The sequence below is a fragment of the Kosakonia sp. YIM B13571 genome (assembly GCF_042788095.1).
GTDB lineage: Bacteria > Pseudomonadota > Gammaproteobacteria > Enterobacterales > Enterobacteriaceae > Kosakonia > Kosakonia quasisacchari.
The window spans coordinates 1-57,407 of sequence record NZ_JBHZPL010000005.1 but is presented as its reverse complement, the minus strand read 5'-3'; the positions used below and the strand labels follow the sequence as shown (position 1 = coordinate 57,407).

Sequence of the window (57,407 nt, the reverse complement as noted above, 5' to 3'; positions counted from 1 at the left end):
CACCACCCAGTAGCCGTAACCTTCGTTGTACGCCCCGCGCCAGCAAAGGGTGGAGATCAGCGCATGTTTGCTATCCAGCGGCGTCAGGGTAATGTCGTTATCACCGTCGATAACCGGTTCCTGCGGGGAGACAAGACGATCGCACTCATTACCGCTGGTGAGCGCCGCCAGCAAACGCGGTTTCAGCGCTGCGGTTTCGGCCTTCGTGAGCGTGCGATCTTCACCGCCTTTCACTTCCACCGCCTGAATCACCGGCGCGGCAACCGCAGGGGTCACCGAACTTTCCGCTTTATCGCCCTTTTTACTCAGCGCACCAGGTGTGCCAACGCGCCCTTGCACATCATCAAATTTCAGTAACACGGCATATGCGCCGTCGCCGGAAAGAACAAACGGTTTCGCACCGCCTTTGAATTCGACCTTACCGCTACCTTTCACAGCATCGATCATGCTGCGGGCCTGCGCATCGGATAAGCGCCAGCTGTCGTTATCTTCGGTGGAGATCTCCCCCTGTGATTTGCCATCGATCCACAGGCTTAGTTTTGCCTGTTGCGTGGTTTCATCGGCGTCCATTTCCGCCAGCACCACATCAACAGTCACAGGCGTCTCTGGCCCGGCTTTTCGCGTGATCAACACCGAACCAGCGGCTTCTTCCTCCGCGCTGTAACCTGCGGCGCGACAGGTCAGGGTATTGTCGCAAACCACTTCCCAGTCTTTATGGTCAAACGAGACGCCGCTTTGCTCCGCCAGCACGGGCGCACTTAGCGTTGCTGTCATCACCAGCGCCGCTTTGATACTGCTTTTCATGCCATCACTCCGTAATGAGAAATGCGCACAGTGTGCAGAAATTATGTGTCAGGGAGAAGTGTATTTTGGCGGGCGTGAAGAGAAAAAAGGCGAGAAAAAATTCTCGCCTCAAGATAGCTAGCAAACTTAATCCAGGTTCAGCTCACCGTAGGATTTCACTACGCGGGAAACGATGCCGTAATCAATGGCTTCTTTGGTATTCATCCAGTAGTTGCGGTCGGTATCCTGTTTCACTTTTTCCACCGGCTGGCCAGTCGCTTCAGCGATCATGCGGTTAACGCGCTCCAGTGTGCGGATGATCTCTTTCGCTTCGATTTCAATGTCGCTTGCCTGGCCGCGAACGCCGCCCAGCGGTTGATGGATCATAAAGCGGGTGTTCGGCAGCGAATAACGGTGCTCTTTTTTAGCCGCCAGCAAGATGGTGATCCCGGCGCTTGCCACCCAACCGGTGCCAATGATGTGCACTTCCGGGGTGATGAACTTAATCATGTCATGAATGGTATCCGCCGCTTCAACATGACCGCCCTGGCTGTTGAGATAGATCTTAATAGGCGCATCGCTGATACCCTGCAACAGCAGCAACTGAGTGACGACTTTCTCTGTCAGCGCCTGGTTTATCTCACCGGAAATAATGATCGAGCGGGCATCCAACAGTTTTTGCTGCATCAGCTGCGAGACGTTACCGGTCTCTTTCTCTTTTTTCTCGTCGTCTTCGTTCATAAAATGCATGGGCTTTCTCCCCTTCAGGTTGTGGAGCTAAGCATAGCCCAACGCAGGTTAGGCGGAAATAACAAGATGTTATCTCCGCGCGTTATCGCACTTATCACAGTTCACTGCGGCGTAATCCCAGGTCTTTTAGCTGCTCGTCGCTTAACGCACGCAGCAACCGCCGCGTTTTCACACGTTCATGTAACCGTTGCAGTTTGCGCCAGAGTAAAACAAACCCAGAAAATGGGCGTTGGGGTCGATTTTCAAAAAATTCCATGCTGCTCTCCTCGCCTGAAAAGAGCTCTATCTTCGCCGTTCTCACCCATGACAATACAGATTCAGAAATCACTTTTCTTTAACATACAGATCGCTTAAAACTACGTCTGAATCGCGAATTTCACGCTAATCTGTACTGGTTTTTAAATCTGTATGGTGAATTTTAAGGATACAGTATGACACGCTACCAACATCTGGCCACGTTGCTGGCAGAACGTATTGAACAGGGACTGTATCGCCACGGCGAGAAACTGCCATCGGTGCGCAGCCTGAGCCAGGAGCACGGAGTAAGTATCAGCACCGTGCAACAGGCTTACCAGGTGTTGGAAAACCTGCAACTGATAACGCCCCAGCCGCGTTCCGGTTACTTTGTCGCGCCACGCAAGGCAAAGCCGCCCGTGCCGGCGATGTCGCGCCCGGTACAGCGGCCGGTGGAGGTCACGCAGTGGGATGAAGTGCTAACGCTGCTGGATGCCCGTACCGATAAAGCAATTGCTGCGTTTGGTGGCGGTGCGCCAGATATCACCCAGCCCACGCTTAAACCGCTGTGGCGCGAGATGAGCCGCATCGCCCAACACCAGGTGATGGATGCGTTAAGCTACGACACGCTGCCGGGTCGCCGTGAATTGCGCGAGCAAATTGCCCGGCTGATGCTGGATGGCGGCGCATCGGTCAGCGCCGATGATATTGTCATCGCCAGCGGTTGCCATCCGGCGCTGGCGCTCGCCTTGCTGGCGGTATGCCAGCCGGGGGATATTGTCGCTGTAGAATCCCCTTCGTATTACGGCACGATGCAGTTGCTGCGTGGTTTAGATATTAAAGCCATTGAGATCCCGACCGATCCCGAAACCGGCATCAGCGTGGAAGCCCTGGAGCTGGCGCTGGAACAGTGGCCGATCAAAGGGGTAATTCTGGTGCCGAACTGCAATAACCCGCTCGGGTTTATCATGCCGGATGCGCGGAAAAAGGCCGTGCTGGCACTGGCGCAGCGCCACGACATCGTGATTTTTGAAGACGATATTTACGGCGAGCTGGCCGCAGAATACCCGCGACCGAGTACCATAAAATCTTATGATATTGATGGCCGCGTGCTGCTGTGCAGCTCTATCACCAAAACCGTGGCACCGGGTCTGCGCGTCGGCTGGATTGCGCCGGGACGTTATCTGGATCGGGTATTACATAAAAAATACGCTGCCATCGGCACCAATGTGCCGGGTACACAACTGGCAGTCGCGGCGTTTATTCGCGACGGGCACTATCATCGGCATGTGCGACGCATGCGCCAGGTTTATCAGCAGCAACTGGAAACTTACACCTGCTGGGTGCGCCAGTATTTTCCCTGCGGCATTTGCGTAACGCGCCCGCAAGGCGGTTATTTACTGTGGGTCGAGTTGCCGGAAACTGTCGATATGGTCTGTGTTTCCCGCGCACTGTGCCGCCTGAAAATCCAGATTGCGCCCGGATCGTTATTTTCAGCGTCTGGCAAGTACCGTAACTGCCTGCGGCTGAATTGCGCCCTGCCGCTGACCGACGCTAATCGCGAAGTTATTAAGCAGTTGGGCGAGGCAATTCATAACGCGCTGGAAGCATGAATTCAGAGCACGCGTTTGCCTGTCAGAATACGACGCGCGCCGAGGTAGTGATCCTGCCAGTAGTCATCAAGAAAATGACTAATACGGATATTCAACCCGGTGCGCGGCGCTTCGATAAAGCGGTTATTCCCCAGGTAGACGCCGACATGATCGACCTGACCGCGTAATTTGCTGCGAAAGAACAACAAATCCCCCTGGCGTAAGTTCGCGGTTCTTACCCGCATCAAACGTTTGTCATGAAACATGCCTTTGGTGGTGCGGGGTAATTTATTATTCAGCACTTTGTTGTAGGCATAAAACACCAGCCCACTACAGTCGAAACCGCGCGTCGGCGAGACACCACCAAAGACATAAGGTTTACCCAACTGTTTTTTAAGGTGATGCACAACTTTGTCAACTTTTGACTTAGGCGTTGCCGCGAGTGTCTCTTCACGGGTGATCTTGCGCTGTTCGGCAAGCATCGTTGGCGCCTGTGTACGGCTAACCGGTTTAGACTGCACACAACCGGTCAGGAACACAGAAAGCAAAATAAGAAAAAAAAGCCCCAAAAACCCGCGGAGCACACTCTGCTTGGGGGCAACGATGGATGATACAGTTAAATATTTCACAACATTAATATTAATAAAAATAAAGGGTTAGAAATTTAAATACTTTTTTCATTCCTTAGCGGAAGAAGAAATGTACTCATTCGTCAAAAACGCCCGTAACTTTTGCACCATCACTTTATTAAGCTGACAAACACGGGCTTCTGTCAGTCCGAGAATTGAGGCAATCTCTTTCAGGCTTAATTCATGGTGGTAATACAGCTCCAGAATCCTCTGTTCACGCGGCGTCAGGTTGGCTATTGCACTTTTTAATGCGCGGCTGTTCAGCACGTCATCCTCAAGCGGGCGGCTTTCCAGCGCGTGGGCGTGGACATCGTTATCCAGGCTCTCCAGCTCACTGGCGGAGTCGAGCAATAAATAGTGCTGGTACTCCTCGGGTGTAATAGAAAGTCGTGCGCTTAATTCATTAAAATTCGGCATATAACCGAGTTCGCGCACCAGCTCACGAATAGCATCGTTGAGTTTGTGCATTTTTTGGCGGCACCGGCGTGGACGCCAGTCCTGCTGGCGTAGCTCGTCAAGTATTGCCCCACGAATGCGCTGAGCAGCGTAACCAGCAAATTTCGCATCCGGCTGTCCATAACGGCGCAATGAAAAGAGCAATCCGGTCAGCGCGACCTGACACATATCGTCTTTATCCATTACACTGCTGGTCTGCCAGGTGAATTGTTTCATCACTTTATGCACCAGCGGCAAGTAATCGCGGATATAGCGCGCTTCATCAATAAACGTTATCGTTTCAGTGGAAATTACACTCATCATTATTAAACAGCGCACACCAGATTTATTAAATAAAAACAGCCGTATGCTGCCTTTGCATTTTCTGCGTTGCCATTTCTCATTAGTTCAATGGATAAAAGGATTAATTAAATAGACAACAATAAATTAACATCAAACAACTACAACAGTTGGTACGGCACGGTTGCCCGCCTTATCTGGTGCAAAAAGATACACCACATCCCCTATTCTTAATCCCCCGAAAAGCGGCAATTAATGAATTTGCATATAATTCACCTATCGCACAGTAGTATTATTAATATCTCATATGGAATGATTACAGAGGCTAGAAGATTTGCTCACGCGCCTTCATGTTAATTAATTCTCAATTACTTTTAACAACCTTAATAATCGCTTGTTCCAGGATGGAGCTACTCGAAATTCGTCATGAAAAAAAATTGTTGTGCTATTAACAATTGGTTAATTGATTTGCCTTCCGGCTCAATTATTCATTTAGTCACCGAAGAACATAAGCGGCTGGGCGCGTATCAGCTCAAATTGCTGGATCTGCTGCAACAGAACCCGGGTAAGGTTTTTACGCGCGAAGAGTTGACCAACCAGGTCTGGGAGGGGCGGGTCATCGGCAATAATAGCCTGCCAAATGCAATTCACGCGCTGCGCGCAGCACTGGAAGATGACGGCAAACAGCAACGCATTATTCGTACCGTGCCTAAGCGGGGCTACGTGCTGGATGCAGAATATTGCCAGCAGGTTGAAAGCCCACAGGAAGATATTTCGTTAGACAATGAGAAATCCCTCACAGAGGCGAACACAACCCATACGCTGCCCTCTTCTGATGTGACTCATAAAACACCTGAACAATCAACGCGCTATCGCCGTGGAATCATCGTCTCGCTATTACTGGTTGTCGCGCTTTTTATCGCCTTTATCGTTTATTTCACAGCCGGTCGCAGTCAGCTCATAAAACCTGAAGAACTGGCGAAAAATGAGTACAGCAATATTCGTCTGTATACGCTCGTTGAGACGGGTGAGCGTCTGCAAGATCAAGCCACCGTCTACAATCGGCTCAAGGACACCTATTACCTTTTAAATGAGCAGATAAAAAAGGAATCTATCAACCTGAGCATCTATTCGCGCAGTGATAACCAAACGCTGAACCTCACCCTGCGCTTACACAGCACCTGTGGGCAGAATATTCTGGCGATGCAGATCTATCACTGGCGGGCAAATTTGGCTTCACTTAATGAATTGATACTTAATGAAACACGGAGAAAACTCGATGAAATGGCACCTTGCAAAACCGCGTAAGTCCGAGGTGCTACTGATGCTCGCAGTACTGATTGTCGCTGCCTGCAGCTATTTTTGGCATCGTTCGCAACCCGCATTAAAACCGGGTAGTAACATGACGCAGCAATTTGGTTTTTACGATTTGCCCCAGCAGCAAAAAGAGCTTTATGACGTCCAGTTCTCCACGGTTGGAGAGACGATTATTAGCCATGTCAGCAGTCCGAATAACCCTCAGTTCAGGTTAAAAGGGAGTTTCGTGCAGAAAAACCAGGCGGGCGAGAAACGCATTTTTACCTACACACCTGTTCATTTCGTACCCTCGCCGGACACCCCATTGCTTGCCAGCAACATCGATTTATTGATGCATTCACAAGTGCGTATGCAACAACTTTGGCCAGATGGCGTGCCGATGGTCACTATGCAAAACGGTATGATCTTTCTCTACCCGCTGGACGATAAGTAGGGAACGGCGTTGGGTTGTTATCACACCAACTGACCATGCCCGGATTCACCGCCAACCAGCAATGTTTCCCCATTAATAATGGCCAAATATCATTGAGGCTGGCGGCATGTTCTATCGCACGATGGTAAGCATTTAATAACACTGGGTAATAGCTGCCGTTAACGGCATATGCCGCAGCGCTATCCGCGTGATGCACACGCGCAACACCGGGTATCGCCAGCAGCGGCGAGAAATGCTGGTAATGCCCGCCCAGCAGCAAGGCATGCCAGTCCAGCCGATTAAGGCTGGCAAAGATATGATTCACCTGCGCAAACAGCCTTTCATCCTGCACCAGCTGAAACCCGGCATTAAACAGCAGGATATTGCGCCACCCTTGCCGTTGCGCTTCGCTCAATACCATGCACTGTGTCTGTAATTCAGCCAGTCTGCCATCACCCCCCGTCGCTCTGGCAACAGGCCAGAGTTGTTCAGCACTTACACCTGCCTGGCTTAGCACAGCACATTGCGCACCGAGCAATGCTTTCTCCTGCACATCAAAGAGCACTGCTACCTTTGCAAAGCTGCGCCACTGTAAAGTGCAACGCAACGACAGCTGCGGGCTCTGCCAGAGAGGGAAAGTAGCGACGGAATTCAACTTATGCATTGCATCATCCTTGCAGATAACAAGCGTCATAATGGTATGGGTGACTGACCACAGAGTGATAAAGCCGGTGGGTCTTTTAACGCAGACAAGATGAAAAGTCCCATCAATCAATGACATTAAATAATTAAGTCTTAGAAAACATGCCCGTAAGTAAAATCTGTCTGGAATATTTCCGCATGAACGGCGTCACATTTCTGGCGTAATAAGCAGATAAGAATAAATTATTCTTATTAAACATTTCATGAGTAATATATTATTCCTTACTGGGTGCCTGAGCCATTGTGCAGCAGGCAAAGAACAGTGAAACCGAGTTGAGCGAAACGTTGATGAACATTGATCTCTCCAGACTGACTACCGAAGGCCGCAATACCGCCAGCGCTGACATTGACATGCTTGATACCGAAGCGATGTTGAGAGTTATCAACCGTGAAGATCAAAAAGTGGCATTGGCGGTGGAAAAAACGATCCCGGCTATCACGCTGGCGGTGGACGCCATTGTCGCGGCTTTCCAGAAAGGTGGGCGCTTGATTTACTGCGGCGCAGGCACATCCGGGCGGCTTGGGATCCTTGATGCCAGCGAGTGCCCGCCAACCTATGGTACGCCGCGCGAGCAGGTGGTTGGCTTGATAGCTGGCGGCCATCGTGCCATTTTGCAGGCGGTAGAAAATGCCGAAGACAGCCTGACGCTCGGTGTCGACGATCTTAAGGCACTCAATTTTAACGCGAACGACATCCTGGTCGGTATCGCAGCCAGCGGCCGCACCCCGTATGTCATTGCGGCAATGCAATATGCCCAAAAACTCGGTGCGACCACCGTCGCACTGACCTGTAACGCGGGCAGCGAAATGGCGCAAATCGCCGATATCGCCATCGTGCCGGTGGTAGGCGCGGAAGTTGTCACCGGCTCGTCGCGGATGAAAGCCGGAACGGCGCAGAAACTGGTGCTGAACATGCTGACCACCGGCGCGATGATCCGCAGCGGCAAAGTGTACGGCAACTTAATGGTCGATGTGGAAGCCACCAACCAGAAGCTGGTGCAGCGGCAAATTAACATTGTGATGGAAGCGACCGATTGCGACAGCGCCACCGCAACCCAGGCACTACAGGCTTGTGATGGGCATTGTAAAACCGCCATCGTCATGGTGTTAGGTGGGCTGAGCGCTGAACAGGCAGCACGCCTGTTAGCCGATAACGGTGGGTTTATTCGCCAGGCACTGGCTAACGCGGGAGTCAAATAATGGCCAAAATCAGCGAGCAGTTTATTGCCTCGATCCTGCAACTGGTGGGCGGCAAAGAGAATATTAACACCTGCGGCAACTGCATGACCCGGCTGCGCCTGACGTTAAACAACGATGCGCTGGTGGATAACGCCGGACTCAAAGCGCTGCCCGGCGTTCTCGGCGTGGTAAACAGCGACGATCAGTTGCAAATCATCGTTGGCCCCGGCAAAGCGCAAACGGCGGCAGAAATGATGAGCGCGATGACAGGCGGCGTCAGCGCGTCTGTGGAAACGGCGTCGCTGAAAAGTATCGCCAGCGATACCAAACAGCAGATGAAAGCGAAACAGACCAGCGGGGTGCACCAGTTTCTGGCGAAATTCTCTACTATTTTTACGCCACTGATCCCCGGTTTTATCGCCGCCGGGATGCTGCTCGGCTTCGCCACCCTGATTGAGCAAAGTCTGCTCGTCAATGCCGCCGAAAAAAATGCCACGCTGGTGCATGTTGTTGGGTATATGAAAGTTTTCGGCAAAGGGCTGTTCACTTTCCTGCCGATTTTGATTGGCTACAACGCGCAGAAAGCCTTCGGCGGTAGCGGCGTCAATGGCGCAATCATCGCCGCGCTCTTTGTGCTCGGTTACGATCCGAAAGCGACAGTGGGCTATTTTTCCGGCATCGATAACTTTTTCGGTATGGGCATCGATCCGCGCGGCAACATTATTGGCGTGCTGATCGCAGCGATCGTGGGCGCGTGGATCGAGCGGCAGATCCGTAAAATCATGCCGGATAATCTCGACATGATCCTCACCTCGTTGCTGACACTACTGATTACCGGCGCGCTCACCTTCACGGTGATTATGCCGATCGGCGTTGAGCTGTTTAAGGGAATGTCATGGTTGTTCCTGCATCTTAACGGCAACCCGTTCGGCTGTGCCGTGCTGGCCGGGCTGTTCCTGATTGCTGTGGTGTTTGGCGTGCATCAGGGTTTTATTCCGGTCTATTTCGCGTTGATGGACGCGCAGGGTTTTAATTCGCTGTTCCCGATTCTGGCGATGGCGGGCGGCGGCCAGGTGGGCGCGGCACTGGCGCTTTATTTCCGCTCGGCGCAAGAGTCGGTTCTGCGTAATCAGATTCGTGGCGCGATCATTCCTGGCCTGCTCGGTGTCGGTGAACCGTTGATATACGCTGTCACCCTGCCGCGTGTAAAACCGTTTGTCACGGCCTGTATCGGCGGCGCCTGCGGCGGTTTCTTTATTGGCACTTTCGCCTGGTTCGGTTTGCCGGTTGGGTTAAATACCGTGTTCGGCCCTTCTGGCCTGGTGGCGCTGCCGTTGATGACCTCCGGGCAGGGGATCTACACGGGAATGGCGGTCTACGCAGCAGGCGTGGTTGTCGCCTATGTGTGCGGTTTTCTCGCCACCTGGTTCTTTGGTCACAAAAACGTGGATTTGAGTTAATACCCGCGTTCACCCGGCGCAAAGCCGGGTGAACATTGTGCATCAGAAGCGGTACGAGAGGCTGCCGACGATGCTACGTTCCGCACCGAAGTAGCAATAAGAGAGTGAATTACACGCCGCGACATAGCGTTTGTCAGTCAGATTATTGACGTTAACCTGCGCACTCACCCCTTTCAGACCCACATTACTCAGGTCATAACCCACCGCCAGATCGACCAGTGTGTAAGATGGCAGCGTGTGCGTGTTCTGGCGATCGGAGGTGATGCCATTGACATAGCGCACACCGGAACCGACGGTCAGCCCGTTCAGCATCCCCTCTTTTACGTCATAGCTGAGCCACGCGCTGGCCTGGTTACGCGGCGCGTACACCGCACGGTTGCCCTGCTCCTGCGCACTGCTCTTCTTGTAGCGAATATCGTTGTAGGTATAGGCCGCCTGCAAACGCAGGTTGTCCGTCAGTTGCCCCACCGCTTCCAGTTCCACACCTTCGGATTCGATCTCGCCAATGGAACGGTAGGGATCGGTCGGCTCCACTTTGGTGGCGATGTTCTCCTGGTTGATGCGATACACCGACGCGCTATACATCGTTTGCGAGCCTTCCGGCTGGAATTTCAGCCCCGCTTCCCACTGTTTGCCTTTCATCGGTTGCAGGATCTTGCCGTACTCGTCGGTAAAGCTGGTCGGTGTAAACGCGGTCGAGTAGCTGACATACGGCGCAAAACCGCTATCAAACAGATACATCAGCGCCGCGCGGCTGCTGAAGTGGTTCTTATCCAGCGTATCGCTGGTGTCGTTGATCTTGTTGACGTTAGTGATCTTCACCTGATCGTGACGGCCGCCCAGCGTCAGACGCCATCTGTCCAGTGACATCTGATCCTGCGCGTAGATCCCGGTCTGCTCAAGTTTATGTTTTTCACGGCTGTAAACAGCAATAGACAGCGGATCGGCACCATAAACCGGGTGGAAAGCGTCGATTGCCGGGAAGCTGCCGTAAGAGGCGGTGACGTTATTGCTGCGACGCTGATAGTCCACACCGAACAACAAGCGATGGTTAATAACGCCGGTATCAATGCTGCCATCAATCTGGTTATCCAGCGTCACCGCTGAGAGCGATTCATCCGAGCCGGAATAACCCCGATTTAGATCGGTATCGTTCAGCCAACCCGCGGCATACACCTGGTTAAGATCGACTTTGGTGCGCAGGTAGCGCAGTTTCTGACGCACCGACCAACCGCTATCAAACGCGTGCTCAAAATTGTAGCCGACCATATTTTCCCGGCGATCGTATTTGTCGTAATCGTCTTCGCCTTCAAAAAATGTGTTTGAGATTTTCTTGCCCGCGTGCGGCACCACGGTGCCTTCATACGGCAGACCGGAGTGGCTGCCGCCTTCCGGATCGCGATGCAGATAGGCCATCAGCTCCAGGCGCGTTTGATCGGTAATACGCCAGGTCAGGCTCGGCGCGATGGCATAACGCTGCTCTTTCAGATGGTCAAACTGCGAATCCGCATAGCGCGTCATACCGGTTAAACGCACCGCCACGCGGTCGTTATCATCCACCGGGCCGGTGACATCAAACGCCGCGCCGCGCTGGTTGTTGTTTCCGGCGAACAGCTTCACTTCACCGCCGGGATCAAACGACGGTTTGCGCGAATTCAGCGCCACAATGCCGCCTGGCGATGAACGTCCATACAGCACCGATGCCGGGCCGCGCACCACTTCCACGCTATCCAGGAACCACGGATCGATGACCAACGAACTGTGAGAGTTGGTGTCGCCCATCATTTTCAGGCCGTCGAGATAGACGTTATCCAGGCTGCCGTCAGAGAAACCGCGCAGCACGATGTAGTCAAAACGGTTGGATGCGCCGATCTGGTTGCTGTAAACGCCCGGCGTGTAACTCACCGCCTGGCGTACGCTGATTGCGCCCTGCTCTTCATACTGCTGGCGGGTGACAATCGATACCGCCTGCGGTGTTTCGATATCCGGCGTCTCCAGCTTGGTCGCGCCGCTTTGCATTTGTGAAGTCACTACCACGGTATCGTTGCGGGCATTTGTTTCTTGTGCCAGCGCCGTTACGCTCATCCCGCCGGTTATGCAGCCAATCATCAGTGCCAGTCGCGTTTTTGCGAACATGAAAATCTCCAGAAGCCATTATTATTGTAAATAAGAATTATTACCCTTTTGAATTCATCAATAGCTATGCGCAGTGATGATTCACGTATGCAAGATGATAAAAGCGCGCACACATCGGCAACGCGGGTCTACAGAGGGGAAAATCAGGAAGCGCGGATTTCGCTGGGTGCCATGCCGTAGCGGCGGCGAAATGCGGTGGAAAAGTTGGTGGCATGCTGATAACCGGACATCCACGCGGCCTGCTGCACGCTGTAGCCTTCCGCCAGATAGCGACGCGCCAGCTCAAGACGGCAGTCGCGCAGGTAATCAAACACAGATTGGCCATACGCCTGGCGGAATTTCACGCGCAGGCTGCTGGCGCTCATCGCTGCCAACTGCGCCAGTGCTGCCAGGGTGTACTCTTTTTCGGGGTGCTGTTCCAGCAAACGGCGCACGTTTTCCAGCCGCTGCTGCGCGCCACATGGGATTGTGTGGCGTCTCTCCTGCCCTTGCATACGCTGCGACAGCGCGTTACCCAGCAGTTGCAGCATCACCCCTTCCAGCATCAGTTGGCGGGAGAGCGCGGGCAGCGAGGTTTGCTGCGTTTGCTGTAAACCAGACAGTAAAAAGCCCGGCACCTGCCATAAAAAGGTCGGTGCGCCGTGCGCTTCCCACTGTTGCAAAAGTGCGGTGAGGAGCGGCGATTGCCAGCAGCTTGCCGGATCAACGCCAAGTGATAAGGTGCGCAGATGGCAATCCGCCAGATGGCTGGCGTTCATCACCTGGTGTTCGCTCAGGCGCGAGGTAAACGCCATGCCGGAGCGCACAACAAACTCCTCGCCGTTCAGGCGCAGCATCACGCTGCCTTCCAATACCACCAGCATATAGAGCGGGCAACTGTGCAGCGAGGTGGTTTCATAAGGTTGCAAAACGCGAATATCAGAACGGGTAAGATTAATCCCGGAGGAGAGCGTCATCTCTTCGACGTCGCCCTGAATCACAATGCGTTGCGCTTGACTGAAAAGACCGGTTGCCAGCGAGGGGAAGCGGTAATCAATCCCATAACGCTCGCCAAACCCGATAAAGTCTTCAATTGAAAAGTGTCTTTTTTGCATAGACGGCAGCCATCGCTATCTGTCGAACCCTCACCCATGAGCGGGCGAAACGGCCTACACCTTATCATTCGCCCTGATGCGCTTCAATAATGTTGAGAATTATTCTCACATACGCATTAACGAGGGTTAATACTGTCGGCGTTTCCCAACACAGCGAGAACCTGCTGGCGCAGCCATTTATGTCCGGGATCGCGGTGCAACCGCTCATGCCAGAGCATCAGCATATCGAAGCCCGGCAGATCAAGAGGCGGATCAACGACCTGCAACGCGCCAGTGGTAGCAACAAGCCGTTCCGGCAGTACGGCGACCAAATCCGTGCGCGCCAATACATCCAGCATAAACAGGAAGTGCGGCACCGAAAGCACCACATTGCGCGTTAACCCGTGAGCCGCCAGCGCTTCATCCGTTGCCGCCTGAAAACCACCGCCCTCCGGCGAGACAATCACATGCTCCAGTTGGCAGAACTGTTTGAGTGATGGCCGGCGTTTAAGCGCCGGATGGTCTAAACGACCGGCAAGTACGTAGCGTTCAGTAAACAACAACCGCTGATGCAGTGACGCCGGTGCGCCGTCACGTAAATGGAAGAACAGATCGATATCGCCCTGCTCGGCCTGGCGCTTAATTTGACCGGGATTAAGTTCAAACACCGCGAGGCGGCTGGCGGGTGCGTCACGGCGCAGAGTATGCAGCAGCGGCAGCAGTACCGCCGATTCGGTATAGTCAGTCGCCGCAATGCGCCAGGTAACACTGGCACGGGCAGGCTCAAATGCATTGACCGGCGACACTGCGCGCTCCAGCGCTTCCAGCGCCTGGCGTAACGGTTCGCGCAGTTCATCAGCCCGCACTGTCGGCTGCATACCGCGCGGGCCGGGCAACAGCAATGGATCGTCAAAGATCTCCCGCAACCGCGCCAGTTGTACACTCACCGAAGGCTGGGACAGGTTCAGCCGCTGCGCTGCGCGCGTCACATTGTGCTCGCGGAGCAATACATCGAGCGTCAGGAGCAAATTCAGATCCAGGCGGTTGAGATTAATCATGACTATACCTGTGATATCAGCAATTAATTTCTACTATATCTGCGCTTCGCCTACCCTGCAGCTTCAATCTTATTGCCGGGAGTTGTTATGAATGTATTGATCGTTTATGCCCATCCGCAGCCGCATTCGCTGAATGGCGCGCTGAAAGCGTTCGCCGTGCAGCACCTCGAACAAGCAGGCCATCATGTCGAGGTTTCCGACCTGTACGCCATGAAATGGAAAGCACAGCTCGACGCGGACGACAGCCTTGATGCGCCCGTTGGCGACGTTTTCAACCCGTCAGCAGATTCGAAACATGCATTCGAGCAGGGCAGACAATCTGCGGATATTACTGCCGAACAAGCCAAACTGCGCTGGGCCGACGCGGTGATTTTCCAGTTTCCTCTGTGGTGGTTTTCCATGCCCGCCATCATGAAAGGCTGGATCGACCGCGTTTACGCCTGTGGCTTTGCCTACGGTGTGGGCGAACACAGCGACACGCACTGGGGCGATCGCTACGGCGAAGGCAGCCTGGCCGGGAAACGTGCCATGTTGCTGGTCACCGCTGGCGGTTGGGAATCGCACTACAGCCCGCGCGGTATCAACGGACCTATCGACGATATTCTTTTCCCGATCCAGCATGGCATGCTGTTTTACCCGGGTTTTGAGGTGCTGCCGCCACTGGTGATTTACCGCACCAGCCGCGTTGATGAGGCGCGATTTGCTACACACTGTGAAACACTGGCACAGCGGCTGGATACGTTATGGCAGACGCCACCGCTGCCGTTTCGCCAGCAAAACGGCGGGGATTACACTATCCCGTCACTGACGCTGCGCCCTGACATTGCACCGGGCGAAAGTGGGCTGGCTATTCATCAGCAGAGAAAAGAATAAACGCAAAAAAATAACCGGTGCCAATAAGCGGCACCGGTTTTATATATTTGCAACCTATCACAATGTCTTCAAATTAATATCAAATCTCTCCGCTATTATTTCTCGCTGCAATTCTCCACTCTTTTTCATTATTTCTTCATAATGTCAATTTTTGTAAATTGCAATAATTTACGCAGGAAATGCTTACGCGAAAAACATAACTTCGTTTAATCTATCCGCAGTTGAGAACGATCATTCTCAAAATCAATCAGCCGAGGGTTACCGATGCCGCCGAAAACCGCGCAGGAACAACGCCATCAGCAGCGTAAAGATGAGATTATCGCCGCCGCCCGTCGGCGTTTTCGCGTGAGCGGTTTTCACGCCGCCAGCATGTCGCAAATCGCCCTGGAAGCCCAGTTGAGCGTCGGGCAGATCTACCGCTACTTCAGCAGTAAAGACGCCATTATTGAGGAGATTGTTCGCCGTATCATCGACTACCGCATCGCAGAAATGGAAAACAAAGCTGAAACCACGCACCTGCCGGAAGTGCTGGCCTGGCGGCAAACGCTTAGCCCGGATGACGACGCGTTAATGCTGGAGATGTCCGCCGAAGCGACGCGCAACCCGCAGGTTCAGGCGATGATGGTCGAAGCCGACGCCCGCATGTTTAACAATGCCTGCAATCATATGCAAAGCCGACATCCACATTTAAGCGCCGAGCATGTGCGCTGCTGCGTGGAACTGTTGGCAGGCCTGATGGAAGGTGCGACATTGCGCCGTTTAACACCGCAAAAATGCGATCCGGCGCAGTTAAAACAGCTGTACCAGGAAATTATCACGATGATATTCCTGCCAAATAAATAACCCTACAAATATTAATCCGCGCTTATTTCTAACCCTTAGGAAATAAGCGCTAACTCGCCTGCTTCTTATCCTGTTTTAAAAACGGGCAGGCTTCGCTCATGCCAGGAAAATAGTCATGAAGTTAATAACAACAACGTTAATGGCCGCATTCGCGCTGGTTGGATGCGATAACGCCACGCCACCTGCACAACACCCAACCCAGCAAGTTGGCGTCGTCACCCTGAAAAGCCAGCCGCTCGCCGTGACCAGCATGTTAACCGGGCGTACCGCCGCGTCACTTTCCGCGGAGGTGCGACCGCAAGTTGGCGGCATCATTCAAAAACTCTTGTTTACGGAAGGCGATACGGTAAAGGCCGGGCAGGCGCTTTACCAGATCGATCCTTCCAGCTACCGCGCCGCGTTTGATGAAGCCGACGCCGCGCTGAAACAGGCGCAAGCGCTGGTGACGTCCGATTGCCAGAAAGCCACCCGTTACGCGCAACTGGTGAAAGAAGACGGTGTCTCGCGCCAGGACGCAGAGGATGCACAATCCACCTGCGCGCAGGACAAAGCCAGTGTTAGCGCGAAGAAAGCGGCGCTGGAAAGCGCGCGCATCAACCTGAACTGGACCACTGTCACCTCACCGATCAGTGGACGCATTGGCATCTCATCCGTCACGCCTGGCGCGCTGGTCACGGCGGAACAGACCACGGCGCTGGCAACCGTGCGCGGGCTCGACACCATGTATGTCGATCTCACCCGTTCAAGTGTGGATCTGCTGCGCCTGCGCCAACAAGCACTGGCCAGCGACAGCAATACGCTCGCCGTCACGCTGACGCTGGAAGATGGCAGCACCTACAGCGAAAAAGGCCGACTGGCGCTCACCGAAGTAGCGGTTGATGAGTCCACCGGCTCCGTTACGCTGCGCGCGGTGTTCCCGAATCCGCATCAGCAACTGTTGCCGGGGATGTTTGTGCGCGCCCGTGTGGAAGAAGGGGTGATGGCAAACGCGATCCTCGCGCCGCAGCAAGGCATCACACGCGATGCGAAAGGCAATGCCACTGCGCTGGTGGTCAATGCGCAGAATCAGGTTGAGCAGCGCAATATCGAAACCGGCGATACCTATGGCGATAAATGGTTAGTCCTGAAAGGTCTGGAAAACGGCGACAAACTGATCGTCGAAGGTACCGATAAAGTCGCCGCAGGATCCGCCGTGAAAGCCGTTGAAATCTCGCAAGACAACGGAGGAAAAGCCTGATGTTCTCCAGCTTCTTTGTGCGCCGCCCGGTTTTTGCCTGGGTAATCGCGATCCTCATCATGATGGCCGGTATTCTGGCGATCCGCACCTTGCCGGTGGCGCAGTATCCGGATGTTGCGCCACCTGCGATAAAAATCAGCGCGACCTATACCGGCGCCTCGGCGCAGACGCTGGAAAACAGCGTTACCCAGGTGATTGAGCAGCAACTTACCGGGCTGGATAACCTGCTCTATTTCACCTCCACCAGCAGCTCCGATGGCCAGGTGGATATTACCGTCACCTTTGAGCAAGGCACCGACCCGGATACCGCGCAGGTGCAGGTGCAAAACAAAGTGCAGCAGGCGGAGTCCCGCTTACCGACAGAAGTCACCCAATCCGGCGTGACGGTGGTGAAATCCCAGAGTAACTTCCTGCTGATCATGGGGCTGTACGATAAAACCGACCGCGCCACCAGTTCCGACATCGCCGACTGGCTGGTCAGTAACATGCAAGATCCGCTGGCGCGTGTGAACGGTGTCGGGAGTTTGCAGGTATTCGGCGCGGAATACGCAATGCGTATCTGGATGGATCCTGACAAACTCGCCTCGTACTCGCTGATGCCGTCCGATGTACAGACCGCGATTGAAGCGCAAAACGTGCAGGTTTCTGCCGGTAAAATCGGTGCGCTGCCCTCTTCCGGCCAGCAGCAACTCACCGCAACGGTGCGTGCCCAGTCGCGCCTGCAAACCGTGGCGCAGTTCCAGGACATTATCATCAAAAGCGAGAGCAACGGTGCTGTCGTACGGGTGAAAGATGTCGCACGCGTTGAAATGGGCAGTGAAGATTATGTCGCGTCGGCAAAGCTGAACGGCCACCCGGCGGCGGGTCTGGCGGTGATGTTGGCACCCGGCGCGAACGCGCTGGAGACCGCAACACGGGTGAAAGATAAAATCGCCGAGTACCGCCACAGCATGCCGCAGGGTTACGATGTGGCATACCCGAAAGACAGCACCGAATTTATTAAGATCTCGATTGAAGACGTGGTGCAAACGCTGATTGAAGCCATCATTCTGGTGGTCTGCGTGATGTACCTGTTTTTGCAAAATCTCCGCGCGACGCTGATCCCGGCGCTGGCGGTGCCGGTGGTGTTGCTGGGGACATTTGGCGTGCTGTCGCTGTTTGGCTACTCGATAAACACGCTGACGCTGTTTGCCATGGTGCTGGCAATCGGCCTGCTGGTGGATGACGCCATTGTGGTGGTGGAGAACGTCGAGCGCATCATGCGCGACGAAGGCCTGCCCGCCCGCGAAGCGACCATCAAATCGATGGGCGAAATCTCCGGTGCGCTGATCGCTATCGCACTGGTGCTCTCCGCCGTCTTCCTGCCGATGGCATTTTTCGGCGGTTCCACCGGCGTGATTTATCGCCAGTTCTCCGTCACCATTATCTCGGCAATGGCGTTGTCGGTAGTGGTAGCACTGACTTTAACCCCGGCGCTCTGCGGCTCGATAATGCAACACAGCACGCCGCATAAAAAAGGCTTCTTCGGCGCGTTTAACCGCTTTTACACCAACACCGAGCACAAGTATCAGCATGGCGTGTTACGCGTGCTGCGCCGCAATGTCACCGTTATCGGGACTTACGCCGTGCTTTGCGCAGCCATGGCGTTTGTGATGTGGCGACTGCCTGGCAGTTTCCTGCCGACAGAAGACCAGGGCGAAATCATGGTGCAGTTCACCCTGCCTGCCGGGGCGACCGCCACACGTACCGACGCGGTTGCTAACAAAGTAACGAACTGGTTCCTCAACACGGAAAAAGCCAACACCGAGGCTATCTTCACCGTGACCGGTTTTAGCTTTAGCGGCAGCGGGCAGAACGCCGGGATGGCTTTCGTGTCGCTGAAAAACTGGTCACAACGTAAAGGCGAGGAAAATACCGCTCAGGCGATTGCACAACGCGCCAGCCGCGAGTTAAGCAGCATCCGCGACGCCAGCATCTTCGCCATGACGCCGCCTTCGGTGGACGGCCTCGGCCAAAGCAACGGCTTCACCTTCGAATTGCTTGCCAGCGGCAGCACCGACCGCGACCAGTTGCTGAAACTGCGTAACCAGCTGTTGTCGAACGCCAGGCAGAGCAGCGAACTCACCGCTGTGCGCGCCAACGCGCTGCCGGAAACACCGCAATTGCAGGTTGATATCGACAGCAACAAAGCCGTGGCGTTGGGGCTTTCGCTGAGCGATGTCAGCAACACGCTCTCCAGCGCCTGGGGCGGTACCTACGTCAATGACTTTATCGATCGCGGACGCGTGAAAAAGGTCTATATCCAGGGTGAAAGCGATTCCCGCTCGTCGCCTTCGGATCTGAATAAATGGTTTGTGCGCGGCAGCAATAACGACATGACACCGTTCTCTGCCTTCGCCTCTACCCATTGGGAATACGGCCCGGAAACGCTGGTGCGTTATAACGGTTCTGCGGCTTACGAGATCCAGGGCGAGAATGCCAGCGGCTTCAGCTCCGGCGTGGCGATGACCAAAATGGAAAACCTCGCGAACACCTTACCTGCCGGGACAACCTGGGCGTGGAGCGGCTTGTCATTGCAGGAGAAACTCGCCAGCGGCCAGGCCATGAGTCTGTACGCCATTTCAATCATGGTGGTGTTCCTGTGCCTTGCGGCGCTGTATGAAAGCTGGTCTGTGCCAATTTCGGTGATCCTGGTTATCCCGCTCGGTTTGCTGGGCGCGGCGCTGGCGGCATGGATGCGCGGGTTGAGTAACGACGTTTACTTCCAGGTCGCGCTGCTGACCACCATTGGCCTGTCGTCGAAAAACGCCATTCTGATTGTCGAGTTCGCCGAAGCGGCGGTACACCAGGGCAGCTCTTTGCCGCGTGCCGCATTGCGTGCAGCCCGGACTCGCTTGCGCCCGATCATGATGACGTCACTGGCATTTATCGCCGGGGTCACACCGCTGGCCGTCGCCACTGGCGCAGGTGCGAACAGCCGCATCGCTATCGGCACCGGGATCATCGGCGGGACGCTCACCGCGACGCTACTGGCCATCTTCTTTGTTCCCCTGTTCTTTGTGCTGGTGAAAAAACTGTTCACCGGTAAACGCGCACGTCAGGAGTAATCATGTTGCGTATAAGTGTTCTTTTCCTCGCCCTGCTGAGCGCCGGTTGTGTCTCTCTCGACCCGACTTACGAGCGCCCGCAGGCACCCATTCCCGCGTCGTTACCGGGAGCGCAGGGCCAGGCCAAAGCCGTGGCTGCTGACTGGCAGCAGATTGTTAATGACAACCGCCTGAAACAGGTGGTGAGCAATGCGCTGACCCATAACCGCGATGTGCAAAAAGCGATTGCCGACATCGATGCCGCACGTGCGTTGTATGCCGAAGACCGCTCCGCGCTGTTCCCGACGCTGAATGCTGAGCTCAGCAGCACGCGCAGCCGCACCGTCGCCAGCGGCTTAACCAGCAGCGCCGAAGCCGATGGCGCGGTCTCCAGCTTCGAGCTGGATCTGTTTGGCCGTAACCAAAGCCTGACTCGCGCAGAGCGTGAAACCTGGCTTGCCAGCGAATACACCGCGCAGAACACGCGTTTGAGCATGGTGGCGGAAATTACCACCGCCTGGGTGACGCTGGCAGCGGATAACAGCAACCTTGAACTTGCGAAGCAGACAATGGAGAGCGCGCAAAACTCGCTAAACATTGTCAAACGCAAACAGCAGATCGGCGTGGCGGCGGCCGGTGACACCGCCGATGCCATGGCGGTGTTCCAGCAGGCGCGCGCCAGCGTCGCCAGCTATCAAACACAGGTGGCGCAGGATAAAAACGCGCTCAATTTACTGGCGGGCGACACGGTGCCTGAGTCGCTGCTACCGGGTACGCTGGGGAGTCTGGCCGACAACAGTATTACGCTAACGCCAGCGGGCGTTTCCTCTACCGTGCTGCTGCGCCGCCCGGATATTCAGGAAGCGGAACATAACCTGAAAAGCGCGAACGCCAATATCGGCGCGGCGCGGGCGAACTTCTTCCCGACCATTTCGCTGACCGCCAGTGCCGGGGTGGGCAGCGACTCGCTCTCCTCTTTGTTTAGCCACGGCTTGCAAGTGTGGTCTTTCGCGCCGTCGATTTCGCTACCGCTGTTTGCCGGGGGTAAAAATGTCGCGCAGTTGCGCTACGCGGAAGCACAGAAAAAAGGGCTGATCGCGACCTACGAAAAAACCATTCAGAGCGCGTTTAAAGATGTTGCCGATGCGCTGGCGCGGCGCGAAACACTCAACGAGCAACTCGACGCGCAGCGTGAATATGTCGCCGCCGAGCAGAAAGCGCTGGATATCGCCCAGCGCCAGTACAGCACCGGAACCGGTGATTATTTGTCGGTGTTAACCGCGCAGCGTGCACTGTGGACGGCGAAAACATCGCTGATTTCGCTACAACAAACCGATCTGCAAAACCGCATAACGCTCTGGCAATCGCTGGGCGGCGGCGTTCGCTAATACTTTTGCGCCGGGCTATCCGGCGCGTTTTCGGAGCAGTTATGTCACGGATCTCTCCCGCTTTTGCCATTGTGCTGGGCATGCTCACGGCCATGGGGCCGATTTGTACCGATCTTTACCTGCCCGCGCTGCCGGACATCAGCCAACAGTTGGGCACATCAACCCCGTTGATTCAACTTTCACTCACTGCCTCGCTTATCGGCTTAGGGTTGGGGCAGCTGTTTTTCGGGCCACTCAGCGACCGGATGGGACGCAAACGCCCGCTGCTGTTGTCGCTGCTGCTGTTTATCGTTTCCTCAGTGCTGTGCGCCACCACGCAGGATATCTACTGGCTGATTTTCTGGCGTTTTATCCAGGGGATTGCTGGCGCGGGCGGCTCGGTGCTATCCCGTGCCATCGCGCGCGACAAATACCACGGCACGCTGCTGACTCAATTTTTCGCCCTGCTGATGACCATTAACGGCATTGCGCCCATCGTCTCACCGGTGCTCGGCGGGTATATCACCTCTACCCTGCACTGGCGGGCACTGTTCTGGACAATGGCGGCAATCGGTGTGGTATTGCTGCTTTCTGCCATGCTGGTGTTGAAAGAGACATTGCAGGAGAAAAACAGCGGCGGCTCGCTGCTGAAAACCTCCATTACCGTGCTGAAGAACAAGCCGTTTTCCATGTACTGCTTTATCCAGGCGTTTATGCTGGCAGGGCTGTTTTCGTATATCGGCTCATCCTCGTTCGTGCTGCAAAACGAATATGGGCTTACAGCAATGCAATTCAGCCTGCTGTTTGGCTTCAACGGGATTGGCTTGATTATTTCCGCACTGATTTTTGCCCGCCTGGCGCGGCATATTGACGGGCAGAAACTGCTCAACATCGGGTTAGTGCTGGCGGTGATGAGTGCGCTGCTCACCGCCTTTTTTGCGTTAAGCGGCATGATGACGCTGGCGCTGGTGGGGCTGTTTTTCACCGTCGCGCTGAACAGCGGGATTTTGACCCTCGCCGGATCGGCAGCCATGAACAGCGTAGAAGCGCGCGACTCCGGTACGGCCTCGGCGCTGCTGGGCATGCTGATGTTTGTCTTCGGCGGCATCGCCACACCGCTGTCGGGCATCGGCGGTGAAGCGATGTGGAAAATGAGCCTCGCGATTGTGATGGCTTACAGCGCCGCGCTGGTGATTCATTTGTATGGGCGGCGTCATCGCTAGAAGTGCATAAAATCGTTGACTAAATGGCAACCAACACCGTATTGTTGACTTATTGGCAACGGACGCACAAGGTAAAGGAATGCACTTAATATCATTGAAGGCGATTCAGGAAGCAGTCTTACGCTTCCCTCAACACAAAGTTGCGCTACTCACTCTGGCGAAAACCATCGAAAAAGCGTATTGCCCAACGCCAGAGGATCTCAAGAAGTTGTATCCCACACTGGATAACTTCAAATATCTGAGTAAGCATTACATTATTGATATTGCGAATAATAATTTAAGGGTTGTGGCACTGATCTTTTTCGAAAGCCAAAAGTTTTATGTGCGCCATATCTTCACACATAAGGAATACGACCGTTTTACCGAACAGCATCGTACTAAGGGGAAGAAAAAATGATCGTCGCTGATGCATTAAAAGCCACCCATGCGCTCATCGCTGCGGTCCCGCTGCTGGGAGAACATCCGACGGAGAAAGACTATCAGGATGCGCTGGAACTGGTAGAACAGCTGTTAATGGACAATCCCGATAGCCCGCTGGTAGATATCGTTTGTGCGAAAATTAGTGCTTACGAAAATAACCAACCGGAAATTATCGCCTTGCGTGAAGAGATGGCGGCGATGCCGACAGGACTTGCGGTGCTCAGAACACTGATGGATCAGCACCAACTGACGACGTCTGATTTTCAGGAGGAAATTGGCAGCAAATCGATGGTATCCAGAGTCCTCAACGGCGAGCGCCAGCTTAACCTCAACCATATTAAGAAGTTAGCCAAACGTTTTGGCGTATCACCGCTGATGTTTATCTCTTAACCCTTCTTCCCGCCCGGTTTTAACCCACGGTGAAACTCATTAATGCGTTTCACCGTTTTAATTGCCCGCTGCGACGTCGCTGACGCGACCGACAAGATGATCATCTCCAGACACAGCAGCACGGTGCCGTGCAGCGGGATCTTACCCTTCTCGCCGCCGCGCGGGACATGGATAACTACATCCGCTTGCTGGCTAAAACGCGAATCGACAGCGTTGGTCAACAAAATCACCGGGATGCCCAATCGCCGCGTCTCTTTCAGCGTGGTCAGCCCTTCCCGGTGCGCCGATTTCTGCGCCATCATGATCAGCACATCGCCGCGTTGCAAATTGATAAGCTGTTCAGACAGCGCAATCCCGGTACGGTTGAGGGGGGAGGCGGGTAACCCGATGCGGCTGAACAACCGCGCGGCATACTCTGCCAGAATCCCCGATGCGCCAATGCCGAAAATCGCCACCTGCCGCGCCTCAATCAGCAGCGCGACCGCCTGGGCAATCGCGTAGCGGTTATCCGGCGCGGAGAGGATTTCGCAGGTGTGCTGGTGCCCTTCGAGCACGAAATCAATGCCCGAATTGACGTCGCAAGAGAGCGCATTCACCGTGGTGCTCATCTTTTCCGCCGAGGAGACAGACGGGCCGAACCAGTGCTCGAGCGTCTGCTTCAAATCACGAAGCCCGGCGAAACCCAGCGCCTGAATCGCGCGCACCACCGTGGCATCGGAGGTTTGCGTCGCCCTGGCTATCTCAATCGCCGTATGCTCCAGCACCACTTCACGGTTTTCATTGATATAACGCGCCACAACCTGCAATCGCGACGACAACGTATGCGCCCGCGCCCGAAAGCGCTCTCCATACACATCCACGCGATTTTTCGCTTTTTTTGGGTTCAGCATCGTGCGCCCTTATTTGGCTGCCGATAAAGGTCGACCAGCAATTTGCGACTGCACCTGCGCCACCATCAGGCTCAGCGAGGCAAACGAATTGGAGATCGCCTCTTCGCGCGAAATCAGCACGTAATGCCCGCTGCGGCAGGCCGTGAGGAAATCACACCAGCCCGGCATCACCGCATCCATGGCCGCCATTTCATCCTGCGGTTTACCGCCGGTATCGCCGCGCCAGGTGGCAAAAACGAAATCGGCATCCAGTTCCGGCAACCGCTCGGCGCTGACGTCGATGCGCCCGCCGTCAGGGATGCTGTCGATAAGTGGCGGAAAACGGAAACCGGCATCGCGCAGCACGCGCCCCAGCGAGTGGTAACTGTGCAACACATTAATCTTGCCATTGTTAGCCTGAATGACCGACACGGTTATCTTGCTGGTATCAATGGTTTTTTTCAGTGCGGCGATCTGCTCGTGATAACGGCGCTCAAGGATCGCAAAGCGCGCCTGCGTCCCCGTTAATTGCGCCAGCTTGCGGTAAATCTCCGGCGCACCGCCCTCCAGATGATCGATGCTCACGGTCGGCGCAATTTTCTCTAACTGTTCAACCGGCGTGTTGCGGCTGGGCTCGGTGATGATCAAATCCGGTTTTGCCGCCGCCACCGCTTCAATGTCGATATCCGCTGAACCAATAAATTTAATCGCTGAATTGTCAAAATCGACACCGGTCAACATGCCACTGGAGCGCAGCACATGGGTGCCGTCCGGGCGCGTACGCCCGTGGCTGGCGACCGGCGGTACGCCTAGCTCAATCAACGGAATAGTGATATCGAGATCGTGCAACGACACAATGCGTTTCGGGTGCAATGGCACCGTCACCACGCGCCCGAGATCATCGGTGAAAACTTGGGTCGGTTCTGCGGCGCTGGCACTCAGACCAACCAGCACCAGCAGCGAAAAAAGTAAGCGCATACAAGACCTTTAAGGGTTATAAACGATCGCGCCGCTGCCACAGCAGCAGCAAGAAAAACGGCCCGCCAATCAGCGAGATAACAATCCCGGCGGGAATTTGCAGTGGCGCAAAGGCCAGCCGTCCAAGCGAATCCGCCAGCAACACCAGCAATCCGCCCAGCATTGCGCTTCCCCACAGCAGCGCCCGCTGGCCACCGCGCAGCAGAAAGCGCGCCATATGCGGAGCAATCAGGCCGACAAAACCGATACTGCCCACGCAGGAAACGCTGGCGGCAGTCAGCAACACTGGCGCGATAAAGCGCAGCAGCTCAAGGCGCGCAAGGCGCACGCCCAACCCGGTCGCGGCCTGGTTACCGAGCAACGCGACATCCGCCGCGCGCGCGGTTACCAGCAAAATCAACGTTGCCGGAACCGCCCAGCACAGCGCCACCATCAGCAACGGCCAGGTGGCAACATGCAGGCTGCCTGCCAGCCACATCATCGCGGTCTGCACATCGCGCACATCAGCCGTGGTCATAAACACGCCGATCCCGGCGGCGAAGGTCCAGGAAACACCAATACCAAGCAGCACAAAGCGTGGACGGGACACATCCCGCGCCAGCGCCATCACCAACCCGGCGGCAAACAATCCCCCTGCCATACCGGCCAGCGGTCGCCAGACTAAGCCGACGGCCGGAAAGCACAGCACCAGCGTGAGCACCACCACGCTCGCGCCCTCTTTCACACCAATTAAGCCGGGATCCGCCAGCCCGTTGCGGGTTATCGACTGCATCGCCGCGCCCGCCATCCCCAGCATCGCCCCGCACATTAGCGCCATCAGCACGCGCGGCAGGCGAATGTCCCACACCACGTACTGCTGATCGGCGCTCAGCACCTGTGGCAAAAATAACGCGCGGCCAATAGAAGATGCCGGAACCGGCAACGAACCCTGTGTCACGCCCGTCAGCAGTAACGCCAGCGCCAGCAGCGCGAGGGCCATAATCCACATCAGTGCATGCGGGCGCAGCAGGCGGGAAAAACCACCCACCCGCAAACGGCGTAATCCTGCGCGCGGCAACAGGTCGCTCATTTGAAAAACCTCGCCGCCAGCGCAATAAACAGTGGCGCACCCACCAGCGCGGTCATCACGCCGGTGGCCAGTTCCTGCGGCGCCAGCAGCATGCGGGCGGCAATATCCGCCACCAGTAACAACAGCGAGCCGCCCAAAGCCGAGAGTGGCACAACAACACGTAAATCATCCCCGGCGAGACGGCGCACCACATGCGGCACCACCAGGCCAATAAAACCAATCGGCCCGGCGACCGACACCGCCGCACCGCACAGCAGTGCAATTGCGACCAGTGACAACACGCGCGTTCGCATCAGCGACACACCTAAACCCCGCGCCATGTTGTCGCCCAGCGTCAGCATGTTCAGCGCCGGAGCGAGCCACAACGCCATCGCAAAACCGATAACGGCAGCCATCGCCGCATGCTGGATCTGCGCCCAGCTCAACCCTGCAAGATCGCCCGCCAGCCAGGTGCGCATACTGAGCAGCGTTTGCTCATCAAGGATCAGGATCGCGGCGGTGATTGAAGAAGCAAACGTCGAGACTGCCACGCCGCACAGCGTCACTTTCATCGGCGTAAAACCCGAACGCCCTGCAGATGAAAGCGCCATCACCAGCGAAAAGAGCAGCGCCGCGCCGCCTGCGGCAATCAACGGACGGCTGAATGCGCCATCGCCGAGGCGAATGCCGAGCGCTGTGCAAGCCACGACCGCCAGCGCGGCACCGGAATTCAACCCCAGAATATGCGGCTCACCTAAGGGGTTGCGGATGACCGATTGCAACAATGCTCCGGCCACGCCGAGCGCCGCGCCGGTGAACAGCGCCGCCACCAGGCGCAGCAAACGCAGGCTGATAATGACGCGGTGATCGAAGTTACGCGGATCGAAATCCAGCAGCGCGTGGATGACCGTCGGCGGTGCGATATAGCGCGCGCCAAGGCCGAGATGCGCGACAGATGCCGCCAGCACTAATAACACCAGTACAAGCGAGGCCATACCAACGCGCCCGGCACGACAGCGGGCAGAGAGGACCATGCTACTCATGCGCCCGTTCCACCCGGTTTCCGAAACGGCATAAAAAAGGGTTTTCCGGTCAGCGGGTTAATCGACATCTGCACGTCAACATCAAACACGCTTTTAATCATTTCCGACGTGCAGGCCTCACCTTCGTGAATCACACCTTGTAAGCGCCCGTGCTTGAGGAACACCAGCGTGTCGCCGTAGTTAACAGCGAAATTAAGATCGTGCAACACCACCACCACGGTGCGGCCGTGATCGCGGGTCAGTGAATGCAGCAGTTCAAGGATCTCCACCTGGTAGCGCAGATCGAGAAAAGTTGTCGGTTCATCAAGCAGGATCACCGGCGTTTGCTGCGCCAGCGCCATTGCTATCCAGCAGCGTTGACGCTGGCCACCAGAGAGGCTGTCTACCGTCTGGTGAGCGAATTCAGCGGTGCCGGTCAGATTCAGTGCGTCAATTACCGCCTGTTCATCCTCTTCCGACCACTGGCGCATAAAGCTCTGCCACGGAAAACGCCCGCGCGACACCAGTTCAAAGACGGTGAGCCCTTCCGGCACAATCGGCGATTGCGGCAAAATACCTAACTGGCGGGAAATCGCTTTGGTGGGTTGTTGATGAATGGCTTTGCCATCCAGCAGCACGCTGCCGCCCAGCGGTTTGAGCATACGGGCGATAGTGCCGAGCAGCGTGGATTTACCGGAGCCGTTAGCACCGACCAGCACGGTCATTTTCTCTGGCGGGATCGAAAGCGTAATGTTGTCGACAATCACCTTGCTGTGGTAACCCGCCGACAGGCTTTCCAGCACGATCCCTTGCCCTTCGGCTTGATTTTCCACTTGCTGTGGCATGTTGACTCCTGCGCCGCACGCTCATGAAAATAGCCGCGCACTAAACCATCAAACAAAAATAAATCTCATTCTCTTTTCGATATTGCCGTTTGCCGCTGTAGTAGTCAAGTGCCACTGCAAGCGAAACCAACAACCCTTTATTTTGTGTCACTACAAAAAAACACCCTAACAAGAAGTTAAAATAAATTATTCATTTTCAAACAATTAACCAGAATTCCTCGCAGCTTACCGAGTCACTTTTTAAGCCTGAATCCGCTGTAGCAAATTTCTTTCATTTTCCGTTTACTACTACAAAGCCTCATGATTGAATGATTCTCAATTACATATCCGACGCTGAAAATTGCAGCCAACGGGTAGAGTCGCGCAATCGGGCAATTAAAGATAAAAACGTTCACTCCTGCGTTGTTCAGGGTCTTTCGGGAAAAGTAGATTAAATGGCTGAGTTAACTCGTTGTATTTCCGGGCTGAAAGGGCGCGCGCTGTTTTCTGCGCTCTTTTTAGGGTCGGCTTTCACACCGTTCACACACGCGGCAGACAAGCCGGAACAAAGCAAAGATGGTGATACCATCACCGTGCTGGCGGGTGCCTCTTCCGCCGATAAACAGGCGACATCCGGCTACCAGCCGATCAGCTCTTCCACCGCAACGCTGACATCCATGCCGCTGCTGGATATTCCGCAGGTGGTCAACACGGTGAGCGATAAAGTACTGGAAGATCAGCACGCCACCAGCCTTGATGAAGCGCTGTATAACGTCAGCAACGTGGTACAAACCAACACGCTCGGCGGCACGCAGGATGCGTTCGTGCGCCGGGGATTTGGTGCCAACCGCGACGGCTCAATCATGACCAACGGTCTGCGCACGGTGGTGCCGCGCAGCTTTAATGCCGACGTGTCGCGCGTTGAAGTGCTGAAAGGCCCGGCGTCCACGCTGTACGGCATTCTCGATCCCGGCGGGCTTATCAATGTGGTCACGAAACGCCCGGAAACCCAATTTGGTGGTTCCGTTTCTGCCACATCCTCAAGCTTTGGTGGCGGAACGGGTCAGTTTGATGTCACCGGCCCGATTGAAGGCACCCGGCTGGCGTATCGCCTGATTGGCGAGTATCAACATGAAGATTACTGGCGTAATTTTGGCAAAGAAAAAAGCACCTTTATTTCACCGTCGCTGACGTGGTTTGGTGATAACGCCACCGTTAACGTGCTCTACTCCCACCGCGATTACCAGACACCATTCGATCGCGGCACAATCTTCGATCTCACCACCAAACAGCCGGTAAATGTCGACAGAAAAACCCGCTTCGATGAGCCATTTAACATTACCGACGGCGAATCTGACATCGCGCAGTTAAACGCCGAATACCGCTTTAACAGTGAATGGACCGGGAAAGTGGAGTACGGCTTCAGCCAGGATAAATACAGCGATAACCAGTCACGCGTGATGGCTTACGATGCCGCCACCGGCAACCTGACGCGCCGTGTGGATGCAACGCAAGGTTCCACGCAGCACATGCACACCACGCGTGCTGACTTGCAGGGTAATGTAAACATTGGCGGTTTTTATAATGAGATCCTAACCGGCGTTTCGTATGAATATTACGATCTGCTGCGTACTGACATGATCCGCTGTAAAAACGTCAAAGATTTCAATATTTACAACCCACGTTATGGCAATGCCAGCAAGTGTACTTCCGTCTCCGCCTCCGACAGCGATCAAACCATCAAGCAGGAAAGCTACTCGGTTTATGCGCAGGACGCGTTATACCTGACCGATAAATGGATCGCCGTTGCCGGGATGCGTTACCAGTATTATACCCAGTACGCCGGGAAAGGCCGCCCGTTTAACGTCAACACCGATAGCAGCGACGAAAAATGGACACCGAAATTTGGCCTGGTCTACAAACTCACGCCATCGGTTTCTCTTTTCGGTAATGTGGCGAAAGCCTTTATGCCGCAATCGTCTATCGCCAGTTATATCGGCGACTTACCGCCGGAAACCTCTACATCTTACGAAGTGGGCGCGAAATTCGACCTTTTCGGCGGCGTTACCGCCAATATTACGGCATTTGATATTCACAAACGTAACGTGCTGTATAACGAAATCGTCGGCGACGACACCGTGGCAAAAACCGCCGGACGCGTGCGATCACAAGGTGTGGAGATGGATCTCGCCGGTTCATTGACGCCGAACATGAACGTGATTGCCAGCTACAGCTACACCGCGGCAAAAGTGCTGGAAGATCCCGATTATGCGGGTAAACCACTGCCGAACGTGCCGCGCCACACCGGCTCTCTGTTCCTGACATACGACATTCATAACGTCTTTGCCGGTAATACGTTAACCCTCGGCGGCGGCGGTCACGGCGTTAGCCGCCGCTCAGCGACCAACGGCGCGGATTATTACCTGCCGGGCTACGCGGTTGCCGACGCGTTCGCCGCTTACAAAATGAAGCAGCAATACCCGGTAACGTTGCAGGTAAACCTGAAAAATATCTTCGACAAGACCTACTACACCTCGTCGATTGCTACCAACAACCTGGGCAACCAGATTGGCGATCCGCGCGAAGTGCAGTTCACCGTCAAAATGGATTTCTGATCGCCTCGTGAAAGGCGAGAAATTTGCCCCGCAGGACGCGGGGCTTTTTTATCCGTAATGCCCCAATTTCCTGCCAGCGCCTCACGGTGAACACCTGTTCACTAAACAGTCATTTGCGCGCCATCCTATTGCAGCATTTTTTTCACAGACTCTCTGGCTTTCGAACCCCGTAAATTCGCTTTCAGGCACTTATGAGAAAATACTGGCTTCCCTGGCTGATTCTGTCGCCTTCACTGCTGTTTCTGGCGCTGTTTACTTACTTTCCACTATTACGCTCGGTGTACGACAGTTTGTTCGACACCCGTATGGCGAGCCAGGATGCGCCATATGTCGGGCTGGGAAATTTCGCCCGTCTGCTGGATGACAGCGTGTTCTGGCAATCGCTGTTCAATAACCTGGTTTATCTCCTGCTGACGGTGATCCCGGGCGTCACGCTGGCGCTGCTGCTGGCAGTGGCATTGTGGGAAAACCACCGCATTAACCGCTGGCTGCGCACCGCCTTTTTCTTTCCGATGATAATCCCGATGGTCAGTGCCGCCGCGCTGTGGCTGTTTATCTTTATGCCTGGCCTCGGCATGCTCGATCATTACCTGGCGCAACTCTTTGGCCCGATGAACAACAACTGGCTGGGCCGCAGCAACAGCGCGCTGTTTGCGCTGGCGCTGATTGGCGTCTGGAAATTCGCGGGCTATTACATGTTGTTCTTTCTTGCCGGCTTGCAGGGTATTCCCGCGTCGACGCGCGAAGCGGCGGTGATGGAAGGCGCAACCGCCACACAGGTGTTCTTCAAGGTGACGCTGCCGCTGCTGCGCCCGACCATCAGTTTTGTCGTAACCACCGCGCTTATCTACTCCATTACCCAGATCGACCATGTGGCGGTGATGACGCGCGGCGGCCCGGACAACGCCACCACTGTGCTGCTCTATTACATTCAAAACCTCGCCTGGGATACCCACGATCTGGGCAAAGCCTCCGCGGCCACCTTTCTTACCCTGGTCGGGCTGTTCGTCTTCTCGCTGGTCAACCTGAAACTGCTGGAAAGAGGAGCGCATTATGAGCGTTGATGTTTCCCCTGCCATTAACCGCAGCACGTCCATACCGCGCCCGTTGTGGTTGCGTCTGCGTCACTCCCGCCCGTTGACCCTGGCGGTGCTGATGGTTTGCCTGGCGCTGCTGTGGGTAAGCCCGTTTATCTGGATGCTTTCGTCTGCTTTTAGCGCCACCACTTTTGGTGAAGGGATGGCGTCGATTCTGCCGCGCTTCCCGCTCACGCTGGATAACTTCCGCGACGCGTGGGACAGCGCCAACTGGCTGAACCTGTACGCCAACACGCTCATTTTCGCCTTCGGCACTTTCTTCGTACAGCTTTTCACCATCACTACCGCCGGTTACGTCTTTGCCTGCCACGAATTTCGCGGCAAGAAAACGCTGTTCATCCTGTTCCTGGTGCAACTGATGATCATGCCGGTGGTGATGATGATCCCCAACATGCTGACGCTCAAAACCTTCGGCCTGCTCAACACGTTGACCGGCGTGATGATGCCCTACTTCACTTCGGCGTTCGGCGTGTTCCTGATGCGTCAGGCATTTCTCGCAATTCCGAAAGAGATCGAAGAAGCGGCGCTGATGGAAGGTTGCCGCTGGTGGCAGGTGCTGTTTCGCGTGATGTTGCCAATGTCGTGGCCGTCGGTGCTGGCCTTCGCCACCGTCAGCATTACCTACCACTGGAACGAGTATTTATGGCCGCTGATGATGCTCAACGACCCGGACAAACAGGTGCTGACAGTCGGGCTGGTGTCATTCGCCATGGGCGCGGAATCCGGCGGCCAGTGGGGCATGATCAGTGCCGGGACGTTGATGGTCTGCCTGCCGCTGATGGTCGCGTTTATCGCTTTTCAAAAGCAGTTTCTCCGGAGCTTTGGCTTTTCCGGGATTAAATAAGGAGTTGAGTGATGTTTTTAGCGCAAATTTCAGATACCCATTTTCGCAGCCAGAACGAGAAGCTGTACGGCTTTATTGATATCAACGCCGGGAATGCCGATGTCGTGTGTCAGCTTAACGCGCTGCGTGAACGCCCGGATGCGGTCGTGCTAAGCGGCGATATTGTTAACTGCGGTCGCCCGGAAGAGTACCGCGTGGCGCGCCAGATCCTCGGCAGCCTCGACTATCCGTTGTTTGTCATTCCTGGCAACCACGACGATAAAGCCCACTTCCTTGAATACTTACACCCGCTGTGCCCGCATCTGGGCAACGATCCGCAGAACATGCGTTATGCGATTGATGACTTCGCCACTCGCCTGCTGTTCATTGATTCAAGCCTTGCCGGGGAATCGAAAGGCTGGCTGACCAACGACACGCTGAGCTGGCTGGAAGCGCAGCTTAGCAACAGCAAAGACAAACCGACCGCGATATTTATGCACCACCCGCCGCTGCCGCTCGGTAACGCGCAGATGGATCGCATCGCCTGCGAAAATGGTCATCTGTTGCTAAAACTGGTGGAACGCTTCCCGGCGCTAACGCGCATTTTCTGCGGTCACAACCACAGCCTGACCATGACACAGTATCGCCAGGCGACGATTGCCACTATCCCGGCGACGGTGCACCAGGTGCCGTACTGCCACGAAGATACGCGCCCGTACTACGACATGTCACCGCCGTCATGCCTGATGCATCGCCAGATTGGCGAACAGTGGGTTAGCTACCTGCATCCGCTGTCGCATTACGCGGGCCCGTGGTTATACAACGAAAGCATCAGTTGCCCGGTGGATGAGCGTTAAGCCCATGTTAAGACTGCAAAACATAAGCAAACAGTTCGATGGCAAACCGGCGCTCAACGCCCTGTCACTGGATATCCACGACGGTGAATTTGTGGTGCTGGTTGGCCCTTCCGGCTGTGGTAAAAGTACGCTGCTGCGGCTGATTGCCGGGCTGGAGAACGTCAGCGACGGCGTGATACTGCTCGACAGCGATGACATCACCACGCGTTCACCGCGCGAGCGCAATTTCGCGATGATCTTCCAGAACTATGCGTTATTTCCGCACCTTTCCGTACGCGACAACATCACCTTCGGCATGAAAGTACGCCACGAAGAGAAAGCCAGCTGGCAGCCGCGCCTCGACCACGTGGCGCAGATGTTACAACTCGACGCGCTACTGGAAAGAAAACCGGCAAAACTCTCCGGCGGCCAGCGCCAGCGCGTGGCAATGGCGCGCGCCATTGTGCGTAACCCGAAGCTGTTTTTAATGGACGAGCCGCTCTCCAACCTTGATGCGCGCCTGCGTACTGAGGTGCGCGACAGCATTATGGCGATGCACCAGCAGCTCAAAACCAGCACCATTTATGTCACCCACGATCAGACCGAAGCCATGTCGATGGCCGATCGCATTGTGGTGATGAATGGTGGCCACGTGCAGCAAGTGGGCCGCCCGGAGCACTTGTATGCGCACCCGGCGAACCTGTTTGTCGCCGGGTTTATCGGCTCTCCGGCGATGAATTTGTTATCGCTACCGTGCGCCAATGGCAACGTGCTGTTGGATGAGCAACACCTGCCGTTACCGACCCATGCGCGCAATGCCACCGACGTGTGGTTGGGCATTCGTCCGGAACACATTACCGATACGCCGGAAACCGGCCAGGTGGTACTGCCCGCCAGCGTCATTCAGCGGGAACTGATGGGCGCGGACTACCAGCTGCACATCAGCACGCCCATTGGCAACCTGCGTTATATCCGCCGTCACAGAGGCGATGTGCCCAACAAAGGGGACACTCTCCGCGTCGGTTTTTCACCCCTTGATAGCCACCTTTTTGATGCGCAAACCTTGCTTAACTTACACCAGGAGAAAGACCATGCATAAGCCTCTGCCAAAGACGCTGCGAGTGCTTACTTACGCCATCACCCTTGCCATTAGCGGCACTGCGATGGCGCAGGAGAAGATTGATTTCATGTTTCCGGCCCCGGTGGACGGTAAACTGACAATGGAGATGACGCGCGTCATCAAAGCGTTTAACGACTCACAAAAAGAGGTGGAAGTGCGCGGGATTTTCACCGGCAGTTATGACACCACCAAAATGAAAGCCGAATCCGCACAGAAAGCGGGCCAGCCGCCTGCACTGGTGATCATGTCCGCCAACTTCACCACCGACCTGGCGCTGAAAGATGAAATCCTGCCGATGGACGAGCTGTTCAAATATGGCGACAAAAAAGCGGGAGATTTCCTGCAAACCGCGTTCTGGCCTGCCATGCACAAAAACGCGCAGGTAATGGGCGTGACGTATGCCATTCCGTTCCACAACTCGACGCCGATCCTTTACTACAATAAAACGATGTTCGACCAGGCGGGCATCAAACAGCCGCCGCAGAACTGGAAAGAGCTGCTCGACGACGCGAAAAAACTCACCGACCAGAGCAAAGGCCAGTGGGGCATTATGCTGCCATCGACCAACGACGATTACGGCGGCTGGATTTTCTCTTCGCTGGTGCGCGCCAACGGCGGTAACTACTTCAACGAAAACTATCCCGGCGAAGTCTATTACAACGCGCCAACCACCATCGGCGCGCTGCGCTTCTGGCAGGATTTGATTTACAAAGACAAAGTGATGCCCTCCGGCGTGCTGAACTCCAAGCAGATCAGCGCCGCGTTCTTCTCTGGCAAACTGGGCATGGCGATGCTGAGCACCGGCGCGCTGGGCTTTATGCGTGAGAACACCAAAGATTTCGAGCTGGGTGTGGCGATGATGCCCGCCCAGGAGCAGCGCGCCGTGCCGATTGGCGGTGCCAGCCTGGTGAGCTTTAAGGGCATCAACGATGCACAGAAAAAAGCGGCTTATCAGTTCCTGACTTATCTCGTCAGCCCGGAAGTGAACGGTGCCTGGAGCCGCTTCACCGGTTACTTCTCACCGCGTAAAGCTGCTTACGACACGGCAGAAATGAAGGACTATCTGAAACAGGATCCGCGGGCGGCGATCGCGCTGGAGCAGTTGCAATATGCCCATCCGTGGTACTCCACTTACGAAACGGTCGCGGTGCGTAAAGCGATGGAAAACCAACTCGCTGCGGTGGTGAACGATGAGAAAGTCACCCCGGAAGCCGCCGCTGAAGCGGCGCAGAAAGAAGCCGATACCTTGATGAAGCCATACGTCGAGAAAACGGCGCTGCAAGCCGTGAAATAAGCCATTCAGCCCCGCAAGGACGCGGGGTAATTCTCCTTTTTAGCGATGATTCCCTTTGCCTTTCCAGTATTATCTAAACGCCAGCAAAGAGGCTCGCGCGTTTGCGTGATAGGTTTGTCGCAAAAATGCGTCGGGTATAAAACCCACCGGGATAAACAGATTAGCCAGCGCAATCGGCAAAACCAGTGAACCAGCCCCAGTGAGCATTTACTCACACGCCAGCGCTTGAAAATACGGCAACGGCTGGCGCTCTCTCCTTACTCTTCCCGCGAAAGTATCTTTGCCAGATATCCATCCAACTGATGGCGCTGCAAATAATCGGTGACGTCGCGTTCCCAGCTTTTGCCATCGCCCAGCACCGCGCGGCTGTGCGTCGGGGCGTAAAGATAACGGGTGTCATACAGGTTCAGCAGCGACTGGTTCATTGCATCAATATTGGCACCGGTTTTTTTGCACTTCTCCTGCTGGAGAGCCAGCGAATGCAGCACCCGCTCCCGCGTCTCTTCATTGGGGGTATAGCTGTGTTCACTAAGCTCGCTGAGCACCAGAAATTGCGGTTGAATACCTTCCGCCAGCGCCGCCTGCAAACGATCGTGTCCGTCGAGGATCACAAACGACGCCAGCCCGGCAATAAACCACACCAGAATCGGCGGCAACTCGCCCTCGCGGCACTTCTTGCGCCACCATTTCACGCGCCCGCTGAGAGGATCCACCGGGTAACGCGCCAGCAGCAGGTGACCGTTCCACCACCAGTCGACAAACGTGACCTTCTCCGGGTTTTGCAGATCGGGAAAATCCTCACTCCACAGCGACCAGTTGACGCTGATTTGCGCGCTGCTGGCAGGTGTATGGAATTGCCACTGCTCAAACGGTAGCGGTTTATTGAGGACATACGGCGCAGTAGGTTTGACCTGCTCCATCGGGCGCAGCAACCAGCGGCGCGGTGCCAGCAGCGGGGTTGGCGCGTCCATCAACTGGCGGGCAAAATAGCGGCACCAGTGGCTTGTCCAGTTATCTTCGCCCGCGCGTTTGGCGCTTTCCACATCGGCCGATGAGATTGCTGGCAACAACAATTCCTGGCAAGGATGTTCAGCGTTGAACACCAGCCAGACACCCGAATGATCGTTCAGCATGGTGGCCCAAAACAGCGTCTTACCATTAACCTGCAACGCCATGCGTCCGTTGTGCCCGCTGAGTATTTCCATCGCCTGACCATCGCCTTCACGCACTATCAGCTCCAGCCCCTGCCAGCTCTCATTGCGATCGCGAAGATCCTTCCACCAGTAATCTGCCATGCCATCCTCCCTGCGAAGTGAACGAAAAGTGTAAAACAACATGCCGCCCACAATAACCATGAAAACAATCTGGCTTTATGAGCGGATGAACAGTTTCCCGCCAGGCGTTTCTGTATATTTATCGTTCAACTCACTGACAAGGAGCACATCATGTCTCACCCTGAACCCCACTGCCACTCCTGCGGAATGCCGCTATCCGCACCGGAGTCCCGTGGCCCCAACGATAAATATTGTGTCTGGTGTACCGACAGCGAAGGCCAGTTGAAATCCTGGGACGAGGCCGTTTCCGGCCTTGCGCAGTATCTGGATTCCTGGCAGCACGTCGGTAACGAAGAAGCGCGTAAACGCGCCGTTCGCTACCTGACGTCAATGCCCGCCTGGGCCGACAGAGCCTGATCCAGTCGAAGCTTAGTTACTTTGCCGGGTCTGTTGCCCCGGCAAATTCAGCCGGATAAGGATCGACCGGTTTAAGGTCGGCCTGAGGTTTGCGCAGCGCCGCCTCCCAACCGCCGGTTTCATCGTTGAGATTGATATCCCGGCTGAATTGATCAAAGTCGCAGGCATCGAGCTTCGCTTCAAAATTCCGTTTGTGCTGGATGAATGCGGCGAGCTGATCCTGATCCAGCGACTGCGCGAGGTAAGGATAGTGAATGCGCAGTTCCGTCGTCCCGTGCTCTTTTAACAGGTGGTTGACGCGACCAAACAGCCGATCGACGCGTCCCACGCGCTGCTCGTTGTCGCCCGGTGTCCAGGCAATCCCGTAGTGATGCACCTGGTTGCACTGCAAATGCAGGTTCACCCCTTCCTGGAACACAGACGTTGCCACCAGCACGTTGGGATAAAAGGGGCTGTTGAACCCGAGGATCAAGCGTTGCCGGTTATCGGTTTGACCGCTGGCGTACCACGCCGGGCTTGAGAGGTTGGTCAGTTCCCGCCACGGCGTTTCCCAGTCGGCCAACGGGTGATCGGTGATTTTTTCACACATCGCCTCGAAGGTTTCAATGCCATTGATAAAATAGCGCAGCAGTAACGATCCCGGCAGTTTAGCGGCAATGCTGGCGGTAAAATCGCGGTAACGCTTTTGCACATCCGAAGTGGTGCTCTGGCGGCTAAAGCGGATAAACCAGCAGTAGAGTTCCATCATCACCGGGCTGGCGAAGACGTAGCCCGTTTTCAGGTAGTTAGCGAGGTTTTCCACAATCGCCGGATTGCTTGCCTGCCAGTCACGGAGTTGCTGCTGGCAATGCGCGGGCAGCAGCGGAAACATCATCCCCCAGGCCGTTTGCAGCGGTTGCTCATAACGGTTCTCTTGCACCTTTTCGCTACGCGCAAGACGCTGCGCAGCAGGCCACATTTGCAGGCGAACGTCGCGCGCCGCATCGCCAAAGTTATCGCGCTGGCGATCGGTGAGCCGGTAATAGGTGGCATATTGCGCACAGCGATAATCCGCCGCAGGCTCCAGAAACAGGGAAAACAGGCTTTCAGCCCGACGAAAACGCTGGCTGACGTTGGTGCAGTCGGTTCGCTTCTCACCGCTTCTTTTCACCACAAACAGATCGGCGATTTTCGATGAGAGCTTCAGCTCACTTTGCTTGCGCTCGTTGCTCTCCTCGTCTTCGTTACTCTCGGCTTCGTCATCCAGGAACTCGGACGCCTCTTGCAACACATGCGCCGCCTGGGTTAAGCGATTGAAATACTTACGCGACCAGCCGCTTTTGCGCCATGCTTTTAGCGTCTCATCCGCAGATTCAACGCCCCACGCAGAGATCATCTCCCGCGCCATCAGTTCGTCATATTCGGCGTTGATGCGCTGAGTAATTTCTCGCACCGAGGGGATGCGACGCACAAACACCAGATGTTTATCGCGATACAGCGGGCGTGGCGCAGTAAACCATTGTTCGGGCACACACTGCTTGACCAGTGCGCCATATTTCGGGTGATCCGGAAAGCGGTGGTAGATATCCTGAAACGCTTGCGTCAGCTCCGCCAGCAAGCGGGAGTCCGGCGCCTGGTGAAAGGCGTCTCTCGCCATATCGTCCGAATTCTCTTCACCGCTTTCGTTGTCCTCTTTCGCCACAATGCCCGTCGATTCAAACCCTTCGAGATAGCCATACTGGAACTGGCGGCGCTCACCTTTCGCGCCCAGCGTCTTTACCAGCTCGCGCTGGTAGAGGGCGAAAAAGAGCTCCGCATCCGGGTTGTCGGTAAAATCCGCCGCCGTCGCCTGCTCATGGCGGTAGTTATATTTATTGTTGGTCACGCCTTTGCCCTGCATCTGCCGCAAGCGGCGAATGGCAAAGGTTTTTAACAGCGTTTTCGCATCGCCGTCGGGGCTAATCGCTTCCGGGTCGAGGAAGTAACGCAAAATATCGGCAACGTTGCGTGATGAAGAGTGATTCGGCGTCGCGGTGAGTAACAACGTTCGTTGCCCTAAGCGGTTATCGTCCTCGCCAAAAAAGCGCTTCGCCGCCGCCGCGCGCTGGGATTTGCCATCGCGGTTACGGAAGTAGTGCGCCTCATCAATGATGATGAGATCAAACCCCTGCTCGCCCAGCATCGCTTTAATTTGCGCATGGATTTTCCCGGCTTCACGCGCCGCGCATGCTTGCATATTGCTGCTATTTTTCTCCTCCACCGGGACAAGCCCACTGAGCGAGTGGATGGTGGTCAGGTAAAAATTCCCCCGCGATTCGCGGAGATCCGCTTGAAGCTCGGCGAGCCTTGTGAAAATGCGCGCCTCATGTACCGGCTCCCTTTGGGCATTGCAAATCTTCGGATTTTTAGCGCGATAGTGATGTTGCAAAAAGGTTTTGTATTCCCGTTTCCAGTGCAGGCAAATGTCTTTATTGGGCGCGAGGATAAGGATTTTCGCGTCGGGCTTTTTATGCCAGAGCTGGAGCACCACGCCAATCGCCTGGTAGGTTTTGCCCATCCCCACTTCATCAGCAAGTAGCGCCAGCTGGCGTTTTGCGAGGATATTCCACAGCCCGGCGACACCTTCGGCCTGACGTGCGGCCATAGAAGCTTCCTGGGCATTGTATTGCCAGTCGTCTTGCGACGCGTCAAAACTCATCTTTTCCGCCACCGCCTGCGGGGTAATGGCTTTCCAGTTATCAGGCTTCATATCCACACCTTTGCTTTATCGCGTCGAGGTACTGCTGGCGCTGTTTTCCCTTTACCGGTAATGGCGGAATGTCGATGACAAGTTTCGGCCACGCGTGGGCGGCGAGGCTCTTTTTGCGGTAGCGTTTTTTCGCCAGTTGGCAGAGGCTTTGCACCTCGTTAGCCATAAACCAGCCAAACAGCGTTCCCGGTTGCGCGGCGAGGTTTTCGCGCACTTTCTCCACCAGCTCGAGCAAACAGCCAGGGCACGTGAACAACCAGTAGTGCAGCGAAGCATCATCGTTCAGGGTTTCGAGTTGTTCGCGGCGTTTTTCCAGCGCGTAGAAAAGGCGGAAATAGCTGGTGGCGCTGGTCTGTATCGGCGGCTTTTCCTCCGGCGGCGCATCTTCTGCCGAATCGCCATCGCGCAGCGTTTCACGCAGTTGCACCGCGTCGTTGTCCTGCGGATCGACATCACTGATATAGCTATTGAGAAGATCGTGCAGCGTGTCGAAACCGTTCACCCGGCGAAACGCCTGCCCCACTTCGTGAATAACGCCTTGCCAGTCCGCCTCGCCGGGGCGGGTGACGGTGTAAAAGTGCTGGGTTAACACCTCATCCGGCTGATCGGCGACGAGATCGCGCAGCGCAATCAGTGAGTTACCACGCCAGCCCAGCGGAATCACCTGCGTGATACCCGGCAAGCGAAGCGCATATTGCGCGGTGGATTTGCCGTCAAACCATTCGCCGGATACGGTGTATTTGCCCGAGCGCCAGTCAAATTGCACCTGTAAATCAAAGGGTAACTGATCGGGAACGTGCAAACCCTCGGCTTCCAGCAACTCGGCGCTGGCGTAAGCGAATGCCTTTTCATCCAGCACCGCGCCGACGATTTTTGTTTTCGGCGAGACGCGATGCACAATACCCGCTTCGATGTTCCAGTGCGTCTCGTCTGTGTTATCCACGTTGACGCAGCTACAGCCCGGCGCGGTGAAATTCCACGAGCCGATCGCCAGCGTTGCTGAGCTTTTCCCCGTCGCCAGCCAAACTTTGGCGTGGGTGAGTTCTGAGCGCTCGTCACGCTCCATCGGGTTTTTACACAGGCGTAACTGACCGGATTGGCGCAATGCATCCGTACCTTCCCCGCCTGGCGTGCGCAGAAACCGCCCGTGCGCCAGATCGGGCACCAGATCGACGCGCAGCGCCGGGTTACCAAAAGCATGGGATAAAGAGCCGATAAAACCCGCTAAATCTGCCGCCAGGTAAGGCGACCAGACGGAGAGCTTTTTGATGGTGTCGCCGTTCGCCAGCGCTTTCAGCAGCGTTTTACCGGAAAGGGAATGAATAAAATCCCAGTCAGGATCGTCATGGGAAAATTTCCGCCGCACCGGGAACGCGTCGTCGACAGCCATGTTCGGGTCTACCTGCGTAAAAAAGGACTTAATCTGCTGATACTGCTTGTTGGTGCTGACACGGCGAAAATCCACCGCCTCCTGGTTGCGCCCCCAGCCGCTGAGCGTCAGGTTCGCGCTGCCCGCGCCCAGGATCATATTGCCGTGCACATCCTCGAGATAAATCACTTTGGGGTGAAAAAGGCTTTTTTGGGCATCCAGATGCGGAGCAATTTGGCGCACGGAAACCGGCAGAATGGTGATCGACGTGCGCTTGTGCTGCTCCTGGGTTATCAGACGCTTGTCGCAGTAGATGCGGAAATCGATCTTTTTGCGGGTGAGATCGAATTGCAGGCGTTCAAATTCGCTGCGGTTTTTTGGCGGCTCTTCCATGTCCAGCACTGCCGGCAGCAGGTGCGTTTCGATAAAACCAATATTGATATTAAAGCTGGTCAGCCAGACCCGTTTTATCTCGCCAAGCGTGGCCAGTTGCGCTTTAAATTCGCTGATGAGTTTCACTGTTCGACTCCCCACAATCCTTGCAGCATATGGCGGAACTGCGAGATGTAATAATCGTTAACCCAGCCGTCATTCTGGCGATCGGCGCGCAGTGTGCGCACAGGAACCTGCAACGTTAGCGTTTCACCAGTAAGCGTTATCCACGGTAACTGCCCGCGGCTTTGCATCACGTATTCATGATATTTCAGTAATTCAATAGTTTGCGCAGCAACAGAAGGGGCTTGTGCGACATTCAGCAAACGTTCAAGGCGGGTATGCGCCGTGCCGGAAAGCGCGGGCAGCAGCGTCTTATCGTTTATCACCTGTTCAGCTCGTTTCGGCAGCGTTTCATCGTCCAGCCCGCGCTGCGCCCAGAACTGGCGAATATCCTCTAATGTCTGTTTTTTACGCTGCAATATCCCGGCAAATAACAGATCAATCGCCGCCAGATAAGGTTCAACATGCACGATATGGCGCAACAACTGGCGATCGGCGTCGTTATGGCTAAGACGCAGCGCCTGGTGATAAATATCTGCCGCAGGCAACTTTTTCGGCGCCTGTTCAAGGGCGGTATACAGCGCGCCGGAAGCGCCTTCGCGTAAACGGGTCATCGCCAGCCAGAAATCTTTGGCGTAACGGCCAACATATTGCGCCGAGCGAAATGCCTGCACATACGCGCGGGTAATTTTGTTATCAATATCGGCAAAGCGCAGCGTGAGCCCTTGCTGAAGCCGCACGCCAAGCTGCGTTTTCAGACAGGCGCATAACAGGCGAAAAAGCGTTTTTAGCTGCGGTGTTTGTAAAATAAAGTGCCCGGCCTGTTGCCATGCGGATATGCCTTCTGCCAACTGATAATGATATTTTTGATTGAAGAAATGCATATTCATCATCGGCGTTTTATAACGCCCGTTGGTGCCGAGAAATAATTGCTGGGTCAGCAGTTGGCTGTCCGATCCGTGGCCGAAAATAAGCCGTGGGTTATTTTCAAATTCCGCGAATTTATCGCGGGCTTTAACGATGCCCAGCACGCCGGTGGTGACGACACCTTTTTTGCTCTGGCTATCGCACATCGACAAGGTGTAAATATTCTCTAAGAAAATCAAACAGGCGTGCGTCAGTTTCACATCCTTTTTGCCGCCATAGATTTTTTGTAATGCGTCGCCGAGCTGCGTTTTATCATCACTGAGAACGCTGCGAATAACATAATGGTGAAGCAGATTGAGTGTGTAGTGACGAACATCATTGGCTACGGAACTAATACGGTTGCGAAAAATCTGCTGCCCGAAAGAGGACCAGACAATCAATTGACCAAGAGGGTCAATATTCAATTCACCGCTGAGTGATTCGTCATATTCCGTAATAAAACGCTGAAGATTCATTAAAATTTTATTTAAGGAAAAACAGGCAGTTATTATCCTCTTTTTACCGGATCCGTGAAATCCTCATCTTTGGTACTTTACAGGCAGGCGGGCGATCCTCAACGTCTTACACGGGTCTGCCTGCAAATTTAATCTTTATAAAATCAATCAGTAAAACGTAGTTGCACATTAATTTTATAAATTTAGCTTGCAATCAAATAGCGCACTATTTAAATTACACCTCACAGCCGAACACAACGGCCTCTAACATAACCAACTAAATAGCGCGCGATACAATCGCAAGGGAGATAAGATGTCACGTTCATTACTGATTGCCATGAGTTTAGTTGCCTCCAGCGTTTCCACCGCCTGGGCCGCCGATGCGCCAATACCGACAACGGGTGTAGCAAAATTTCTTTCCGCGCTGAACAGCAGCGGCGGTAAACCGATTGAACAACTTTCCCCGCACGATGCCCGCCAGGTGCTGATTGTCGCACAGCAGGGCGCGAAACTGCCGCCAGCCGATGTCTCGGAAAAAACTATCACCGTTAACGGCCAGCCGCTGAAACTGACCATCGTTAAACCACAAGGCGCAACCGGAACCTTGCCGGTGTTTATGTTTTTCCACGGTGGTGGCTGGGTGCTGGGCGACTACCCAACTCATGAACGTTTGGTGCGCGATCTGGTGAATGGATCCGGCGCGGCGGCGGTGTTTGTCAACTACACGCCATCGCCGGAAGCGCACTTTCCGGTGGCGATTAATCAGGCGTATGAAGCGACCCGCTGGGTTGCCGAGCACGGCAAAGAGATTGGCGTTGATGGTTCACGCCTGGCGCTGGCCGGTAACAGCGTGGGCGGCAATATGGTCGCCGCCGTTGCCTTGCAGGCCAAAGAGCGCCACACACCTGCGATTCGTTATCAGGTGATGTTCTGGCCGGTCACCGATGCGCGCTTTGAAACCGGCTCCTATAACCAGTTTTCCAACGGCTATTTCCTCAGCAAAAACATGATGAAATGGTTCTGGGACAACTACACCACCAAAGAGAGCGACCGCCGCAACATCCTCGCTTCCCCGCTGGAAGCCAGCAGCGCACAGTTGAAAGGCCTGCCGCCAACGCTGATTCAAACCGCCGAGCTGGATGTGCTGCGCGATGAAGGTGAAGCGTTTGGTCGTAAGCTGGATGCCGCAGGCGTGCCGGTGACGGTCACCCGCTATAACGGCATGATCCACGACTACGGTCTGCTAAACGCGTTGAGTGAAGAACCAACTGTGCGCACCGCGTTATCGCAGGCCGCTCACGAACTGCGTACCCATCTGCAATAAGCCCCAGGAACCCACCCTACGCGGTGGGTTCTTTTACTTTGGCCTGCTTCGCCTCGTCATACGCCATCTGCGCGGCCACCACCGCATCCATATTGTGCTCCACCCAGTGCGTTAGCACGGAAACGGTTTCTGTCAGCGTGCGTCCAAGCGGCGTCAGGCTGTACTCTACCGACACCGGCACGGTGTAAAACACCTGACGGGCGATAATGCCGTCACGCTCAAGTTTGCGCAGCGTCTGGGTTAACACCTTTTGGGTGATCATGCGGATATCGCGTTTCAGGCCATTAAAGCGCACTGGGCCATTTTCCAGCCGCGCCAGCACCAGCAGCGCCCATTTGTCCGCCAGTCGCGCCAGCATATCGCGCGTCGGGCAGCGGTTATCGTAGATATCGTAAGGAATGGACGGCTTAATCATAACGACAAACTCTCGTAGTAGGTTTCCTTGAGGAAACGTAGTGCCCTTTGGGTGCCTTCTTCCGCAACCGGAACGGGATGTGTATAACTCAAAGCCTAAGTTTCTATTTGATACCAAGGTGCCAGAAATGGCAAAAGGTCTCCTGCGAAATAGTTAAGGGATAAAAGGATGATTACTCGGCTGAACAATGCATTTCTCAGTCTCACCACACACCCGGAATTTGGCAAGCTGCTGTTACGCCTGACATTTGGTGTGCTGATGCTGTTCCACGGCGTGGCTAAAGTGCAACATGGCATCGGCTGGATTTCCGGCATGTTGATGGCGCAGGGCTTGCCAGGCTTTATTGCTTACGGCGTATTCATTGGCGAAATCATTACGCCAGTGCTGATTATTATTGGTCTGTTTACTCGCCAGGCGGCATTTATTTACGCCTTCAATATTCTGGTCGCCACGTTGCTGGTCGGCATGGGGAAATTCTTTACCCTGACCGATGTTGGCGCATGGGGCCTGGAAAGCGAAGCGCTCTATTTCCTGGGTGGTTTAAGCATTATGTTTCTGGGCGCGGGGAAATACACCCTGTTTGCCGGGAAAGAAAAATAATGGCGATCGTGCAAATTGGTTTGCACGACATCTCTCTTCGATAGGGGAAAACTATGTCTACTGTTGTGATCTATTATTCCGGCTACGGCCATACCAAAGCGGTGGCGGAAAAAGTGGCCGAAGGCGCTAACGCACAGCTTATCGTCATTGATAACAACGGCGATATTCAGGAGAGCGACTGGCAGCTGCTGAATGACGCAAAAGCGATCATTTTCGGCGCACCAACCTATATGGGCAGCGTGCCGTGGCAATTTAAAAAATTCGCCGACGCCAGCTCAAAAGCATGGTTCACCCGCGCCTGGCAGGACAAAGTTTTCGCCGGTTTTAGCAACAGCGCCAGCCTGAACGGCGACAAACAAGTGTCGCTGCAATACCTGCAAACACTGGCCTCACAGCACGGCGGCATCTGGGTAAGCCTCGGTCTGCTGCCCGCTAACACACTGGCCGCGACGCGCCAGGACATCAACAACCTCGGCGGCTCCGTTGGTCTGCTGGTGCAGTCTCCATCCGACGCGGGCGCAGACCAAATCGCCTCTGGCGATCTGGATACCGCAGTGAAATTCGGCCAACGTGTCGCGGATATCGCTCGCCGGTTTAACTGAGTTTTCCAGTAATTAAATAAGCGAAAGCCAGGGAAACCTGGCTTTTTTATAGGTGTTTACAGCATTCATTTAGCGTTCTGCCGAAATGCTCAGGGCAGCAAACTCCCCCAGCAACCACTGTTTAAACTGCTGCACATCTTGCCGCTCCGCTTTCTCGCGGCTGGTCACAAAGTAATAATTCCCGCCGGGTAATTTGCCGGGCAACGCGATGCGCAACAGCTTCTGTGCCAACGCATTCTGGATCAGTAACTCGCTGGCGAGCAGCACGCCCTGTCCGGCTATCGCCGCCTGAATCGCGTGCGTCTCATCGTCAAATCGAATACCGGATTGCACCGATAAACCTGCCGGGCCAAACGCCGCTTGCCAGTGCTGCCAGTCCGGTTCCGGCGTCGGGACATGGCGGTTTTCGATATGAAACAGCGTTAAACCCACCAGATCTTGCGGGCGCTTCAGCGCAAGTTGCGGGCTGGCAACCAATACAAAGCGATCGCGATACAACAACGTGTTATCCAGCGTGTCGTCGGCCTGCATGCTGTAACGGATCGCGCAGTCTGCCATTGCACCGCGCACATCCACCAAGTCGGTGCTGCTGTGCAGACGCAGCTCCAGTTCAGGATGCTGTTGATGCAGCGAAGGAAGGCGCGGTACCAGCCAGTTGGTCAGGAAGTTGGAGGTGGTGCTTAAGGTCAAAGCTCCCGGCTGACTGGCGCTGTCGATGGCGTCCACCGCTTCGCGTAGCGTGGCAAACATATTTCCCGACGCGCGAAACAGGATCTCTCCGGCAGCCGTTAACGTGACACTGCGCGCCGAACGGTTAAACAGCCGTTGATTCAAAGACGCTTCCAGCACACGGATCTGATGACTGATTGCCGTTGGCGTCACGCCAATCTCTTCCGCCGCCGCTTTAAAACTGGCATGGCGGGCAACGGCATCAAAAGCGCGAATAGCGGAAAGCGGCGGTAAACGGCGTGTACGCATAGCTGAATTTAACTCATCCTTTGCTGAAAAATATGACTTTGCCTGACCTACAAAACAAAGCGTAGCCTGTTATTCAACGGGAATAACCATGAATGCTATTCATCTTTCGCAGATTAACAGGAAAACCTCATGACGCAACTCAACACACTGACTGCGCGCACTTCAACGCGCTATGTTGCGCTACTGGCCCCCGGCATCGCCCAGGCGCTGATCGCGCTGGATTACGCCATTGTCTACGTTGCACTGCCGACGCTGGCGCATGATTTACAACTCTCGCTTAGCGCGATGCAGGGGGTGGTGTCGCTATACGGCCTGACCTTCGCCGCGCTGCTGTTGCTGGGCGGAAACCTGTGCGATCGCTTTGGTGCACGGCGCATTTTCAGCATTGGTATGGCGCTGTTTTTACTGGCATCCACCCTCGGCGGGCTGGCACACAGTGGCGAACTGTTGCTGATTGCCCGCGCCGGGCAAGGCATCGCCGCCGCGCTGCTGCAACCAGCTGTGCTGGCGCTGATCGGGCAACACTTTCACGGTGAATCGCACCACCGCGCACTGGCAATCTGGAGCGCGATTGGCGCATTCGGGCTGGTGGCAGGCGTGGCGCTCGGCGGCGTACTGACAACGCTAAGCTGGCGGGCAATCTTCTTTATCAACCTGCCGCCAGGTTTGCTGGCGCTGTGGTGGGTGAAGCGCGATTTTCAACATCTGATCCCGCAAAGTGAAACGCAGCGCTCCGGCATTGGTGCGCTGGTTGGCTGCACGGCCGCCGGCGCGCTGGTATGGGCGTTAATGCGCTATGGCGAAACGGGCGCAGCAGATTTTGTCGCCAACCGGTTGGCGGCGGCGATGTTGCTGCTGTTTATTTTGCATGAACGCGTTGCCCCGCAGCCGCTGTTATCGCATGCTTTGCGCAACCTGCCTGGCTTGCAAAGTGGCTGGCTGAGCAGCGCCTGTTATATGGCGAGCGTCGGTAGCCAGTTCTACGCCATGACACTGTTGTGGCAACAGACATTACAGCTGGATGCCGTCACCACCGGGCTGCTGTTCACGCCGCTGGCGCTGCTGATTGTCACGGGCAACGCGCTCTACACCCGGCTAACGGCGCGTTATGCCAGCGCAAAAGTGCTGATGGCGGGATTTGCCAGCGCTGCGCTTGGCCTGTGGCTGCTTGCCATTTCGCTGGAAGCGCCGCTCTAACCCGCGTTTATGCTCGGCATTGCGCTGAGCGGTATTGGCCACGGGCTGGTTTACCCAGCAATGTTTGCCGTGGGGTTAACGGCAGTACCAGCGCACCAGCAGGGTCGCGCCAGTGCGCTGATGATTACCAGCCAGTACATCGCCGGGGCGATGATGCTCGCGATCATTTCCGTGCTGCTGGGCGCGAAGCCGGATTTAACCGCGTGGTCAACCGTGTTTCATCTGCTGTGCGGCGCAGCAGTGGCGGGAATATTGATCGCACTCTGCGCACGAGAGCACCGCTAGCGCAGTTACGGCTTACTCCACTTCTCGCAAAATGCGTCGATTCGTTCATCCTGAAAATCAGCCAGCCGCTCGATGATGGTTTCCAGCGGCCAGTCCCACCAGGCAATCTGCTGCAACTGATGCCCGATGTGCGGCGCGAAGCGCAAGCGGATCGTTTTTGCCGGGACACCGCCGACGATAGTGTAAGGAGGGACATTTTTACTCACCACCGCACCGGCGGCAATCACCGCGCCGTCGCCCACAGTCACGCCAGGCAACACAATGGCCGCATGGCCGATCCAAACATCATTGCCAATGATGACGCTGTCGCCACGGCGGCGCACAAAAAAGTCGTGATCGCGCGTGGCGCTGGCAGAGTAATACTCCGGGCAGTAGGTGATGCGATGTTGGGACGGGCGTTCCATCGGATGATTGGGCGCGCCGATACGCACGTTGTTGGCAATCGCCACAAATTTACCGATCTGCGCATCGGCGACGGTGCAATATTCCCCCAGATAGGAGAAATCCCCCAGCGAGGTGTACTCCATCAGGCTGTTGGCCAACACTTCACACTGCTGGCCAATTTTGCATTCGCGTATGCGCACGCTGGGGTCTATCCAGGTTTCGGCGAGTTTTACAAGCTTCATTGGTGGTTTCCCTCATGACAGATCGCGCTACTGTATGCCGGTTCTGTGTAGGGAAAATGACGGGGGAGAGTAGGTACATTTAACGGTGTTGCTGATGTGGCGGTGGTGAAATGCAGAGAGAGGGATTTTGGGTCAGGGTCACTCTCAGAGTATTATAAAGCCCCCTCTTATTGGTCTCTCGCTGTTTATTTGGTAAGTAAATATAGTGATAGCTCCCTTGAAGACTGGAATATATATTTGAAGAGTCAGTGAATTGCCATGGGATAATCCAGACACTTTCGAACCATTAATAATGTTGGTTTCGCTTTCCGCTCTTGCATGGCATAACAGTATTTACGTTTACTCATTATTTATTGCGACTTATTTCAAATTACATAATTAGCACACTACTGTTGACTACCACATGGGGCCTTATACGCACTTCTATTCTGGTAAGAAATTCTCTATGGCGGCTTTCAACTTATAAATACTCTCCCGATTTGTCATTCCTTATCGAAAATGAGCTCACGCGCTCAATATAACTGTGGACATTTTCGTGCTGACCACTTCTAAGGTTATATTGAATCCAACCGGCAATGATACTGTATGAAAATTTAACGCAACAGCCATAGCCGTCACTATATTCATATAAAAAGCTACCAGCATCTTTATCCAAGCAAACAGGGGGTACTCTCAAAAAAAGCCAGAAGCTCTAATTCATCAGGACTACTTTCAATAAACATTATTTCTTAACTCCATTTTTGGAAATGATAGTGATAAATTTTCGGATTCATTCCCAATCATAAATATTTTCTGGAATACTGTTGCTTTATCAGAAGGCCCAATGAAAAAAGTCTCTGAGCAGGCAAACCATTCATTTTTTCTCTATGTTCACCTAAAGCAAAACCTGATGGGATCGTTTTGACGTATTGCTTATGGAGATACTTTTAAAAAACATCCTTTCAAGACAGGTGCAATGGCTTAGCCGCGATCAACAACCGACTTTATCGATTCAACTTTAAACTCTTCGGAGTAACGTTTACTGCTCACAGACACCTCTCTTTAAGTCATCTGAAATGACACTGAGGTGTCTGTTAAACCAATGGCGATTCAGAATGGGCAGAGATGCATACGTTAAAACTGTAATTTATCAAGCCGGGAAAGCCCACCTGGATAATAGTAAAAACCTCCATAATAATTTGAGATTCTTTTAAAGAGTAGCGATTTCTTACCTTTCCTTTCGGATCAAAGAATCATACTCACCAAAATCGGGGAATGTATCATAATTCCCTGCCACATCGACCATTGTTTGACTCTCTTCTAGTTTATAGGGATGGAACTGTTCTTCTCTTACTACAGTGCTACCATCTTCGTTAAAAATATATGTTGTACCATGCAACACATTCAATATACCTGCACCTTCTCCATCACGCTCAGCAAACTCTCGATAAATAGCCATTGATAAAAACAAACGATCGTCATCAATTATTTTAAAATTATATAGCAAATACTCTTGTAAGTTTTCATTTAGAAAACTTACCCCAACCCATCCTTTGTTTTTCATTACTTCAATAAAACATGATGGTGTAGAATCTGAACCAATGAGTGCGGTATAAGACTCACCAGCAATATGTTTTTTATATGCTTTCTTTTCTAACCATATATCTATTGGTTTGTTTTTTGCCCTAAACCATGATTTACAATAAAACACATCTTGCTTCATTGATAAACTTTCCCATTTGTATCACGTATTACCACTCCAGCCTTATCTGCTGCGTTCAAAACCGCTTGTGGAATGGGTTTTACCTGAGGAGGAACTTCTAAAATATTAGTCCCACGCAGCGTATCACCAGCCAATGCCCCACTTGATAGGACTTTAGCAATGGTCGCGCCTACAGGATACTTATTCACAGCTTCCCGAATGTAACTGGTCGCCGTCGCCTCTTTGATATCAGCAAATTGTGTGAACTTACGTGACACTATCTCACCTGTAGTTGGGTTATACGAATCTAGACGATAATAACCGTTTCCGTTGGGTTTGTTCACATACAGTTCTTTGTATGGATAATTTTTATACTGCTCTAAGTTAAACTTATTACCAGCCTGAAGATCCTGCAACCATACAGGCTTCGCAGAATTCACCGTTGCGCCAACGCCCCCGGGGGTTGTAACTTCAGGAGTTGCCGAACTATTACCCGTTGTTGGGTTTTTCGAACCTCTAGCGCCTTTAGCCCCGCCAATTAATAATGGCAGAGTCGCCGCCATGGCCTGTGCAACTTCCTTATTAGCCCCCATGGCTTCAAACCGTTCAGTCCAGCCAGAATTCGCTAAAATGCCCTGGGCTTCAATGCCTTGGGCATACATAGGTGTCAGAGCATCCCTGAAATCATCGGGTAACGTGCCATCCGCAGCCATATGTTTGATCATTGCGTCGAATGCTGGCCACTGCTCAACCAGATAGCCAAACTTCTCCTTGCATTGCTTCGGGGCCGTTGTGCAAAGGGTTGCTATATCGACCTGCTGCTCTGCATTGAGCGTGATCATGTCTCTAATAACGGCTTCGCAACTAGCTCCCTGGCAGATTCTGGCTCTCTCGGCAAACCCACTCAGTTGGTTGGTACTCAGAACATTATTCTCAGCAGTTGTCTTACCCGCTTGTGCCGCAGCTATCACACTCGCACTGTTATCTCCCATCAGCCCGTCAGCAAGGCCAGTGTCGCCAGTGTCGCCAGTGCTGACACTGTTTGTTTCTCTTCCTCACTCAGTTTGCTGACATCTTTTATGCCCCACGCATCGAGGGCAATTATTCCAAACCGTTCACCGGTTGCTGCATAGGTTCCAGTGCTTTGCGCCTGGATTCATGAACAACAGTTTTGTAGACGTTTAAATGCTGTTTTTTAATTACGGAATTTTATTTCCAATTATTCTTTTGCATTATAAGGCTTAATCGCCATATTATTATTTTCGCTATAATTAAAATAACGAAAAAAGTATGAGTGATCATGGAAAGGGCTTTGCACACCATTTAAATGTAACGCATTAAAATCTCTTTTTTTGAGATCTATAAATAACTCCTGTACTTTATTTAATGCTTTCGCAGACTCAATAGATATGTTGTTGTTAAGTTCGATGGACTGAGCCACTATATCAAACTCATCGAATTCCAGGAATAATTTCCCTGTAGCAATAATTCTTAACCATAGCATGGTATCATGGTAATCTGCACTTCTTCCAGCAAGTAAAATGTATTTATCACCGACATCAAAACCACAATCATCAGAGTGATAATGTTTTTCCCCTCCTTTTTCCAACAACATAAAGACACATCTTTTGTCCATCAGGACCCTTGCACGTTTTAATACTACAGTTAAGATGCACTCCGGCTCACTAATATCCACTTTTTTTAACAATGAAGCTATTATGCTATTTGGATTCTGATTTAAAATTGGAGAAAACCAAATATCTTCAGACATATTTATTTCAATATTCTTTAGAGTTATAACAAATTGCTCATTCCCCCATGAAGATATTTCAGGAAAGGTAATGTAGTGCCGTAATCCGACATCACTGCTCATACAGATAAACCGTTCATAACTATCGGTGATATCTAATAAATATCTCTCCATTTTACACTTCCTTTTAAAGGTGCACTCTAACTAAGATCGCCCTGAAAAATCTCTCAATGCTATATTGACATATTCTGTATGCTCAAAATATCTCATAAGAAAATCGAAATCAAAGAAAGGCGATTTTATATTATTAAAGACATCATGTTCAATGAGCGTATCTCTTTGTTTATTGAATATCCTTTGTGATTTATTAATTATTTTAACCTCTTCCATATTGAAAGTGCTTTTAAAATCTTGCATCTGCAATAGAACATCTCGGTCTTCGAACTGAAGACTTAAACTACCCGAGAAAAATATATACAATCCTATATTGGAATCCGTGTAATCCAAACTCTTTCCAGATAGCCAAACATATTTACTTCCAGTAGAAAAAGATATGGAAAGAGTGTGATAAATTTTTTCTGTCCCATTATCGAGACATACACAATATGTGACATCCCCTTCAGCAACTATTTTCGCCCTTCTCAATAAGAATGATGCTACTGAATCCTCGCCATCATACCTGTCAGCAAGTTTAGCAATGACTCCTTCAGGATTTTCAGCAATGGCATGACAACACCAAAGATCTTTATCAGCATTTATTTCAAGGTTTTCTACACTCACAACGATTTTGTCAGTCTCACCACAGGTGATCTATCGCAAAGTAAGAATACAACCCAGAAGTATTATCCAGGTTAAGCAAAGCCGGATACCCGTCAGTGATATTGATATTGTAATTCATTACTGACCCTCTCATTTACGTTTGAAACTATATTCAGTTACAGTTTTATTATTAATTGATGTTATGCCATCTGACTGAGTATAACCTAAATTGTGCAAAAATTTTGTCTCGGTTAATATAAATCCATTTTTTGTGGCTATTTTTTCAATATTCCTTATTGCCGGATTACTCCAGGTTCCCGTCACCAAAACCATACCATCAGTAGCTAATACTCGTTGAATTTCAGAACTAAAAGGCTCGAAACCATACGGATTCTCCATAACGATCTTACTTTGCGAGCCTGAAGCTATCTGAGACAGATCATTCGCATCTCCGGCATGAGCACCATTTGGCATAGTTTACTTCTTTAGGCTCTCATAAAATTTGATAACACTTTCCATATCAGTACTCCATTCTGAGATTTTCATACCATCTTCATTATGGGTAATGCGAGGCTCTATGAACTCATTTATTTCTTCAGCAGAAAAAGCATTGCATTCATCGAGAAATAATATTTTATTTTGTACAAAAACATTAGCACCACAAAAATATAAAACCCATGTAAATATAAAACTTGTATTATCAGGTTCATACATAGTGACAGCTAAAGCCGCATGCTTTCTATTCTTAATTCCCTGTTCAATAGACATAAGCCAATTTATTTTATAATCATTCACAGTCCAATATGACAACGGGATATTCATAGATTCTTTATAGTCGTTTATTATTATTGTCGCTGGTAAAACTAGTTCACCCTCAACATTTACAGCTTCTTTTTCTGGAAAAATACCAAACATAAATCACACCCTTAATCCTGTATAAATTTTCATCATAAGTTCCGTTCCTGTTTTCTTTGCAATCAAACATATTTCAGACATTTGTTACGCTATGGATATTAATATCAGATAATATAAACTCTACCGTGAAAGTATATGTGCAAGCATCTCCGTTTACTTTCAAGTTTTAATTATTTCTTCGACACGCTTTTTATCTGATAACTTAAAATACACCTCAAATTCATGCGCATCATCATTTTCCCAAGACAAAACTGCATCATTGAGAATATCAAGATATATTTTCACCTCATGAAAAGACAAATCTGGAATCTGTTTGTGAATGAGAACAATTTTTTTACAATCCATCCAATGGAAATCATTCAAACAATCATTTAGAGCATCCCAATTAAATCCAAAATAGCCAGGAAACCATAATGAATAATATAAACTTTTTATTAACTCCGAGCCAACTTTTATATCTGGATCTATTCTTACACAAAAAACCTCAGCAATATTGAATGAGGGGAAATTTTCATAATATTTGAAAGCCATTGATTTTCTCCTTATTTTTTTATGAGTATAAATGTTTCATAATGATCAGGCGTATAATACATCTCACCTTCTTTACCTACAACAATTCGTTGAGGTCCTGGTCCGTCTATACCAGGTGTAGGATGCACATATTCGGTGTAATATCCGGCAGGTTTTTCAGGCAAACTTCCAGATTTATTTTTATATATTGATCCATCATTTTTGTGGGGAAAAACGCCTCCAGAACTGATTCTTTCTAAAGTTGGTTCGAGGTCAACTGTACCTTCAAAGGTCTTACCTGATCTAATATCTATAACAGTAACACCGTCAATGAATCGAGTCGTACTATTATTAGCCTTAGAAATTTGGCTTTCAGCCTCCACTAGCTGAGATAAATTACCGCCCTGCTTAGGAACCAACCCTGTACTTGTTTCCAAATACAGTTTTCCATCGGAGCCCAAAATTTCCGTGATACCCGTTTTGCTATTAACAACCCGTCGATATCCCTCAGGCAAACCACCTGTAGAGTTAAATTTCGCACCGACCGATCCCCCCTCAACATAACCGACGGGAAGTGGTGTATGTTCAACTGAATTAGCGACAATAGTACTAATCGCTTCTTTGGTAACCTTCTGCCCAGTTAGCTTCTCAATTGACATCAGCGCGCTAAGTTCAGCTAGTTTGTCCAGTGCTTCCGGGCTAACAGCTTTACCTGCTGCAAGAGATATACCCAACCCAGCAGGCAGAGCATCTCCCATGCCAGCTTCTGCAGCCCATATCGAAACCTGGTTAGCACACAAAACAGGGTTTGCAGAGCAGGCGGCAGCCGCAGCCTGAGCACTCGCGACTAACGCAGGTGACGCAGCAATCGCCGCAGCACCTACAGCCCCACCCCCCAGAGCTAAAATAATCGCTTTGTTAACTGCCTGCCCACGCTTACAGGAGTCACTAGCCGGAGCATCACTACAGGAGAGAACATCCGCACCATGTTTTTGTACAGCATGCAAATGATCTTCTTCTGTTCCGAGGAAGTTATTCTCAACCGTCGTTTTCCCGGCCTGCGCACCCGCGATAGCATTTGCACCACTGTCGCCGACCAACGCACCCGCCAGCCCGGAAGCAAGCGTCGCCAGCGCTGAAACAGTTTGTTTCTGTTCCTCACTCAGTTTGCTGACATCTTTTATGCCCCACGCGTCGAGGGCAATTATCCCGGCCAGTTCACCCGTTGCCGCTCCCGCTGCTGCAGTGGCTGCGTTTTTTCCGCTCGCCGCTGCCAGTGCCGCATTAACCACGGCGTGAGCGATAACTTTCGCTGCATCATCGTTTACATTCTGCCCGATGAGATAAGCAATTTCCGGCGCAGCGGCTCCCGCGAGCGCGGCTTTAATATCTCCGCCAGCCAGCGCCTGTATCGCCGCCGTGGCAGCCGTTATTCCGCGCTGAAGCGTACTTCCTGTACCGTATTGCGCTTCTGCGGTTCTTCCCGCCTGGTCAGCAATTTCGTCTTTCGTCGGGTTAAGTTTGCCCAGACCCGCAAGCGTTTCTTTCGCTGCTTGCAGTGCCGCGGGATCGTTCTTCGCCCTTTCTTTGGCAATCGCCCCTTCTGTCCGCACAATATCCGCGACCTGCGTGCCGATCTCGCCGATCATCTGTGCGGTCTGCAGACGCCGCTGCTCTTTTTCCTTGTCGAAGATCGGGTCGATGCTGCCGTTGGCATGCTCGGTATCGCGGCTCAGCGTGGCGACATCCTGCTGCTGGCCAGCCTTGTCGCGGATCACAATCGTGCCGTCGGCCACCGCCGACTGCGTGGTGCCTTCGGCGTGACCCTTACCGTTCATGCCCGCCAGCATGACATTGGCCATATTCCCGAGCACATTGCCGACCATACTGCCGCTGGTGCTGAACCCGGCACCCTGGTGTTCCGTTTTGAAATCCGCTTTGTTGTTGATATCAGCGAAGCCCAGCGTGCCGGTATCGAGCCGGTTTTTGTCGGCGTCCGCCCGGCTGGCAAGCACGGCACCGTCCAGTTGCGTGTGGTTGCCCACCGTGACATCAAAGCCACCCTTGCCCGCGAAGATCCCCGTCTGCTCCTGCAC

55 protein-coding genes (1 of these 55 running past the window's edge) are annotated in these 57,407 nt (G+C 53.5%); 25 read left to right on the top strand and 30 right to left on the bottom strand.

The window, feature by feature from the left end; all coding sequences use genetic code 11:
* The 3 genes from ACFX4O_RS14200 to ACFX4O_RS14190 all read right to left on the bottom strand — a co-directional run.
* Positions 1-804: the 5' portion of a DUF1176 domain-containing protein gene (locus ACFX4O_RS14200; RefSeq protein ID WP_380208964.1), read on the bottom strand. The gene continues 246 nt to the left of window position 1, outside the view; 804 of the gene's 1,050 nt are visible here — the first part of the coding sequence; it begins with the start codon at positions 802-804; its stop codon lies off the left edge, out of view.
* Positions 805-930: 126 nt separating this feature from the next.
* Positions 931-1,524, bottom strand: a complete 594-nt coding sequence (locus ACFX4O_RS14195) for an ATP-dependent Clp protease proteolytic subunit (protein ID WP_380209221.1) — start codon at positions 1,522-1,524, stop codon at positions 931-933.
* Between the two features lie 103 nt (positions 1,525-1,627).
* Positions 1,628-1,789 carry a DUF1127 domain-containing protein gene (locus ACFX4O_RS14190; RefSeq protein ID WP_131412744.1) on the bottom strand — a complete coding sequence of 54 codons (162 nt, stop codon included), beginning with the start codon at positions 1,787-1,789 and terminating at the stop codon, positions 1,628-1,630.
* A 175-nt stretch (positions 1,790-1,964) separates the two neighbouring features.
* On the opposite strand from ACFX4O_RS14190, the gene ACFX4O_RS14185 reads away from it, so the two are divergent.
* Positions 1,965-3,380 (top strand): PLP-dependent aminotransferase family protein, encoded by a 1,416-nt coding sequence (locus tag ACFX4O_RS14185; RefSeq protein ID WP_200553251.1) that lies wholly within the window; start codon positions 1,965-1,967, stop codon positions 3,378-3,380.
* Between the two features lie 2 nt (positions 3,381-3,382).
* On the opposite strand, the gene ACFX4O_RS14180 is transcribed toward ACFX4O_RS14185, so the two are convergent.
* Entirely contained in the window at positions 3,383-3,841 is a 459-nt protein-coding gene (locus tag ACFX4O_RS14180; protein ID WP_235855265.1) for a C40 family peptidase, read from the bottom strand.
* Positions 3,842-4,036: 195 nt separating this feature from the next.
* Complete coding sequence (locus tag ACFX4O_RS14175; RefSeq protein ID WP_380208961.1) at positions 4,037-4,747, bottom strand: FliA/WhiG family RNA polymerase sigma factor; 711 nt, start codon at positions 4,745-4,747, stop codon at positions 4,037-4,039.
* 402 nt (positions 4,748-5,149) lie between these two features.
* Here ACFX4O_RS14175 and ACFX4O_RS14170 point away from each other — a divergent pair, with 402 nt between their 5' ends.
* Both ACFX4O_RS14170 and ACFX4O_RS14165 read left to right on the top strand, forming a co-directional pair.
* A complete protein-coding gene (locus tag ACFX4O_RS14170; protein ID WP_380208960.1) occupies positions 5,150-6,031 on the top strand; it encodes a transcriptional regulator in 882 nt (293 codons plus the stop codon).
* Positions 6,003-6,473, top strand: a complete 471-nt coding sequence (locus ACFX4O_RS14165; protein ID WP_380208958.1) for a hypothetical protein — start codon at positions 6,003-6,005, stop codon at positions 6,471-6,473. Before ACFX4O_RS14170 ends, ACFX4O_RS14165 begins: the two co-directional genes overlap by 29 nt.
* Here the strand turns inward: ACFX4O_RS14165 and ACFX4O_RS14160 are convergent.
* Positions 6,427-7,116, bottom strand: a complete 690-nt coding sequence (locus ACFX4O_RS14160) for a hypothetical protein (protein WP_380208956.1) — start codon at positions 7,114-7,116, stop codon at positions 6,427-6,429. The genes ACFX4O_RS14165 and ACFX4O_RS14160 overlap by 47 nt on opposite strands.
* Before the next feature lie 326 nt (positions 7,117-7,442).
* Between ACFX4O_RS14160 and murQ the strand changes: the two genes are divergently transcribed.
* Entirely contained in the window at positions 7,443-8,354 is a 912-nt protein-coding gene (gene murQ, locus ACFX4O_RS14155; RefSeq protein ID WP_380209219.1) for an N-acetylmuramic acid 6-phosphate etherase, read from the top strand.
* Positions 8,354-9,793 carry a PTS N-acetylmuramic acid transporter subunit IIBC gene (murP, locus tag ACFX4O_RS14150; RefSeq protein ID WP_380208954.1) on the top strand — a complete coding sequence of 480 codons (1,440 nt, stop codon included), beginning with the start codon at positions 8,354-8,356 and terminating at the stop codon, positions 9,791-9,793. The genes murQ and murP overlap by 1 nt, the downstream gene beginning before the upstream one ends.
* Positions 9,794-9,835: 42 nt before the next feature.
* Here murP and ACFX4O_RS14145 read toward each other — a convergent pair whose 3' ends face one another.
* From ACFX4O_RS14145 to ACFX4O_RS14135, 3 genes are all read right to left on the bottom strand, one after another.
* Positions 9,836-11,929, bottom strand: a complete 2,094-nt coding sequence (locus tag ACFX4O_RS14145; protein ID WP_380208952.1) for a TonB-dependent siderophore receptor — start codon at positions 11,927-11,929, stop codon at positions 9,836-9,838.
* Between the two features lie 143 nt (positions 11,930-12,072).
* On the bottom strand, positions 12,073-13,023 hold the full coding sequence (locus tag ACFX4O_RS14140) for a helix-turn-helix domain-containing protein (RefSeq protein ID WP_380208950.1): 951 nt from the start codon (positions 13,021-13,023) through the stop codon (positions 12,073-12,075).
* Positions 13,024-13,139: 116 nt separating this feature from the next.
* Positions 13,140-14,060 carry a LysR family transcriptional regulator gene (locus ACFX4O_RS14135; RefSeq protein ID WP_380208948.1) on the bottom strand — a complete coding sequence of 307 codons (921 nt, stop codon included), beginning with the start codon at positions 14,058-14,060 and terminating at the stop codon, positions 13,140-13,142.
* An 87-nt stretch (positions 14,061-14,147) separates the two neighbouring features.
* On the opposite strand from ACFX4O_RS14135, the gene ACFX4O_RS14130 reads away from it, so the two are divergent.
* The 8 genes from ACFX4O_RS14130 (at position 14,148) to ACFX4O_RS14095 (ending at position 23,499) form a co-directional block, all read left to right on the top strand.
* Positions 14,148-14,933: an NAD(P)H-dependent oxidoreductase gene (locus ACFX4O_RS14130; protein ID WP_380208946.1), complete on the top strand. Its 786-nt coding sequence runs from the start codon at positions 14,148-14,150 to the stop codon at positions 14,931-14,933.
* Between the two features lie 264 nt (positions 14,934-15,197).
* Positions 15,198-15,776: a TetR/AcrR family transcriptional regulator gene (locus tag ACFX4O_RS14125; protein ID WP_380208945.1), complete on the top strand. Its 579-nt coding sequence runs from the start codon at positions 15,198-15,200 to the stop codon at positions 15,774-15,776.
* 115 nt (positions 15,777-15,891) lie between these two features.
* On the top strand, positions 15,892-17,013 hold the full coding sequence (locus ACFX4O_RS14120; RefSeq protein ID WP_380208943.1) for an efflux RND transporter periplasmic adaptor subunit: 1,122 nt from the start codon (positions 15,892-15,894) through the stop codon (positions 17,011-17,013).
* On the top strand, positions 17,013-20,120 hold the full coding sequence (locus ACFX4O_RS14115) for an efflux RND transporter permease subunit (RefSeq protein WP_380208941.1): 3,108 nt from the start codon (positions 17,013-17,015) through the stop codon (positions 20,118-20,120). Before ACFX4O_RS14120 ends, ACFX4O_RS14115 begins: the two co-directional genes overlap by 1 nt.
* A gap of 2 nt (positions 20,121-20,122) precedes the next feature.
* Positions 20,123-21,487 (top strand): efflux transporter outer membrane subunit, encoded by a 1,365-nt coding sequence (locus ACFX4O_RS14110; protein ID WP_380208939.1) that lies wholly within the window; start codon positions 20,123-20,125, stop codon positions 21,485-21,487.
* 41 nt (positions 21,488-21,528) lie between these two features.
* Positions 21,529-22,689 (top strand): multidrug effflux MFS transporter, encoded by a 1,161-nt coding sequence (locus ACFX4O_RS14105; RefSeq protein WP_380208937.1) that lies wholly within the window; start codon positions 21,529-21,531, stop codon positions 22,687-22,689.
* Between the two features lie 79 nt (positions 22,690-22,768).
* Positions 22,769-23,086, top strand: coding sequence for a type II toxin-antitoxin system HigB family toxin (locus ACFX4O_RS14100; RefSeq protein WP_131412777.1), 318 nt, complete (start codon positions 22,769-22,771; stop codon positions 23,084-23,086).
* Positions 23,083-23,499 (top strand): type II toxin-antitoxin system HigA family antitoxin, encoded by a 417-nt coding sequence (locus tag ACFX4O_RS14095; RefSeq protein ID WP_131412779.1) that lies wholly within the window; start codon positions 23,083-23,085, stop codon positions 23,497-23,499. The genes ACFX4O_RS14100 and ACFX4O_RS14095 overlap by 4 nt, the downstream gene beginning before the upstream one ends.
* Here ACFX4O_RS14095 and ACFX4O_RS14090 read toward each other — a convergent pair.
* The 5 genes from ACFX4O_RS14090 to ACFX4O_RS14070 are packed head-to-tail and all read right to left on the bottom strand — an operon-like array spanning position 23,496 to position 28,261.
* Positions 23,496-24,389: a MurR/RpiR family transcriptional regulator gene (locus ACFX4O_RS14090; RefSeq protein WP_380208934.1), complete on the bottom strand. Its 894-nt coding sequence runs from the start codon at positions 24,387-24,389 to the stop codon at positions 23,496-23,498. The genes ACFX4O_RS14095 and ACFX4O_RS14090 overlap by 4 nt on opposite strands.
* A 9-nt stretch (positions 24,390-24,398) precedes the next feature.
* Positions 24,399-25,346, bottom strand: a complete 948-nt coding sequence (locus tag ACFX4O_RS14085; protein ID WP_380208933.1) for an iron-siderophore ABC transporter substrate-binding protein — start codon at positions 25,344-25,346, stop codon at positions 24,399-24,401.
* A gap of 16 nt (positions 25,347-25,362) precedes the next feature.
* On the bottom strand, positions 25,363-26,415 hold the full coding sequence (locus ACFX4O_RS14080) for an iron ABC transporter permease (RefSeq protein ID WP_131412785.1): 1,053 nt from the start codon (positions 26,413-26,415) through the stop codon (positions 25,363-25,365).
* Positions 26,412-27,437 carry a FecCD family ABC transporter permease gene (locus tag ACFX4O_RS14075; RefSeq protein WP_380208930.1) on the bottom strand — a complete coding sequence of 342 codons (1,026 nt, stop codon included), beginning with the start codon at positions 27,435-27,437 and terminating at the stop codon, positions 26,412-26,414. The genes ACFX4O_RS14080 and ACFX4O_RS14075 overlap by 4 nt, the downstream gene beginning before the upstream one ends.
* Positions 27,434-28,261 (bottom strand): ABC transporter ATP-binding protein, encoded by an 828-nt coding sequence (locus ACFX4O_RS14070; protein WP_131412789.1) that lies wholly within the window; start codon positions 28,259-28,261, stop codon positions 27,434-27,436. Before ACFX4O_RS14070 ends, ACFX4O_RS14075 begins: the two co-directional genes overlap by 4 nt.
* Before the next feature lie 434 nt (positions 28,262-28,695).
* On the opposite strand from ACFX4O_RS14070, the gene ACFX4O_RS14065 reads away from it, so the two are divergent.
* The 6 genes from ACFX4O_RS14065 (at position 28,696) to ACFX4O_RS14040 (ending at position 36,025) form a co-directional block, all read left to right on the top strand.
* Positions 28,696-30,855: a TonB-dependent siderophore receptor gene (locus ACFX4O_RS14065; RefSeq protein ID WP_380208928.1), complete on the top strand. Its 2,160-nt coding sequence runs from the start codon at positions 28,696-28,698 to the stop codon at positions 30,853-30,855.
* 191 nt (positions 30,856-31,046) lie between these two features.
* Positions 31,047-31,919 carry a carbohydrate ABC transporter permease gene (locus ACFX4O_RS14060; protein ID WP_380208926.1) on the top strand — a complete coding sequence of 291 codons (873 nt, stop codon included), beginning with the start codon at positions 31,047-31,049 and terminating at the stop codon, positions 31,917-31,919.
* On the top strand, positions 31,909-32,796 hold the full coding sequence (locus ACFX4O_RS14055; protein ID WP_380208924.1) for a carbohydrate ABC transporter permease: 888 nt from the start codon (positions 31,909-31,911) through the stop codon (positions 32,794-32,796). Before ACFX4O_RS14060 ends, ACFX4O_RS14055 begins: the two co-directional genes overlap by 11 nt.
* Before the next feature lie 11 nt (positions 32,797-32,807).
* Positions 32,808-33,632: a phosphodiesterase gene (locus ACFX4O_RS14050; protein WP_131412797.1), complete on the top strand. Its 825-nt coding sequence runs from the start codon at positions 32,808-32,810 to the stop codon at positions 33,630-33,632.
* A gap of 4 nt (positions 33,633-33,636) precedes the next feature.
* Complete coding sequence (locus ACFX4O_RS14045) at positions 33,637-34,710, top strand: ABC transporter ATP-binding protein (protein WP_380208922.1); 1,074 nt, start codon at positions 33,637-33,639, stop codon at positions 34,708-34,710.
* Entirely contained in the window at positions 34,703-36,025 is a 1,323-nt protein-coding gene (locus ACFX4O_RS14040; RefSeq protein ID WP_380208920.1) for an ABC transporter substrate-binding protein, read from the top strand. The genes ACFX4O_RS14045 and ACFX4O_RS14040 overlap by 8 nt, the downstream gene beginning before the upstream one ends.
* A gap of 257 nt (positions 36,026-36,282) precedes the next feature.
* Here the strand turns inward: ACFX4O_RS14040 and ACFX4O_RS14035 are convergent, their stop codons facing one another.
* Positions 36,283-37,320, bottom strand: a complete 1,038-nt coding sequence (locus tag ACFX4O_RS14035) for a hypothetical protein (RefSeq protein WP_380208918.1) — start codon at positions 37,318-37,320, stop codon at positions 36,283-36,285.
* A 150-nt stretch (positions 37,321-37,470) separates the two neighbouring features.
* Between ACFX4O_RS14035 and ACFX4O_RS14030 the strand changes: the two genes are divergently transcribed.
* The gene (locus tag ACFX4O_RS14030; RefSeq protein ID WP_131412805.1) at positions 37,471-37,716 is read left to right on the top strand and encodes a zinc ribbon domain-containing protein; all 246 of its coding nucleotides are present in this window, start codon (positions 37,471-37,473) and stop codon (positions 37,714-37,716) included.
* 16 nt (positions 37,717-37,732) lie between these two features.
* Here the strand turns inward: ACFX4O_RS14030 and ACFX4O_RS14025 are convergent, their stop codons facing one another.
* Genes ACFX4O_RS14025 through ACFX4O_RS14015 form a run of 3 tightly spaced genes read right to left on the bottom strand, consistent with a single transcriptional unit; the run spans position 37,733 to position 43,690 of the window.
* Positions 37,733-40,444 (bottom strand): DEAD/DEAH box helicase, encoded by a 2,712-nt coding sequence (locus ACFX4O_RS14025; protein ID WP_380208916.1) that lies wholly within the window; start codon positions 40,442-40,444, stop codon positions 37,733-37,735.
* Positions 40,434-42,332, bottom strand: coding sequence for a hypothetical protein (locus ACFX4O_RS14020; RefSeq protein WP_380208914.1), 1,899 nt, complete (start codon positions 42,330-42,332; stop codon positions 40,434-40,436). The genes ACFX4O_RS14025 and ACFX4O_RS14020 overlap by 11 nt, the downstream gene beginning before the upstream one ends.
* Positions 42,329-43,690: a hypothetical protein gene (locus tag ACFX4O_RS14015; protein ID WP_380208912.1), complete on the bottom strand. Its 1,362-nt coding sequence runs from the start codon at positions 43,688-43,690 to the stop codon at positions 42,329-42,331. Before ACFX4O_RS14015 ends, ACFX4O_RS14020 begins: the two co-directional genes overlap by 4 nt.
* 292 nt (positions 43,691-43,982) lie before the next feature.
* On the opposite strand from ACFX4O_RS14015, the gene ACFX4O_RS14010 reads away from it, so the two are divergent.
* Positions 43,983-44,993, top strand: a complete 1,011-nt coding sequence (locus ACFX4O_RS14010) for an alpha/beta hydrolase (protein ID WP_380208910.1) — start codon at positions 43,983-43,985, stop codon at positions 44,991-44,993.
* Positions 44,994-45,009: 16 nt separating this feature from the next.
* Here ACFX4O_RS14010 and ACFX4O_RS14005 read toward each other — a convergent pair whose 3' ends face one another.
* Positions 45,010-45,408, bottom strand: coding sequence for a winged helix-turn-helix transcriptional regulator (locus ACFX4O_RS14005; protein ID WP_380208908.1), 399 nt, complete (start codon positions 45,406-45,408; stop codon positions 45,010-45,012).
* A gap of 168 nt (positions 45,409-45,576) precedes the next feature.
* On the opposite strand from ACFX4O_RS14005, the gene ACFX4O_RS14000 reads away from it, so the two are divergent.
* Both ACFX4O_RS14000 and ACFX4O_RS13995 read left to right on the top strand, forming a co-directional pair.
* Positions 45,577-46,008: a DoxX family protein gene (locus ACFX4O_RS14000; RefSeq protein ID WP_380208906.1), complete on the top strand. Its 432-nt coding sequence runs from the start codon at positions 45,577-45,579 to the stop codon at positions 46,006-46,008.
* Positions 46,009-46,061: 53 nt separating this feature from the next.
* Positions 46,062-46,610, top strand: a complete 549-nt coding sequence (locus ACFX4O_RS13995) for a flavodoxin family protein (protein WP_200553286.1) — start codon at positions 46,062-46,064, stop codon at positions 46,608-46,610.
* 69 nt (positions 46,611-46,679) lie between these two features.
* Here the strand turns inward: ACFX4O_RS13995 and ACFX4O_RS13990 are convergent, their stop codons facing one another.
* Entirely contained in the window at positions 46,680-47,588 is a 909-nt protein-coding gene (locus tag ACFX4O_RS13990; RefSeq protein ID WP_380208904.1) for a LysR substrate-binding domain-containing protein, read from the bottom strand.
* Positions 47,589-47,717: 129 nt separating this feature from the next.
* On the opposite strand from ACFX4O_RS13990, the gene ACFX4O_RS13985 reads away from it, so the two are divergent.
* Together ACFX4O_RS13985 and ACFX4O_RS13980 are read left to right on the top strand one after the other, a co-directional pair.
* Entirely contained in the window at positions 47,718-48,785 is a 1,068-nt protein-coding gene (locus ACFX4O_RS13985) for an MFS transporter (RefSeq protein WP_380208902.1), read from the top strand.
* Between the two features lie 9 nt (positions 48,786-48,794).
* Entirely contained in the window at positions 48,795-49,070 is a 276-nt protein-coding gene (locus tag ACFX4O_RS13980; protein WP_380208900.1) for a hypothetical protein, read from the top strand.
* A 5-nt stretch (positions 49,071-49,075) separates the two neighbouring features.
* Here ACFX4O_RS13980 and ACFX4O_RS13975 read toward each other — a convergent pair whose 3' ends face one another.
* From ACFX4O_RS13975 to ACFX4O_RS13930, 10 genes are all read right to left on the bottom strand, one after another.
* Entirely contained in the window at positions 49,076-49,696 is a 621-nt protein-coding gene (locus ACFX4O_RS13975; protein ID WP_380208899.1) for a DapH/DapD/GlmU-related protein, read from the bottom strand.
* 1,207 nt (positions 49,697-50,903) lie between these two features.
* Positions 50,904-51,398: a lytic transglycosylase gene (locus ACFX4O_RS13970; RefSeq protein ID WP_131412829.1), complete on the bottom strand. Its 495-nt coding sequence runs from the start codon at positions 51,396-51,398 to the stop codon at positions 50,904-50,906.
* Positions 51,395-52,369, bottom strand: a complete 975-nt coding sequence (locus tag ACFX4O_RS13965; RefSeq protein WP_380208897.1) for a hypothetical protein — start codon at positions 52,367-52,369, stop codon at positions 51,395-51,397. The genes ACFX4O_RS13970 and ACFX4O_RS13965 overlap by 4 nt, the downstream gene beginning before the upstream one ends.
* Complete coding sequence (locus ACFX4O_RS13960; RefSeq protein WP_380209217.1) at positions 52,369-52,440, bottom strand: VENN motif pre-toxin domain-containing protein; 72 nt, start codon at positions 52,438-52,440, stop codon at positions 52,369-52,371. The genes ACFX4O_RS13965 and ACFX4O_RS13960 overlap by 1 nt, the downstream gene beginning before the upstream one ends.
* A gap of 156 nt (positions 52,441-52,596) precedes the next feature.
* Complete coding sequence (locus ACFX4O_RS13955; RefSeq protein ID WP_380208895.1) at positions 52,597-53,301, bottom strand: hypothetical protein; 705 nt, start codon at positions 53,299-53,301, stop codon at positions 52,597-52,599.
* Between the two features lie 30 nt (positions 53,302-53,331).
* The gene (locus tag ACFX4O_RS13950; protein WP_380208893.1) at positions 53,332-53,907 is read right to left on the bottom strand and encodes a hypothetical protein; all 576 of its coding nucleotides are present in this window, start codon (positions 53,905-53,907) and stop codon (positions 53,332-53,334) included.
* A 129-nt stretch (positions 53,908-54,036) separates the two neighbouring features.
* Positions 54,037-54,360 carry a hypothetical protein gene (locus tag ACFX4O_RS13945; RefSeq protein ID WP_380208891.1) on the bottom strand — a complete coding sequence of 108 codons (324 nt, stop codon included), beginning with the start codon at positions 54,358-54,360 and terminating at the stop codon, positions 54,037-54,039.
* Positions 54,361-54,363: 3 nt separating this feature from the next.
* Positions 54,364-54,801, bottom strand: coding sequence for a hypothetical protein (locus tag ACFX4O_RS13940; RefSeq protein WP_380208889.1), 438 nt, complete (start codon positions 54,799-54,801; stop codon positions 54,364-54,366).
* A 159-nt stretch (positions 54,802-54,960) separates the two neighbouring features.
* Positions 54,961-55,332, bottom strand: coding sequence for a barstar family protein (locus tag ACFX4O_RS13935; RefSeq protein WP_380208887.1), 372 nt, complete (start codon positions 55,330-55,332; stop codon positions 54,961-54,963).
* Between the two features lie 11 nt (positions 55,333-55,343).
* Positions 55,344-57,407: VENN motif pre-toxin domain-containing protein (locus ACFX4O_RS13930; protein ID WP_380208886.1), on the bottom strand; the 2,064-nt coding region annotated here is incomplete at its 5' end.

Coding starts and splice junctions, on each gene's coding strand:
- ACFX4O_RS14040 (WP_380208920.1), top strand. CDS start 34,703: ATGCATAAGCCTCTGCCAAAGACGCTGCGAGTGCTTACTTACGCCATC.
- ACFX4O_RS14090 (WP_380208934.1), bottom strand. CDS start 24,389: ATGCTGAACCCAAAAAAAGCGAAAAATCGCGTGGATGTGTATGGAGAG.
- ACFX4O_RS13955 (WP_380208895.1), bottom strand. CDS start 53,301: ATGGAGAGATATTTATTAGATATCACCGATAGTTATGAACGGTTTATC.
- ACFX4O_RS14095 (WP_131412779.1), top strand. CDS start 23,083: ATGATCGTCGCTGATGCATTAAAAGCCACCCATGCGCTCATCGCTGCG.
- ACFX4O_RS14160 (WP_380208956.1), bottom strand. CDS start 7,116: ATGCATAAGTTGAATTCCGTCGCTACTTTCCCTCTCTGGCAGAGCCCG.
- ACFX4O_RS13970 (WP_131412829.1), bottom strand. CDS start 51,398: ATGAAGCAAGATGTGTTTTATTGTAAATCATGGTTTAGGGCAAAAAAC.
- murP (WP_380208954.1), top strand. CDS start 8,354: ATGGCCAAAATCAGCGAGCAGTTTATTGCCTCGATCCTGCAACTGGTG.
- ACFX4O_RS14185 (WP_200553251.1), top strand. CDS start 1,965: ATGACACGCTACCAACATCTGGCCACGTTGCTGGCAGAACGTATTGAA.
- ACFX4O_RS14195 (WP_380209221.1), bottom strand. CDS start 1,524: ATGAACGAAGACGACGAGAAAAAAGAGAAAGAGACCGGTAACGTCTCG.
- ACFX4O_RS14115 (WP_380208941.1), top strand. CDS start 17,013: ATGTTCTCCAGCTTCTTTGTGCGCCGCCCGGTTTTTGCCTGGGTAATC.
- ACFX4O_RS14180 (WP_235855265.1), bottom strand. CDS start 3,841: ATGCTTGCCGAACAGCGCAAGATCACCCGTGAAGAGACACTCGCGGCA.
- ACFX4O_RS14050 (WP_131412797.1), top strand. CDS start 32,808: ATGTTTTTAGCGCAAATTTCAGATACCCATTTTCGCAGCCAGAACGAG.
- ACFX4O_RS13965 (WP_380208897.1), bottom strand. CDS start 52,369: ATGGGAGATAACAGTGCGAGTGTGATAGCTGCGGCACAAGCGGGTAAG.
- ACFX4O_RS14030 (WP_131412805.1), top strand. CDS start 37,471: ATGTCTCACCCTGAACCCCACTGCCACTCCTGCGGAATGCCGCTATCC.
- ACFX4O_RS13995 (WP_200553286.1), top strand. CDS start 46,062: ATGTCTACTGTTGTGATCTATTATTCCGGCTACGGCCATACCAAAGCG.
- ACFX4O_RS14130 (WP_380208946.1), top strand. CDS start 14,148: ATGAATGTATTGATCGTTTATGCCCATCCGCAGCCGCATTCGCTGAAT.
- ACFX4O_RS14075 (WP_380208930.1), bottom strand. CDS start 27,437: ATGAGTAGCATGGTCCTCTCTGCCCGCTGTCGTGCCGGGCGCGTTGGT.
- murQ (WP_380209219.1), top strand. CDS start 7,443: ATGAACATTGATCTCTCCAGACTGACTACCGAAGGCCGCAATACCGCC.
- ACFX4O_RS13980 (WP_380208900.1), top strand. CDS start 48,795: ATGCTCGGCATTGCGCTGAGCGGTATTGGCCACGGGCTGGTTTACCCA.
- ACFX4O_RS14065 (WP_380208928.1), top strand. CDS start 28,696: ATGGCTGAGTTAACTCGTTGTATTTCCGGGCTGAAAGGGCGCGCGCTG.
- ACFX4O_RS14035 (WP_380208918.1), bottom strand. CDS start 37,320: ATGGCAGATTACTGGTGGAAGGATCTTCGCGATCGCAATGAGAGCTGG.
- ACFX4O_RS14070 (WP_131412789.1), bottom strand. CDS start 28,261: ATGCCACAGCAAGTGGAAAATCAAGCCGAAGGGCAAGGGATCGTGCTG.
- ACFX4O_RS14190 (WP_131412744.1), bottom strand. CDS start 1,789: ATGGAATTTTTTGAAAATCGACCCCAACGCCCATTTTCTGGGTTTGTT.
- ACFX4O_RS14010 (WP_380208910.1), top strand. CDS start 43,983: ATGTCACGTTCATTACTGATTGCCATGAGTTTAGTTGCCTCCAGCGTT.
- ACFX4O_RS13945 (WP_380208891.1), bottom strand. CDS start 54,360: ATGCCAAATGGTGCTCATGCCGGAGATGCGAATGATCTGTCTCAGATA.
- ACFX4O_RS14000 (WP_380208906.1), top strand. CDS start 45,577: ATGATTACTCGGCTGAACAATGCATTTCTCAGTCTCACCACACACCCG.
- ACFX4O_RS13975 (WP_380208899.1), bottom strand. CDS start 49,696: ATGAAGCTTGTAAAACTCGCCGAAACCTGGATAGACCCCAGCGTGCGC.
- ACFX4O_RS14165 (WP_380208958.1), top strand. CDS start 6,003: ATGAAATGGCACCTTGCAAAACCGCGTAAGTCCGAGGTGCTACTGATG.
- ACFX4O_RS14170 (WP_380208960.1), top strand. CDS start 5,150: ATGAAAAAAAATTGTTGTGCTATTAACAATTGGTTAATTGATTTGCCT.
- ACFX4O_RS14100 (WP_131412777.1), top strand. CDS start 22,769: ATGCACTTAATATCATTGAAGGCGATTCAGGAAGCAGTCTTACGCTTC.
- ACFX4O_RS14060 (WP_380208926.1), top strand. CDS start 31,047: ATGAGAAAATACTGGCTTCCCTGGCTGATTCTGTCGCCTTCACTGCTG.
- ACFX4O_RS14140 (WP_380208950.1), bottom strand. CDS start 13,023: ATGCAAAAAAGACACTTTTCAATTGAAGACTTTATCGGGTTTGGCGAG.
- ACFX4O_RS14125 (WP_380208945.1), top strand. CDS start 15,198: ATGCCGCCGAAAACCGCGCAGGAACAACGCCATCAGCAGCGTAAAGAT.
- ACFX4O_RS14080 (WP_131412785.1), bottom strand. CDS start 26,415: ATGAGCGACCTGTTGCCGCGCGCAGGATTACGCCGTTTGCGGGTGGGT.
- ACFX4O_RS13935 (WP_380208887.1), bottom strand. CDS start 55,332: ATGGCTTTCAAATATTATGAAAATTTCCCCTCATTCAATATTGCTGAG.
- ACFX4O_RS14055 (WP_380208924.1), top strand. CDS start 31,909: ATGAGCGTTGATGTTTCCCCTGCCATTAACCGCAGCACGTCCATACCG.
- ACFX4O_RS14145 (WP_380208952.1), bottom strand. CDS start 11,929: ATGTTCGCAAAAACGCGACTGGCACTGATGATTGGCTGCATAACCGGC.
- ACFX4O_RS14135 (WP_380208948.1), bottom strand. CDS start 14,060: ATGATTAATCTCAACCGCCTGGATCTGAATTTGCTCCTGACGCTCGAT.
- ACFX4O_RS13985 (WP_380208902.1), top strand. CDS start 47,718: ATGACGCAACTCAACACACTGACTGCGCGCACTTCAACGCGCTATGTT.
- ACFX4O_RS14045 (WP_380208922.1), top strand. CDS start 33,637: ATGTTAAGACTGCAAAACATAAGCAAACAGTTCGATGGCAAACCGGCG.
- ACFX4O_RS14015 (WP_380208912.1), bottom strand. CDS start 43,690: ATGAATCTTCAGCGTTTTATTACGGAATATGACGAATCACTCAGCGGT.
- ACFX4O_RS14005 (WP_380208908.1), bottom strand. CDS start 45,408: ATGATTAAGCCGTCCATTCCTTACGATATCTACGATAACCGCTGCCCG.
- ACFX4O_RS14025 (WP_380208916.1), bottom strand. CDS start 40,444: ATGAAGCCTGATAACTGGAAAGCCATTACCCCGCAGGCGGTGGCGGAA.
- ACFX4O_RS14120 (WP_380208943.1), top strand. CDS start 15,892: ATGAAGTTAATAACAACAACGTTAATGGCCGCATTCGCGCTGGTTGGA.
- ACFX4O_RS14110 (WP_380208939.1), top strand. CDS start 20,123: ATGTTGCGTATAAGTGTTCTTTTCCTCGCCCTGCTGAGCGCCGGTTGT.
- ACFX4O_RS14175 (WP_380208961.1), bottom strand. CDS start 4,747: ATGATGAGTGTAATTTCCACTGAAACGATAACGTTTATTGATGAAGCG.
- ACFX4O_RS14105 (WP_380208937.1), top strand. CDS start 21,529: ATGTCACGGATCTCTCCCGCTTTTGCCATTGTGCTGGGCATGCTCACG.
- ACFX4O_RS13940 (WP_380208889.1), bottom strand. CDS start 54,801: ATGTTTGGTATTTTTCCAGAAAAAGAAGCTGTAAATGTTGAGGGTGAA.
- ACFX4O_RS14085 (WP_380208933.1), bottom strand. CDS start 25,346: ATGCGCTTACTTTTTTCGCTGCTGGTGCTGGTTGGTCTGAGTGCCAGC.
- ACFX4O_RS13990 (WP_380208904.1), bottom strand. CDS start 47,588: ATGCGTACACGCCGTTTACCGCCGCTTTCCGCTATTCGCGCTTTTGAT.